The organism is Georgenia halophila, from assembly GCF_039541595.1.
Genome location: NZ_BAABGN010000001.1, coordinates 284,219 through 341,343, shown reverse-complemented (window position 1 = coordinate 341,343; position 57,125 = coordinate 284,219). Strand labels below are relative to the sequence as shown.

At 70.9% G+C, this 57,125-nt stretch carries 50 protein-coding genes (2 of these 50 running past the window's edge); 8 read left to right on the top strand and 42 right to left on the bottom strand.

The window, feature by feature from the left end:
* Together ABD907_RS01530 and ABD907_RS01525 are read right to left on the bottom strand one after the other, a co-directional pair.
* Window positions 1-522: the beginning of a DUF7927 domain-containing protein gene (locus ABD907_RS01530; RefSeq protein WP_345214728.1), read on the bottom strand. Its footprint begins 2,370 nt before the window's first position; the window shows 522 of its 2,892 coding nt (coding positions 1-522); its start codon is at window positions 520-522; the stop codon falls past the left edge of the window.
* A 302-nt stretch (window positions 523-824) separates the two neighbouring features.
* Window positions 825-2,156 (bottom strand): MFS transporter, encoded by a 1,332-nt coding sequence (locus ABD907_RS01525; RefSeq protein ID WP_345214727.1) that lies wholly within the window; start codon window positions 2,154-2,156, stop codon window positions 825-827.
* Window positions 2,157-2,226: 70 nt separating this feature from the next.
* On the opposite strand from ABD907_RS01525, the gene ABD907_RS01520 reads away from it, so the two are divergent.
* Window positions 2,227-3,411 (top strand): MalY/PatB family protein, encoded by a 1,185-nt coding sequence (locus tag ABD907_RS01520; RefSeq protein WP_345214726.1) that lies wholly within the window; start codon window positions 2,227-2,229, stop codon window positions 3,409-3,411.
* A gap of 108 nt (window positions 3,412-3,519) precedes the next feature.
* Here the strand turns inward: ABD907_RS01520 and ABD907_RS01515 are convergent, their stop codons facing one another.
* Both ABD907_RS01515 and ABD907_RS01510 read right to left on the bottom strand, forming a co-directional pair.
* On the bottom strand, window positions 3,520-5,691 hold the full coding sequence (locus ABD907_RS01515) for a YhgE/Pip family protein (protein WP_345214725.1): 2,172 nt from the start codon (window positions 5,689-5,691) through the stop codon (window positions 3,520-3,522).
* Complete coding sequence (locus ABD907_RS01510) at window positions 5,688-8,444, bottom strand: MMPL family transporter (RefSeq protein ID WP_345214724.1); 2,757 nt, start codon at window positions 8,442-8,444, stop codon at window positions 5,688-5,690. The genes ABD907_RS01515 and ABD907_RS01510 overlap by 4 nt, the downstream gene beginning before the upstream one ends.
* A gap of 118 nt (window positions 8,445-8,562) precedes the next feature.
* Between ABD907_RS01510 and ABD907_RS01505 the strand changes: the two genes are divergently transcribed.
* Window positions 8,563-9,243 carry a TetR/AcrR family transcriptional regulator gene (locus ABD907_RS01505; protein ID WP_345214723.1) on the top strand — a complete coding sequence of 227 codons (681 nt, stop codon included), beginning with the start codon at window positions 8,563-8,565 and terminating at the stop codon, window positions 9,241-9,243.
* On the opposite strand, the gene ABD907_RS01500 is transcribed toward ABD907_RS01505, so the two are convergent.
* The 3 genes from ABD907_RS01500 to ABD907_RS01490 form a co-directional block, all read right to left on the bottom strand.
* Complete coding sequence (locus tag ABD907_RS01500; protein ID WP_345214722.1) at window positions 9,230-10,603, bottom strand: S8 family peptidase; 1,374 nt, start codon at window positions 10,601-10,603, stop codon at window positions 9,230-9,232. The genes ABD907_RS01505 and ABD907_RS01500 overlap by 14 nt on opposite strands.
* A gap of 77 nt (window positions 10,604-10,680) precedes the next feature.
* Window positions 10,681-13,176, bottom strand: coding sequence for a glycoside hydrolase family 2 protein (locus ABD907_RS01495; protein ID WP_345214721.1), 2,496 nt, complete (start codon window positions 13,174-13,176; stop codon window positions 10,681-10,683).
* Between the two features lie 184 nt (window positions 13,177-13,360).
* Window positions 13,361-14,350: a DUF5937 family protein gene (locus ABD907_RS01490; protein WP_345214720.1), complete on the bottom strand. Its 990-nt coding sequence runs from the start codon at window positions 14,348-14,350 to the stop codon at window positions 13,361-13,363.
* A gap of 117 nt (window positions 14,351-14,467) precedes the next feature.
* On the opposite strand from ABD907_RS01490, the gene ABD907_RS01485 reads away from it, so the two are divergent.
* Window positions 14,468-15,007: a dihydrofolate reductase family protein gene (locus ABD907_RS01485; RefSeq protein WP_345214719.1), complete on the top strand. Its 540-nt coding sequence runs from the start codon at window positions 14,468-14,470 to the stop codon at window positions 15,005-15,007.
* 72 nt (window positions 15,008-15,079) lie between these two features.
* Here ABD907_RS01485 and ABD907_RS01480 read toward each other — a convergent pair whose 3' ends face one another.
* From ABD907_RS01480 to ABD907_RS01445, 8 genes are all read right to left on the bottom strand, one after another.
* The gene (locus ABD907_RS01480) at window positions 15,080-15,562 is read right to left on the bottom strand and encodes an aconitase X swivel domain-containing protein (RefSeq protein ID WP_345214718.1); all 483 of its coding nucleotides are present in this window, start codon (window positions 15,560-15,562) and stop codon (window positions 15,080-15,082) included.
* Window positions 15,559-16,824, bottom strand: a complete 1,266-nt coding sequence (locus ABD907_RS01475; protein ID WP_345214717.1) for an aconitase X — start codon at window positions 16,822-16,824, stop codon at window positions 15,559-15,561. Before ABD907_RS01475 ends, ABD907_RS01480 begins: the two co-directional genes overlap by 4 nt.
* Window positions 16,825-16,879: 55 nt before the next feature.
* Window positions 16,880-18,280, bottom strand: coding sequence for an FAD-dependent oxidoreductase (locus ABD907_RS01470; RefSeq protein ID WP_345214716.1), 1,401 nt, complete (start codon window positions 18,278-18,280; stop codon window positions 16,880-16,882).
* Window positions 18,277-19,971 (bottom strand): dihydroxy-acid dehydratase domain-containing protein, encoded by a 1,695-nt coding sequence (locus tag ABD907_RS01465; protein WP_345214715.1) that lies wholly within the window; start codon window positions 19,969-19,971, stop codon window positions 18,277-18,279. The genes ABD907_RS01470 and ABD907_RS01465 overlap by 4 nt, the downstream gene beginning before the upstream one ends.
* A gap of 76 nt (window positions 19,972-20,047) precedes the next feature.
* The gene (locus ABD907_RS01460; RefSeq protein WP_345214714.1) at window positions 20,048-20,818 is read right to left on the bottom strand and encodes an IclR family transcriptional regulator; all 771 of its coding nucleotides are present in this window, start codon (window positions 20,816-20,818) and stop codon (window positions 20,048-20,050) included.
* Between the two features lie 163 nt (window positions 20,819-20,981).
* A complete protein-coding gene (locus tag ABD907_RS01455) occupies window positions 20,982-21,914 on the bottom strand; it encodes a carbohydrate ABC transporter permease (protein ID WP_345214713.1) in 933 nt (310 codons plus the stop codon).
* The gene (locus ABD907_RS01450; protein ID WP_345214712.1) at window positions 21,911-22,846 is read right to left on the bottom strand and encodes a carbohydrate ABC transporter permease; all 936 of its coding nucleotides are present in this window, start codon (window positions 22,844-22,846) and stop codon (window positions 21,911-21,913) included. The genes ABD907_RS01455 and ABD907_RS01450 overlap by 4 nt, the downstream gene beginning before the upstream one ends.
* A gap of 4 nt (window positions 22,847-22,850) precedes the next feature.
* Window positions 22,851-24,191, bottom strand: a complete 1,341-nt coding sequence (locus ABD907_RS01445; protein ID WP_345214711.1) for an ABC transporter substrate-binding protein — start codon at window positions 24,189-24,191, stop codon at window positions 22,851-22,853.
* Window positions 24,192-24,319: 128 nt separating this feature from the next.
* On the opposite strand from ABD907_RS01445, the gene ABD907_RS01440 reads away from it, so the two are divergent.
* Entirely contained in the window at window positions 24,320-25,306 is a 987-nt protein-coding gene (locus tag ABD907_RS01440; protein WP_345214710.1) for an acetylxylan esterase, read from the top strand.
* Window positions 25,307-25,362: 56 nt separating this feature from the next.
* Here ABD907_RS01440 and ABD907_RS01435 read toward each other — a convergent pair whose 3' ends face one another.
* The 22 genes from ABD907_RS01435 to mftC form a co-directional block, all read right to left on the bottom strand.
* On the bottom strand, window positions 25,363-26,577 hold the full coding sequence (locus ABD907_RS01435; protein WP_345214709.1) for an ROK family transcriptional regulator: 1,215 nt from the start codon (window positions 26,575-26,577) through the stop codon (window positions 25,363-25,365).
* 175 nt (window positions 26,578-26,752) lie between these two features.
* Entirely contained in the window at window positions 26,753-28,405 is a 1,653-nt protein-coding gene (locus tag ABD907_RS01430; RefSeq protein WP_345214708.1) for a thiamine pyrophosphate-binding protein, read from the bottom strand.
* 75 nt (window positions 28,406-28,480) lie between these two features.
* Window positions 28,481-29,659: an acyl-CoA dehydrogenase family protein gene (locus ABD907_RS01425; RefSeq protein ID WP_345214707.1), complete on the bottom strand. Its 1,179-nt coding sequence runs from the start codon at window positions 29,657-29,659 to the stop codon at window positions 28,481-28,483.
* Window positions 29,656-31,305 (bottom strand): AMP-binding protein, encoded by a 1,650-nt coding sequence (locus ABD907_RS01420; RefSeq protein WP_345214706.1) that lies wholly within the window; start codon window positions 31,303-31,305, stop codon window positions 29,656-29,658. The genes ABD907_RS01425 and ABD907_RS01420 overlap by 4 nt, the downstream gene beginning before the upstream one ends.
* Window positions 31,302-32,243 carry an SDR family NAD(P)-dependent oxidoreductase gene (locus tag ABD907_RS01415; protein ID WP_345214705.1) on the bottom strand — a complete coding sequence of 314 codons (942 nt, stop codon included), beginning with the start codon at window positions 32,241-32,243 and terminating at the stop codon, window positions 31,302-31,304. The genes ABD907_RS01420 and ABD907_RS01415 overlap by 4 nt, the downstream gene beginning before the upstream one ends.
* Window positions 32,240-32,704, bottom strand: a complete 465-nt coding sequence (locus ABD907_RS01410; RefSeq protein ID WP_345214704.1) for a MaoC family dehydratase — start codon at window positions 32,702-32,704, stop codon at window positions 32,240-32,242. Before ABD907_RS01410 ends, ABD907_RS01415 begins: the two co-directional genes overlap by 4 nt.
* A gap of 43 nt (window positions 32,705-32,747) precedes the next feature.
* Window positions 32,748-33,542 (bottom strand): ABC transporter permease, encoded by a 795-nt coding sequence (locus tag ABD907_RS01405; RefSeq protein ID WP_345214703.1) that lies wholly within the window; start codon window positions 33,540-33,542, stop codon window positions 32,748-32,750.
* 1 nt (window position 33,543) lies between these two features.
* Window positions 33,544-34,383, bottom strand: coding sequence for an ABC transporter ATP-binding protein (locus ABD907_RS01400; RefSeq protein WP_345214702.1), 840 nt, complete (start codon window positions 34,381-34,383; stop codon window positions 33,544-33,546).
* Between the two features lie 76 nt (window positions 34,384-34,459).
* Entirely contained in the window at window positions 34,460-35,527 is a 1,068-nt protein-coding gene (locus ABD907_RS01395; RefSeq protein ID WP_345214701.1) for an ABC transporter substrate-binding protein, read from the bottom strand.
* 355 nt (window positions 35,528-35,882) lie between these two features.
* Window positions 35,883-36,137 (bottom strand): hypothetical protein, encoded by a 255-nt coding sequence (locus ABD907_RS01390; RefSeq protein ID WP_345214700.1) that lies wholly within the window; start codon window positions 36,135-36,137, stop codon window positions 35,883-35,885.
* A complete protein-coding gene (locus ABD907_RS01385; protein WP_345214699.1) occupies window positions 36,137-37,267 on the bottom strand; it encodes a hypothetical protein in 1,131 nt (376 codons plus the stop codon). The genes ABD907_RS01390 and ABD907_RS01385 overlap by 1 nt, the downstream gene beginning before the upstream one ends.
* A 1-nt stretch (window position 37,268) precedes the next feature.
* Window positions 37,269-37,808 carry a UGSC family (seleno)protein gene (locus ABD907_RS01380; RefSeq protein WP_345214698.1) on the bottom strand — a complete coding sequence of 180 codons (540 nt, stop codon included), beginning with the start codon at window positions 37,806-37,808 and terminating at the stop codon, window positions 37,269-37,271.
* 341 nt (window positions 37,809-38,149) lie between these two features.
* Entirely contained in the window at window positions 38,150-39,769 is a 1,620-nt protein-coding gene (locus ABD907_RS01375; RefSeq protein WP_345214697.1) for an ABC transporter substrate-binding protein, read from the bottom strand.
* 68 nt (window positions 39,770-39,837) lie between these two features.
* Window positions 39,838-40,758 (bottom strand): ABC transporter ATP-binding protein, encoded by a 921-nt coding sequence (locus ABD907_RS01370; protein WP_345214696.1) that lies wholly within the window; start codon window positions 40,756-40,758, stop codon window positions 39,838-39,840.
* Entirely contained in the window at window positions 40,748-41,677 is a 930-nt protein-coding gene (locus tag ABD907_RS01365) for an ABC transporter ATP-binding protein (protein ID WP_345214695.1), read from the bottom strand. The genes ABD907_RS01370 and ABD907_RS01365 overlap by 11 nt, the downstream gene beginning before the upstream one ends.
* A complete protein-coding gene (locus ABD907_RS01360) occupies window positions 41,674-42,585 on the bottom strand; it encodes an ABC transporter permease (protein ID WP_345214694.1) in 912 nt (303 codons plus the stop codon). Before ABD907_RS01360 ends, ABD907_RS01365 begins: the two co-directional genes overlap by 4 nt.
* Entirely contained in the window at window positions 42,582-43,529 is a 948-nt protein-coding gene (locus tag ABD907_RS01355) for an ABC transporter permease (RefSeq protein ID WP_345214693.1), read from the bottom strand. The genes ABD907_RS01360 and ABD907_RS01355 overlap by 4 nt, the downstream gene beginning before the upstream one ends.
* 401 nt (window positions 43,530-43,930) lie before the next feature.
* Complete coding sequence (locus tag ABD907_RS01350) at window positions 43,931-44,767, bottom strand: IclR family transcriptional regulator (RefSeq protein ID WP_345214692.1); 837 nt, start codon at window positions 44,765-44,767, stop codon at window positions 43,931-43,933.
* Between the two features lie 157 nt (window positions 44,768-44,924).
* Window positions 44,925-46,547: a mycofactocin biosynthesis glycosyltransferase MftF gene (gene mftF / locus ABD907_RS01345; protein WP_345214691.1), complete on the bottom strand. Its 1,623-nt coding sequence runs from the start codon at window positions 46,545-46,547 to the stop codon at window positions 44,925-44,927.
* Complete coding sequence (mftE, locus tag ABD907_RS01340) at window positions 46,544-47,356, bottom strand: mycofactocin biosynthesis peptidyl-dipeptidase MftE (RefSeq protein WP_345214690.1); 813 nt, start codon at window positions 47,354-47,356, stop codon at window positions 46,544-46,546. Before mftE ends, mftF begins: the two co-directional genes overlap by 4 nt.
* An 11-nt stretch (window positions 47,357-47,367) precedes the next feature.
* Window positions 47,368-48,657, bottom strand: a complete 1,290-nt coding sequence (gene mftD, locus ABD907_RS01335; protein WP_345214689.1) for a pre-mycofactocin synthase MftD — start codon at window positions 48,655-48,657, stop codon at window positions 47,368-47,370.
* Between the two features lie 3 nt (window positions 48,658-48,660).
* Window positions 48,661-49,974, bottom strand: a complete 1,314-nt coding sequence (gene mftC, locus ABD907_RS01330) for a mycofactocin radical SAM maturase (protein WP_486334038.1) — start codon at window positions 49,972-49,974, stop codon at window positions 48,661-48,663.
* A gap of 211 nt (window positions 49,975-50,185) precedes the next feature.
* Here mftC and ABD907_RS01325 point away from each other — a divergent pair, with 211 nt between their 5' ends.
* On the top strand, window positions 50,186-51,109 hold the full coding sequence (locus ABD907_RS01325) for an SDR family NAD(P)-dependent oxidoreductase (RefSeq protein WP_345214687.1): 924 nt from the start codon (window positions 50,186-50,188) through the stop codon (window positions 51,107-51,109).
* A 303-nt stretch (window positions 51,110-51,412) separates the two neighbouring features.
* Here ABD907_RS01325 and ABD907_RS01320 read toward each other — a convergent pair whose 3' ends face one another.
* The 4 genes from ABD907_RS01320 to mftR form a co-directional block, all read right to left on the bottom strand.
* Window positions 51,413-51,634 carry a hypothetical protein gene (locus tag ABD907_RS01320; RefSeq protein ID WP_345214686.1) on the bottom strand — a complete coding sequence of 74 codons (222 nt, stop codon included), beginning with the start codon at window positions 51,632-51,634 and terminating at the stop codon, window positions 51,413-51,415.
* 53 nt (window positions 51,635-51,687) lie between these two features.
* Window positions 51,688-52,113, bottom strand: coding sequence for a class I SAM-dependent methyltransferase (locus ABD907_RS01315; RefSeq protein WP_345214758.1), 426 nt, complete (start codon window positions 52,111-52,113; stop codon window positions 51,688-51,690).
* A 372-nt stretch (window positions 52,114-52,485) separates the two neighbouring features.
* Window positions 52,486-54,135, bottom strand: a complete 1,650-nt coding sequence (locus ABD907_RS01310) for a GMC family oxidoreductase N-terminal domain-containing protein (protein WP_345214685.1) — start codon at window positions 54,133-54,135, stop codon at window positions 52,486-52,488.
* Window positions 54,135-54,749, bottom strand: a complete 615-nt coding sequence (gene mftR, locus ABD907_RS01305; RefSeq protein WP_486334031.1) for a mycofactocin system transcriptional regulator — start codon at window positions 54,747-54,749, stop codon at window positions 54,135-54,137. The genes ABD907_RS01310 and mftR overlap by 1 nt, the downstream gene beginning before the upstream one ends.
* Before the next feature lie 103 nt (window positions 54,750-54,852).
* Here mftR and mftA point away from each other — a divergent pair, with 103 nt between their 5' ends.
* From mftA to ABD907_RS01290, 3 genes are all read left to right on the top strand, one after another.
* On the top strand, window positions 54,853-55,011 hold the full coding sequence (gene mftA / locus ABD907_RS01300) for a mycofactocin precursor MftA (RefSeq protein WP_345214683.1): 159 nt from the start codon (window positions 54,853-54,855) through the stop codon (window positions 55,009-55,011).
* Window positions 55,012-55,018: 7 nt separating this feature from the next.
* Complete coding sequence (mftB, locus tag ABD907_RS01295) at window positions 55,019-55,306, top strand: mycofactocin biosynthesis chaperone MftB (RefSeq protein WP_345214682.1); 288 nt, start codon at window positions 55,019-55,021, stop codon at window positions 55,304-55,306.
* Window positions 55,307-55,429: 123 nt separating this feature from the next.
* A complete protein-coding gene (locus tag ABD907_RS01290; RefSeq protein WP_345214681.1) occupies window positions 55,430-55,846 on the top strand; it encodes a hypothetical protein in 417 nt (138 codons plus the stop codon).
* Between the two features lie 201 nt (window positions 55,847-56,047).
* On the opposite strand, the gene ABD907_RS01285 is transcribed toward ABD907_RS01290, so the two are convergent.
* Window positions 56,048-57,125: the 3' portion of an ABC transporter ATP-binding protein gene (locus ABD907_RS01285; protein ID WP_345214680.1), read on the bottom strand. 44 nt of this gene lie beyond the right edge of the window; 1,078 of the gene's 1,122 nt are visible here — the last part of the coding sequence; its start codon lies beyond the right edge, outside the window — the gene reads right to left on this strand; its stop codon occupies window positions 56,048-56,050.

The following is a 57,125-nucleotide window of genomic DNA, read 5'->3' as shown; positions in this document are numbered from 1 at the left end:
TCCGGTCGTCGGGTCCAACCGCGTCACGGTCGCGTCGGCGGTGCCGGCTGTGGTGCCGACCGACCAGAAGTACCCCTCGAGGTAGGTCATGTCGGGTGACGCGGTCGGCTGTGTGATCTCGATGGTGTTCGGGTCCGACGTCTCGTCGCTCACGTCGATCGAGGTGAGCCGGTAGGCATCGCCGCCCGGTGCAGTCCCGGCGACGGTGTAGTAAAGGCCGTCAGCGCCGAACGCACCGATGACGGAGGGCGGCACCGCCCACTCCGTCGTCTGGACGTCGCCGTCCTGGCCGACGCGGATGACCTCGCCGCCGGAGACGGCGTAGATGTAGTTGTCGGCGGGGTTGTAGGCGATGGCGTTGTAAGTGATGTCCGCGACGGGACCCTCGTTCTGGAAGGTGATGTTGCCGTCTTCACCCTGGACGGCGATCTTCAGCTGCGTGGGGGTGTCCTGCGCGACGAAGACCCGTGCCTCGGTGGGGTCGAACGGGTCGCCGGGCGCGGCGGCAGCGGGCGCGGCCACCGTGGCGGCGATCCCGGCCGAAAGCAGTCCCGATACCAGCGACAAAGACGCCGCCGCAGCGATGCGGCGACGAATCGCCTGCCCGGCACCAGCCGGCCGAATCGTTCCAGATTCCCGACGTGACATCATTCCCCATTCATCGCGCTTCGTCGTGCGATCCCCCCCCAGTCAGGGCAACGCCAGCGAATCGTGTCGTAGAACCAGGGCATCCGTCAACAATGTGCCCGGACGAAAGGTTCTCCTGCGCGGTGACTCCGCCGGGTGCTGAGTACAGGTCTCGCTGCCCTCGAGGACACCGGGTTTCAGCGGATCGGGGCCTGCATGCCGTCACGGACGTGCACCGGCAGGCGTGCGGTGACGAGCGCGGCGACCACGACCGCCAGCACCACCGCCCCGGCGACGTTGACCCCCTCGAACCCGCCGAAGGCGAGGATCGGCCCGGCCAGCGCCGCCGCGCCCGCGCCCGCGTAGTTCATGGTGGCGTCGGACGCGCCCTGCAGCGAGACCCGCATGTCCACCTCGGGCACCCGCGCGATCATCGTCGAGCCGGATATCGTCACGGCCGACCAGCCGAGGCCGAGGAGGAACAGCGCGACGGCGGTCATCGCCGTCCCGTCGACGCCGGCCGCGACGAAACCCGTGATGACGGCGAGCGCCTGGATCCCCGCGCCGGTCCATGCCGTCGCCACGGGTCCGATGCGGTCGGTGAGCCAGCCGAACACCGGGCTGAACGCGAACATGCCGAGGGTGTGGATCGAGATCACGAGGCCGACGAGCTGGATCGTCATGCCGTTGTGCTGCATGTGCACCGGGGTCATCACCATCACCATGACCATCACGGCATGGCCCCCGGCCACCACGACGACACCGGTGCGCGCGGACGGCTCCCGGGCCGCCCACCGCAGGGCGGTGACGGCACGGATCGGCCTGGTCGGGGCACCGGTCGTGACCGGCCGGTGGTTCGGGTACAGCAGCAGGACGGCGAGGCCGGCCAGCACGAATGCGCCAAGGGAGAACAGGTACGGCCCGGCGAGGCCGGGGATGTCGAGCGACAGACCGAGATTCTGCCCCGCGTCGCTCAGGTTGGGGCCGACGACGGTTCCGACCGTCGTCGCCCACACCACGATCGACATGACGCGGGCGCGCCGCCCGGCGGGCACGCCGTCGGTGGCGGCGTACCGGGACTGCAGGTTCGTCGCCTGGGCGACGCCGAAGAGCAGGAGGCCGGCAAGGAGCAGCACCAGGTTGTCGATGACGGCCGCGCCGACGATGACGGCGGCACCGGTGATCGCCAGGGCGTACCCGACCGTGAGCGACCAGCGCCGCCCGCGGCGTGCGGCCAGCCGCGCGAGCGGGATGGCGGCGAACGCCGCACCGAGCACGCTGCTGGCCTGGCCCAGGCCGGCCAGCGCGGTGCCGCCGACCTGCGCGACGAGCAGGGCTCCCACTACCGCCGAGGAGGCGACGCCCACGCCGCCGAGAAGGTTCGACGTCACGAGGGCGCCGACGGGCCGGCGGGGCACGGGAGCGTCGTCGGGCAGGTCTGCGGCGGGAGGCATGCCGGCGGTCACCGACGCGCTGCCGGGGTTGACGGCAGGTTCAGGAAGACCACCGTCCGCGGTGTCACGGGCCATGGGACCATCATCCGCCATCCGAACCACGGGCAACATGACATTTCGGGACGCGACGGGGAAGGATGTCGGCGTGACCGACACCCCCACCGCACAGATCTCCGCTCAGCTCGACTCGGTGACCGTCGATGCCCTTCGCGAGGTCGGTGGCGTCAAGTGGTCCACCTTCCCGGAGTCCATCGGAGCGTTCATCGCGGAGATGGACTACGGGACCGCACCGGCCGTCTCCCGAGCGCTGCACGACGCCGTCGACCGCGGGCTGCTCGGCTACCTGCCCAAGGCCGTCGGCGAGCGGATGTCCGCGGCGTGCGCTGGCTGGCAGCGGACCAGGTACGGGTGGGATGTCCCCGCGGAGCGCGTGCGCCCGCTGCCGGACGTGCTCGCCGGAGCGGCGGCGGCGATCGAGCACTTCTCCACCCCGGGCTCTCCGATCATCCTCCCGACCCCGGCGTACATGCCGTTCCTGACGCTCCCGAAGATCCTGGGGCGGGAGATCATCGAGGTGCCCATGGCGGTCGAGGACGGACGCTACGTCTACGACCTCGACGCCCTCGACCGTGCCTTCGGCGCCGGTGGGAACTTGCTGGTCCTGTGCAACCCGCACAACCCGATCGGCCGGGTGCTGGAGCGCGACGAGATGCTGGCTGTCGCGGAGGTCGTCGAGAGGCACGGCGGCCGGGTCTTCTCCGACGAGATCCACTCGCCGCTCGTCTTCCCCGAGCACCAGCACCTGCCCTACGCCTCGATCTCCGAGGAGACCGCCCGCCACACGGTGACCTCCACCTCGGCGTCGAAGGCGTGGAACCTGCCCGGCATGAAGTGCGCGCAGCTGATCCTGTCCAACGACGCGGACGCGGAGGTCTGGTCCAGCGTGGGCCCGACCGCCGAGCACGGCGCGGCGACGCTCGGCGTGGTCGCGAACACGGCCGCCTACACCTCCGGCGGGCAGTGGCTCGACGACGTGATCGGCTACCTCGACGGCAACCGCCGCCTGCTCGGTGAGCTGCTCGCCGACCGGATCCCCGAGATCGGCTACACCGCGCCCGAGGGGACGTACCTGACGTTGCTGGACTGCCGCGCGCTCGACCTCGGCGACCATCCCGCGCAGTTCTTCCTGCGGGAGGCGAAGGTCGCGATGACCGACGGCGCGCTGTGCGGGGAGGCCGCACGCGGCATGGCCCGGTTCAACATGGCCATGCCCCGGCCCGTCCTCGAGGAGGCTGTCGACCAGATGGCCGAGGCGCTCGGTCGGCGTTGACAGCAGGCCAAAATGTGCTGAACTTGCGGCCGCGAACGACAGAAAGAGCACATTTCTCGAACCGGGACCGGGGTTCGGTGACTCCCCGGCCCGGCGAGGCTCGTCGCGTCAGGCGGCGAGGAGCTGCTTGACGCGCACGGTCCGCCGCCGGGAGACCGCGAAGGTGGTGATGGCCAGCCCGCCCAGCGCCCAGAGCACCACCGCGACCAGGGCGCCGCCGAGGCCGCCCACGCCCGGGAAGGCCACGGCCGCGAGCGCGTCCACGGCGGGACCGACCGGCAGCACGTCGCGCGCGGCCATGAGGCCCGGCGGCGTCGTCGAGACCACTCCCGTCGCCAGCACGAGGATCGCGACGAGGATGCTCAGCCCGCTGCCCGCATGACCGAGCAGTCCCACGAGCGCCTGGTTCACCGCGACGAACGCCATCGAGATCACGGCACCGAGGAGCGCCAGGCCGACCCAGCCGGAAGGGCTCAGCCCCTGCACGCCGGCGAGCACCAGACCCGCGGCGGCGCCGGTGACGGCACCGATGGCACCGGGGACGGCGAAGGCGGACAGTGCCAGTCGCAGCGTGCCGCGGGTGGAGCCGAGCGCCCCTGAGGGCGTCGCCGGGAACACCACGAAGATGACCAGGGCACCGAGCCAGAGGGCGAGGACGGCGAACAGCGGCCCGGAGGCCCCGCTGGTGATGCCGTTCCCACCGGGTTCGGCCACCGGTTCCGACGCGACCGAGGCCAGGTTGGTCCGCTCGGCCTCGTCGTAGCTGGGAATGTTCTCGACCGCCTGGTCGAGCCCGTCGGCCAGCTCCCCGCTGCCGGCGGCGAGCTGCCCGACGCCGGACGCCAGGCCCTCCGTGCCGGTCGCCAGCTCCTCGGTCCCGGTGGCGAGCTGCTCGGCGCCCGTCTGCAGCTCTCCGACGCCGGAGGCGAGACCATGCGCACCCTCGGCGAGGCCGCTCGCGCCGGAGGCGAGCTCGTCGCTCCCGGAGGCCAGCTGCGCGGCGCCCCCGGAGAGCTCGTCGAGCCCGGTGGCCAGCTCGTCGGCGCCGCCGGCGAGCTTCTGCGCGCCCGTGGCGGCTTCGTCGACGCCGCCGGCAAGCCGGTCAGCGCCCTCGGCCAAACCGGACACCGCCGTCTGCAGCTCGCTCATCGGATCGGCTGATCCGCCCTGGCCACCCTGCTGGGCCTGTTCGAGAAGGGGAGCCAACGTGGCGACGTCGTCACACGACAACGGACCGTCAGTGCCGTCTGAGCATGCCTGCGCCGACTGCTGCACGTACGGCGCCAAGATCCGAAGGACCTGGCCGTAGTCGTCGGTGACCTGACCCAGCCCGTCGGAGGCGCCGGCCACCTCTGTGTTCAGCTGCTCCAGCCCGTTGGCAAGCTGGGACGCCCCACCGGAGAGCCCGCCCAATCCGTTCGCCAGACCTTCTGCTCCGGTAGCCAGCTCCCGAGCACCCGCTGCGCTGGCACCGACACCGTCGGCCACCCGGGTCGCCCCGCCGGACAGCTGGTCCGCCCCGCCCGCGAGGTCGTCAGCGCCGGACGCCAGCTCGTCGGCGCCAGCACCGAGCTCGCCGAGGCCCGACGCCAGACCGTCCGCGCCCTCGGCCAGCTCGTCCACGCCGTCGGCCAGCTGCTCGGCGCCGGACGCCGCTTGCCCGGCACCGGTGGCCAGCTCGGAGGCACCGCCGGCCGCCTCACCGAGCTGCTCGTCCAACGTGGTGAACCCGACGAGCAGGTTCTCGATGTAGGTCTCGGTCAGCATCCCGGACAGCACGTCGGTGGCCGTGCCGGCCACGACCTGCGCGAGCGCGTCGTCGAGGATCCGCCCGCCCTCCGGGGTGGCGACGTCGATGGTCGCCTGATGCGCCTCGCCGGCCTGTCCGCTGTAGGAGGTGGCGGCCGCGGAGAAGTTCCCGGGGATGGTCACCACCGCGGCGTACGTGCCGTCCTCGAGGCCGGCCGCCGCCTGGTCCGCGTCGGTGATCTCCCAGGTGTAGTTCGTGTCGACGGGAGCGTCGTCGCCCGAGCCGGCTGCCGAGGCGCCACCACTGACGAGTCCGGAGGCCAGCTGGCGGCCGAGCGGAACGGCCTGACCCTCGACCTCCACCGGCTTGTCCCTGTTGACGATGGCGGCCCGCACCGTGTCGAGGCGCTCCTGCGGCTGCCACAGAGCCGCGAGCAGCAGACCCAGGACGGCGAGCGGCAGCAGCGTGAGCGCGACGACGGTGCCGGGGCCGGGACGCCGTCGGTTCGTGCTGGCGGAACTCATGGTCATGCCCGGGCCTCCTGGGTGACGTGCGGCAGCTGGTCGGTGGCGGCGCCCTCGCGCCCGACGTCGAGGTCGAGGACTGGAGCGTCCGGGAGGAGCTCGCGCGGCGGGCCGCCCGCCGCACCGACCACGACGGCGATGCCCTCGGCGCGGGCGCGCCCGAGGGCCTCGGCGACCTCGCCGCGGACGGCGGGCTCGACCTCGGCCCGGTCGACGACGAGCAACCGCGGCCGGCCGGCCCGCGCCGCGTCGATGGCGGCGACGGGCTCGGTGGTGGCGTAGACGAAGGCGACCCGTCGGCGCACGGCACCGGCCCGCTGGGGCAGGACCAGGCCGGCGACCTTGACCGCACCGGCGTCGGGGCTCAGGCGGCCGGAGACGGTCAGCAGGAAGGCGCTGACCGAACTCGCGGAGTCCGCTCGGACGAGGAGCGCTCCGCCGTCACGGAGGCGGACGCCGACGGGGCCGACGAGGGTGGTGCCGTCGGGGCCGCGGACCTCGAGCCCGTGCGCGACCAGGGCGTCGTGGGCGTCGGGCTCGGGCCAGCTCTCGAGCGCGACCTGGCGGGCCAGGCCCTCTCCTTCGACGTCGAAGGACGGCAGCGCGCGGTCGAGCCAGCGCGGCATCCACCAGGCCTTGTCGCCGAGGAGGGCGAGCACCGCGGGGACGAGCACCATGCGTACGACGAACGCGTCGACGGTGACGCCGACCGCGAGGCCGAGCGCGATGGGTTTGAGGTTCATGTCGCCCTCGGGCACGAAGAACACGAACACCGAGAACATGATGACCGCGGCCGCCGTGACGACCTTCGCGGATCCCTGGAAGCCGGCGCTGATGGCGCTGCGCGCGTCGCGGCCGTGGACGTACTCCTCCCGGATCCGAGAGACGAGGAAGACCTCGTAGTCCATCGCGAGGCCGAACAGGATGCCCATGACGACGATCGGCATGAAGCTGATGACGGGCCCGGTACGGGTGAGGTTGAGGGCTTCGGCGAAGACGCCGTCGTGGAAGACGAGGGCCACGACGCCGAAGGCGGCACCGACGGAGAAGAAGTAGCCGACGGTGGCCTTGATCGGCACGGCGATCGACCGGAACACCATGGTGAGCAGCACGAACGACAGGCCGACGACGACGAGCGCGAAGGGCAGGAGCGCCGCGCCGAGCTTCGCCGAGACGTCGATGCCGACGGCGGTGAAGCCGGTGACGGCGATGTCGACGCCGTACTCCTCGCTGATCTGCGGTCGCAGGTCGCGGATGTCGTGCACGAGCTGCTCGGTGGCCTCGGAGTCCGGCGCGCCGGTGGGAACGACCTGGACGATGCCGGTGTCGGCGCTCGGGTTGGGCGTGGCGAGCGGGACGTCCGCGACGCCCGGGAGGGTGCGGATCTCGTCGGCGATGTTCTCCATCAGGGCGACCGGGTCGTTGGACGTGACGATCGGGGCGGTGACGATGAGCGGGCCGTTGAAGCCTTCGCCGAAGTGGTCGGCGACGAGGTCGTAGGTGATCCGGGCCTCGTGGTCCTCCTCGAGCGCGCCGGCGTCGGGCAGGGCGAGGCGCAGGTTCATGGCCGGCAGGCTCAGCGCGGCGACGGCCACCACGACAAGCGCGATCGTCACCGCCGGGAAGCGGGTGACGGCGCGCACCCAGGCGCCGAAGAACCGGCTGTGGTGCTCCTCGCCGGCGCTCGTGGGGTTGGCACGCTCGCGTGCCGCCCGGCGTGCCGCCCGGCGCGAGGGCCCGGGCCGCAGCCGCTCCCCCGCCATGCCGAGGGTGGCCGGGATGAGCGTGATGGAGACGAGGACGGCGATCCCCACGCCGACGGCCGCGGCGACGCCCATGGTGGTCAGGAACGGGATGCCCGCGACGCCGAGCCCGAGCAGGGCGATCATGACCGTCAGGCCGGCAAAGATGACGGCGGAGCCCGCGGTCGCCACGGCGCGGGCGACGGACTCCTCGACCGCCAGGCCCCCGCGTAGCTGGTCTCGGTGGCGCGAGACGATGAACAGCGCGTAGTCGATGCCGACGGCCAGGCCCAGCATGACGGCGAGCATCGGCGTCGTGGAGTTCACCGGGCCGAGAGCCGTGGCGGCGAAGATGAGGCAGACGGAGATGCCGACGCCGAGGAGGGCGTTGAGCAGCGGCAGTCCGGCGGCCACGAAGGAGCCGAGGGTGGCCATCAGGACGATGAGCGCCACGACCACGCCGACCGCCTCGATGGCCCCCATCTCAGGGAGCTCGGTGCTGAAGAGCTGACCGCCGAGGGCCGACTGTCCGCCGTCGGGAAGCGCGGCCGCGAGCGTTTCCTCGACGTCCGAGAGCTCCTCGCGCGTGGTCTCGGTGATGTCCGCCAGCTCGCCGTCGAGCTGGATCGTCAGCAGCGCGGCCCGCTCGTCGCCGCTGACGGAGGCAGGCATCTGGTCGTCGTACGGGGAGGCGACGGCGGTGACCTGGTCGAGGCCGGCGATCTCCTCGACGGCGTCCTCGAGCGGCCCGCGGACCGCGGCGTCGTCGATCGTGCCGCCCTCGGGGGCCACCACGACGAGCTGGGCCGATGCCCCGCTGACCTCCGGGAACGTCCCCGACAGGCGGTCCATAGCCTCCTGGGACTCGGTGCCCGGGATGCTGATCTCGTCGTCGAGGCCGTTGCCGACCGTGGCCGCGAGTGCACCGACGAGACCGAGGACGAGGATCCAGGCGACGACGACGAGCCGGCGGGCACGCACCGCCCAGCGGCCGAGCGAGTACAGGGCTGAGGACACGGGGACTCCTGGACGGCCAGAGTGGGAGCAGGCATCCGGATACAGGTCTGTATCCGATACACGAACGTATCCGATACAGTGGTGCATCGCCAACCCGTTCTCGTGGGAGCATCAGCACATGTCGACCGACATCGACCACGACGACGTGGAGGCCTCGGCGGAGACCCCGATCTCCGCCCGCCGCGAGCGCACGCGCGAACGGCTGCTGGACGCCGCGCTCGACGTCTTCTCGCGCCAGGGCCTGCAGGCCTCCTCGATCGAGGCCGTCTGCGAGGCGGCGGGGTTCACGCGCGGGGCGTTCTACTCGAACTTCGACAGCAAGGAAGAACTCTTCCTCGCGCTCACCGAGCGAGACGTGCGCACCCGCCTGGCGACCCTGGAAGCGGCGGTCGCGGACCTCGGTGACGATGCCGTCCAGGGCGACGCCGTCAGCCCGGACGCGATCGGGTCCGTCGTGGCCGCGGTCATGCCGGACACCGGAGACCAGCGGCGCTGGCACCTCCTGAGCGTGGAGTTCGAGCTGCTGGCGCTACGAGAGGAGGACGTCGCCGTCCGCTTCGTCGCGCAGCAGCAGCGGTTCAACGAGGAGCTCGCGGTCGTGCTGCGGCGCGTGCTGGCCGGACTCGGGCTGCGCTTCGTGGTGCCCGAGCGCGAGGCGATCGAGCTCGTCACCTGCACCTACGAGGCGACGTCGCGGCGCGCCTTCCTCACCCACCAGGACGACGACTCCGCGGCGAAGAACATCCAGCACAGCGCGATGCTCAACCTGCTGGTGGGGCTGCTGGTCAGCGAGAGCTGACGGCCTCGATCGCCGCCGGCACGTCCATCAGGCCGGAGCCGCTGGCGTTCGCGCCCCAGCTGATGGTCGTCGGCCCGACGGTCGGGTCGACGAGCTCACGGCTACCGGCACCGAGCGGCAGCGCCGTCGCCTCCAGCGCGGCCTCCGCCTCCGCCTGGGTGAGGTCCGGGTCGGCCTGCAGCATGAGCGAGACCGCACCGGCCACGTGCGGCGAGGCCATCGAGGTGCCGGAGAGGTAGTAGTAGCTCAGCTTGGAGTTGGTCTGGTACGGCCCGACGACCCAGCTGCCCGGTGCCGCGACGTCGAGGTCCTGACCGGCCAGCTCACGTGAGGAGAACTCTGCGATGTAGGTGTCCTCCGCGGTCGTCGGGTCGGCGACGTCACCGGTGTTCCACCAGGTCCCGGACGTCCACTGGCCGGTCCAGCCGGAGGCCGCCACCGAGATGACCTCGGGGTAGGCGCCCGGGTAGCCCATGCCCGCCTCACCGCTGTTGCCGGCCGAGGAGACGATGAGGACGTCGTTCGCCACGGCCCGCTCGACCGCGGCCTGCGTCAGCGCGTCCGGCTCCGGCCCGCCGAGCGACATGTTGATGACCACCGGGGAGTCACCGAGGGCTCCGGAGACCTTGAGGTCGGTGACGTAGTCGATGCCGGCCGCGACGACGGAGGACCAGCCCGAGCCGTTCTGGTTGAGGACCTTGACCGGGATGACCGTGGCCTCCGGCGCGACACCGGCGACGGCGGTCCCGCCCTGGTTGTAGCCCAGGATCGTGCTGGTCACGTGCGTGCCGTGGCCGTTCTGGTCGACGGTCCACTTGTTGGGCTGGGTCGAGACGTGGCCGCGCTCGCCGCCACCGCCGCCGAAGGAGATGCCGAACTCGTCGGCGATGTGCGCGGTGCCGAAGTAGTGCGGCCAGCTCGAGTGCAGCCCGGTGTCGAGCACGGCGACGTACACGCCCTCGCCGGTCTCCGCCACCTCGCGCGGATCGCCGTCCTCACCCTGGTCGTAGACGTTCGCCTGGTCGGTGTTCCAGGTGGCGATCCCGTCCGTGGTGTCGGTGAACGGGCTGGTGACGACCGGCTTGCCGATGAGCTCGACGTCGGCGTTGGCGGCCTCGACGTAGGGCAGGGCGCGCACGTCGTCGAGGTCGGACTCACGCACCCGCATCGTGAGCGCGTCCATCTCGGGATAGGTCTCGTTGATCCGGCCGAGGCTCGACAGCTCGGCCTCGACCTCGGCGCTGAGGTCGGAGCTGAGGACGACGTTGACACCGATCTGCTTCCCGCCCGCCTGGGCGGTCGGGACGACGGCGAGGGTCAGGGCGGCCGCTCCGGCCAGCCCGGTGAGTGCACGACGCATACAGGTCTCCTTCCCGGGTCGGGCAACCCGGGTCGGGCCCCCCTGGTCGGACTCTAGTGGCCGCGACGTGCGCTGCGTCACAGTTTCGAAGGGTGTCCCACTGCCGCGTGCAGCGCGTTGGAGCTGCGCAGCACGGGTGCCCCCGTCAGGTCTCCCGGATCCGGCGCAGCCGCGGTCGCGACGTGGACGGTGACGGACTCGCCGGCGAGCAGCGGGTCCAGGGCCCGGTCGGTGACCGCGTCCGGGGCGAGCCGGTCGGCCAGGACGGTGACATCGAGGGCGAGCGAGGTCGCGGTGATCGTCACGTCGTACCCGCCCGACGCCGGAGCCGCCGTCGCGGTGACCGCGTCCGGGTCCAGGGCCAGGTCCTTGTTCTCGGCGTACAGGTGCACGGTGCGCACATCACCCAAGGCGGCGACGAGCACCTCCCGGGCCGGGTCGCCGGCGGTGGCCAGGTCGGCGGGCACGTCCACGAGCTCGACCGACCGAGGCCCTGCCTCCGCCGTGACGTCGGACGAGGCCGGCACGGCCCCGTCGAGGGTGTGCCGGGACAGGGAGAGCACCCCGCTCCAGGGCTGGTCGGTGTCGTTGACGACGGCGACCACCAGACGTCCGTCGCGCGGCTGGACGGTCAGGATGCGGGGGGCGTAGGCGGCGCGCATGGCGTACCAGAGCGGCTTGGGCCGCTCGTCGCCGTCGACCGCGGCCCAAGAGGTCACCGGCCAGCAGTCGTTGATCTGCCACACGATGGCTCCGGCCGTGCGCGGCCAGTGCGAGCGGTAGTGCTCCAGCGCGAACCTCACCGCGTGGGCCTGGTTGAGCTGGGTCGCCCAGTGCCAGTCGGTGAAGTCCTCGGGGACGGGCAGGTGCGGGGCGAGGCCGCGGTCGAGCTTGCCGTTGCCGTCCGGGGCCTTCTGGTGCAGCAGGAACGCCGACGACTCCTTGTGCAGGTCGTCCGGATCGAGCGCCCGGGTGAGCGTCGCCCAGGTCGGTGGCCCCTGGAACCCGAACTCGGAGACGAACCGGGGCGCCTCGTCGCGATAGTGGGAGTAGTCGACCTGGTTCCAGACCTGCCACTCGTGCTTGAGCCCGTGGTCGGGGTCGTTCGGGTGCTTCCCCCACGGCGCGAAGCCCGGGGACGTGGGGCTGCCCTCGACGTACGCGCGGGTCGGGTCCAGCTCGGCGAGGACCTGCGGGAACAGCTCGTGGTAGTAGCCGTAACCCCAGGTCGCGCCGTCGAGCTCGGGCTGCCAGCCCCAGTCCATGAAACCCCAGAGGTTCTCGTTGCCGCCGTTCCAGATGGCGAGCGACGGGTGGGACATGAGCCGCACGACGTTGTCGCGCGCCTCGGCCTCGAGCTCGCTCCAGATGGGCTCGTCCTCGGCGTAGGCGGCGCAGGCCAGCAGGAAGTCCTGCCACACCAGGACGCCGCGCGCGTCGCAGGCGTCGTAGAACGCGTCGTCCTCGTAGACGCCGCCGCCCCAGATGCGCAGCAGGTTCATGTTCGCGGCGATCGCCTGGTCCACGCGGCGTGCGTACCGATCCGGGGTGACGCGGGTGAGGAAGTGGTCGTCGGGGATCCAGTTGGCGCCCTTGGCGAAGATCGGAGTGCCGTTGATCTCGATGGTGAAGGAGGTCCCGATCTCGTCGGGGTCGGTGCGCACGACGACGTTGCGGAACCCGATCTTGCGGCTCCAGTCGTCGAGGGCCTGCTCGCCGTCGACGAGCGTGACGGCGAGGTCGTAGCGCGGCTGGGCGCCGTAGCCGTGCGGCCACCACAGCTCGGCGTCGGGCACGTCCAGGACGAGGGCGGCACGCCCGTCCCGGACGGCGACCTCGCCGTCCGCAGCCCGAGTGGCGCCGTCGGGGGCCGTGAGCGCGGCGCGCACGCGCACGGCCGACGACGGCGCGCCGGCAGCAGTCTCGACGTCGACCAGGACCTCCGCCCGGCCGGTGCCGTCGGGGCCGACGGTGACCAGCGGCCGCACCTCGCTCAGGCGGGCGGTCTGCCACCGTTCGAGGCGCACCGGCCGCCAGATCCCTGCGGTCTGCAGGTCCGGACCCCAGTCCCAGCCGAAGCTGCAGGCCATCTTGCGGATGGCGTTGAACGGGTGCGGGTACGAGTGCGGGCGCGGCCCGACCTCGGCCGCGACCTCCTCGGCGCGCGCCAGGGCGGAGTGCAGGTGGACCGTGAGGCTGTTCTCCGCCGCGAGGAGCGCGGTGACGTCGAACCGGTACCGCCGATGCATGTTCTCCGTGCGGCCGAGCTCGGTGCCGTTGAGCATGATTGTGGCGACGGTGTCGAGCCCGTCGAACGCCAGGTCGACCCGCTCCCCCGCGGCGGCGGGCTCGGCCGTGAAGGTCGTCTCGTAGACCCAGTCGGCACGGTGCGCCCACGCCAGCGCCGTCTCGTTCTCACCGAGGTACGGATCCGGGATCAGGCCGGCCTCGAGCAGGTCGGTGTGGGCCGACCCGGGCACCGTCGCGGGGACGACGACTCCGTCGATCTCGCCGGGCACCTCGCCCCCGGCATGGCGCAGGGTCCAACCCTCGTGCAGCGTGGTCGTCTCCATGGAGGCGCTTTCCTCTCGGTGTCATCGAACCGATCGGTCCGCGAGCCGGCGACGAGCCGGGGCAGGACCGCCCCGGCCCAGCGGGTCGATTCCGGATACGGGAGTCACTCAACCCGGCTTTCGGTGCGCCGGTCAAAGAGACGGCCCAGGGGCGCAGCAAGCCCGACACCGGTTCGTCACCGGCCTATCCGGTCACCAGCGAATCGCCGAGCCTGGTCCGGGAGTAGAGGACCGTCTTCCCGTCACGCCGGGAGAAGACGATGCCGGCTTCCTGAAGTGATTTGAGATGGGCGCTGACGGTCGGTGCGCTCCGGGCGAGCTGTGCGGCCAGCTGAGTCGTCGACATGGGCAGATCGAGCTGAGCCAGGATCGTGGCTCGACTGCGCCCGAGCACGTCGACCAGCGGCGAGACGCGGGTGCGGGGGTCGGATTCCCACAGGCGACCGACCCCGCGCGGTGCGTACGTCACGGCCGGCTGCGGGTCGGCGGTGCGCACGATGACGTCGGGCCAGGCGAACACGCACGGGATCAGCAGCAGCCCACGGTGTCGCAGCTCGGCGTGCCCGTCGTAGTACTTGACGACCTTGAGGGTGTCGCCGTCGAACGTGAGGGAGGGGTGCAGCGTCGCGAACAGCTGCTGCACGCCCCCGGAGGCGAGCTGATCCATCCGGTACCCGAGGTCGTCCTGCAGCAGCGCCTCGATCCGCCCCCAGAACGGACGGATAGCCACGTTCCAGTAGCGGTCGAGCTCGGCCACGATCCGCGTGACCGCTTCCTCCGGCGACCGGATCAGCTCCCGCAGAATCTGGACTCGGCGTTCGCGACCTTCTCCCCGTTGAGCGACGGGATGCTCCGCAAGATGGGACAGCTCGTCGGCGACGAGCTGCGGGTCGGTGGCCGACACCTGCGAGGCGCCGTCGTCGAACGTGGGACTCCTGTCCCCGAGCGTGGGATGAAGGAAGTCGGGGATGTAGCCGGCAGGCCGCACCAACGTGCCCAACAGCTCCATGTCGATGCCCTCCAGGTGCGGACCGACCCGCCGCACCCACGCGGCGTGCAGGCCGGCAGTCGGGCTCGTGGCGAGCGTGCGAAGACTCGTCACGGTTTCCCACACCGGTGAGAACGCGAAGCGAATCCGGCCGAGATCCTCGGCGCTGAAGTGCAGGTGGATCATCCCAAGAAGATTAGGCCCAGCTCGAATCGTTGTTGGTCTGCGGGACCGGCTGTGACGCTCTCACCTCGACCAAGAGCGGCCCGTACGCCGCAGACGGCTCTGTGAAAGGAGATACACATGAGGAAGATCGTTGCCTGGCTGTTTGTCTCGCTCGACGGCGTGGTCGAGGCGCCCGAGCAATGGGTGCTGTTCAACGACGAGATGGGCAAGATCGTCGATGAGCAGACCGCTCGGGCGGACACCCTGCTCCTCGGCCGGCGTACCTACGAGGTCTTCGCCGGCTCCTGGCCCGAACGAGATTCCACCGACGACCCGAACGCCGCGTGGATGAACGGCACGCGCAAGCTTGTCGCCTCCACGAGCCTCGATCGCGTGGACTGGCAGAACTCGGAGCTCCTCACCGGCGACGTCGCCGAGACGCTCGCCGAGATCAAGCAGGAGCCGGGCAAGGACATCCTCGTCAACGGGAGTGCGACGCTGGTGCGCTCTCTCATGAAGGCCGGCGTGCTCGACGAGCTCGGGCTGTTCATCCACCCGCTGGTCCTCGGTTCCGGTGCGCGGCTCTTCGAACCGAGCGGTGAGCGGATCTCGTCTCGGCTGCTGGAGTCACGGACTCTCGACACCGGAGTGCTCTACTCGCGATACCAGCCGGCCTGACCGCCACAGTGGCTGTGCGCACCCGACGTGGGTGCCAGCTCGACGGTGGGGGTGTGCCCAAGGAACACGCCCCTACCGCCGTCCACCGGCCGGCGTGGTGCCTCCGCCACCGTCCTGGTGATAGGTCACCCGGACCTCGCCCCGCTCGATCGCGACCTCACGCACGGGCAGCCGTCCGGTCTCGCCGACGAATGCGTCGAGATCCGTGACCTGCACGGCGGGGATCTCGAGGACCACCAGCCCGACGGCGAGCTTGGAGTTCACGGCCCGGGTCACGATGGCGAGCGGTGCGGTGCCGATAACCCTGGCCAGGTGGAACTGCCCGGACCACCCGGAGGAGCCCTTGGCACCGGGGATGACGAGGACGCGACCGGCGAAGGACTCGCCGCGCTGCGGGTGGGTGGTCTCGGTGATCGTGCCCGTCTTCGGGTCGATGCCGCCCCAGCCGGAGATGGGCGCCGTGCACACGAGCGCCGGGCCTCGGACCTCCCCCGGCACGAGGGTCTTCGCCGTCAGCACCTTCTCCGGCAGCCGCTGTTCGACGACGTCGCTCACGACGGCAGCCTCCCGTCGACCGCGGCCGCCACGCACTGCGCCGTCGTGGCGAAGGCGCCCTCGACGCCCATGATCGCGGGCAGGTAGTGGACCTGCTTGGCGGAGTCGGTGGCGAACCGGCGCGTGCCCTTGGGGAGGAACTGGCCGATGGCGGGGCAGGTGTCGGAGAGCACCCGCGCGCCGGAGCGTTCGATGGTCGCCAGCAACCCTTCCTGCCGGGCCCGCTCGCGCAGCGCGCTCGGGGTGAAGACCCACAGCGCGACGTCGGGGCTCAACCGCCGGCCGTCGACCATCGCGGCGACCTGCTGGAGCTGCTCGTAGCTGGCGTGCGGGCAGCCGATCATGACGAAGTCGACGTCGTCACCGGTGCGGGTGACGTTCAGCCGCTCGACGGTCTGCCGCAGCTCGTCGGGTCCGAACGTCACCTCGGCCGCACCGTCGACGAGCACCTGCTCGACCGACGCGCACTCGGGCGTCACCCCCGGGATGTGGAAGAGCTCGGTGTCTCCCGAGCTGGCGGCGGCGGCGCCGAGCTGCTTGAGCTGGACGAGGTCAGGGACCGTGTCGATGCCGTCCAGGACCGGCACGGCGTCGTCCTCCACCGCGGCGCCCAGCCAGTAGCCGAGGACGTTCCAGGCGAAGGTGTCGGACATCGGCGTCCGCACACGCACCCGCACGTCGGCACGGCGGTTGACGTCCAGGTGGAGCCCGGCGTTCGGGGTCAACCCGGTGAGCATCGACGCCGCGGCGGACTCACGGCCCTCGGTGTTGGTCCGGGCACCGATCACGGAGTTGATGAAGACGACCGCCGAGGACTCCATCCAGGCGCAGTGGTCGCCGAGCGTCGGCAGGAAGCCCACCTGGTACGGCGTGCAGGTGTTGAGCAGGCTCACGCCCAGCCCCTCGAGGTACGCCTGGCTCGCCTCCACCCGGTCGACAGCGGCACGCGGCATGTCCTGGACCTCCGGGGTCTCGCGGTCCATCGGGCCGATGAGCTGGCAGGAGTGCACCCGGGTGCCCGGGCTCTCGAGCGGCGCGTCGGTGTTCAGCGAGAACCGGTTGAACAGGGCGCGCGGGTCGTCGGTGCCGAGCGGCACGGCGTGGCGGGGGCCGTAGATGTTGGCGCCGGCCGCGCTCGCCACCTCGACGAGGCCCTCCGCGTCCATGATCTCCCCGTACCGGACCAGGATGCGCATCGCGGCCGCGACGGCTTCACCCTGCTCGCCGTCGGCCATCGCCTGCTGCTCGGCCGTCAAGAACATGTGTCACCGCCTCCGTCCCCGCGCGGCCCGCAGCAGGGGCGCCGCCGCGCCACGGCTACCGGACCCCGACCGGCTGCTGGCTGGCGGCGGTGCCGAGGTAGGCGCCATCTCTCGCGAGGCGCTGCTGCAGCGCCGAGACGTCGACCGCACCGACCGGAACCCGCGCCGAGAGCGCGAGGTCGGCGGCCGTGCCGGCGGCCTGGCCCATCGCGAAGCAGGGGCCCGTCACGCGGGCGGAGGACTGCCCGCCCTGCGTCATCGAGGCGCACCGGCCCACCACGTACAGGTTGTCCACGCCCTGCGGGACGATCATCCGGAACGGGAGCTGGTTGAAGCCGCGCGACTCGACGGGCGGGAAGCGGAACTCGACGGTGCCGGCGACGTGCGCCTCCACCGGCCACCCGTTGACACCCACCGTGTCGGAGAAGTCGGCGCAGCCGAGGATGTCCTCCTCCGTGACCTGGTAGGAGCCGACGATGCGCCGGGTCTCCCGGATGCCGACCTGCGGGGCGATGTCGACGATGTAGGCGTCCTCGAACCCGGGGGTGACGGTCTTGATGAAGTCGAAGGTCTCCCGCACCTGGCGCCGGCCCTGGATCTCGCCGTGGGTGAGCTGGCCGACGTCGGTGCCGTCCACGGGCGAGCCGTCGTCGTTGCTGAGCTGGGTGAGGTTGGAGCGCCACTCGAGCGGGTTGCGCTGGGGCCGCACGATGGGCTTCTTGCGGGGGAAGCCGTGGGTGCCGGCCTCCTCGGCCTCTTCCATGAGGCGAGCGACGGTCTTCCAGGCCTCGCCCGCCCGGACGGGGTCGACGCCGTTGATGCGGAACATCAACGACGGGTAGAGGAGCTGCTCCGAGACCTCGAACGGCGCACCGGACCAGGCGGCGAGATCGCCGTCGCCCGAGCCGTCGATGAAGACCTGCCCGCGGATCGCCCCGCGGCCGGACTTGGACTCGACGATCACGGCGTCGATCTCGTTGCCGGACGCCGTGCCGGGTGCCGCCCCCGGGCCGGTGGCGCCGTCACGCAGCGACACCCCGACGGCCGCGGCGTGGAACAGGAGCTCGCCGCCGCCGGAGAGCACGAGGTCGTCGGCGACGATCTTGTAGGCGGAGATGTCGTAGGCCTGCGCCATGATGCGGTCGTACACCGACAGGTGAGGGACGCTCAGACCGTCGAGGACGTCCAGCCGGTCGAGCAGCTCGTCGGTGAACCCGCGGATGACACGGCGGTCCTCGCCGTGGACCCGGGCGTGCAGGCCGCAGAAGGTCGCGAGACCGCCCATCGTGCCGGCACCGCCGAGGAAGCCGTACCGCTCGACCAGCAGCGTCGACCGGCCGGCGCGGGACGCAGCCGTCGCCGCCATGAGCCCGGCGGGGCCCCCACCGACGACCACCACCTCGTACTCACCGATCACGGGGACGTCGCGCGCCGGCTCGTGGATGTATCCGCTCATCGAGCTCCTCCCGAGGTCACGTCGGCACGGGGCCGCAGGATGGCGCCGCAGGCCAGGGGCTGGACCGTCGCGCGGTACTGATCGAGATAACCCGGGGTCTCGTCCTCCTCCGGGGGCGTGTAGGGCGGGCGGGCGGCCAGCTCGTCGGGGTCGACGAGCAGGTCGATCCGGCCCTCCTGGAGATCGATCTCGATGAGGTCGCCGTCCTCGACCAGCCCGAGGGCTCCCCCACCGGCAGCTTCCGGCGAGACCTCGCCGACGCCGATGCCGTGGTTGACCAGACCGCTCATCTGGCCGTCGGTGACGACGGCGACCTCGGACGCGAGGCCGCGACCGTCGAGCGCGAAGATGAACGCCGAGATCATCCCCATGGCGGGGCCGCCGACGACGCCGATGCCACGGATGATGGCGACGTCGCCCGCCTGGATCTTGTTCTCGACCACCGCGGCGACCCCCTCCTCGCGAGAGTGGAAGACCTTGGCCGGGCCACGGAACCGGTGCGGTCCGGGATCGGGGATGGGTCGTTTGACGACGGCGCCCGTCTCGGCGAGCGAGCCGCGCAGCACCACGATCGACGGGTCGGTCGAGAAGGGATGGTCGAGATCCCGGATGACCGCACCGTCGCCGGGTCGTGCGGCGGCGGTGTTCTCCGCCAGGGTGCGTCCGTCCACGGTGCGCTGGGCGCCGTCGAGCAGCGGGAGGAGCTCGCGCAGGATGGTGGCGGCGCCGCCGGCGTCCTCGAGGTCCTCGATGAGGTCGGCGCCGTTGGGGCGGATCGAGCAGAGCGTCGGGGTCTCGCGGCCGAGCACCCGGTAGGCCTCCCACACGTCGACGTCCACGCCGGACTCGGCGGCGACGGCCTGCAGGTGCTTGACCGTGTTGATGGAGCCACCGACGGCGAGCATCGTGCGTACGGCGTTGGTGACCGAGCCGGCGGTGATGATGTCCCGCGGGCGGACGTCGCGCTCGACCAGGTCGGCGAGGGCACGCGCGCTGCGGCGGACGCTGTCCCACATGCGTTCGCTGAGGGCGCGGACGGGAGCCGAGCCGGTGACCGCCATGCCGAGCGCCTCGGCGGCCATGTGCATCGAGTTCGCCGTGGCCAGGCCGGAGCAGACGCCGGGGCTGCGGATGGCGCCGTCGGCGAGGGCGTTCAGGGACTCGTCCACCTCCCCGGTCATCGCCTGCTGGGCGGCCTTGAGGAAGATCTCCTCGACGTCGGCCTCACCACCCTCGGCGAGCCCGCTGCGCTGGTAGCCGCAGGGCACGATCACGGTGGGCACGTTCAGCCGGCCGGCGGCCATGAGGTGCGCGGGCGTGGTCTTGTCGCACGAGCTGAGGCAGATCATCGCGTCGAGCTGCGCGCCCTCGACCATGGCCTCGACGTCGTTGGTGATCAGGTCCCGCGCCGAGAGGATGTACCGGCCGCCGCGGCCGGCGTTGGTGATGAAGTCCGACGGCGCCGTGGTCCGGATCTCGAAGGGCAGCATCCCGAGCCCGCGCAGCTCCTCCTTGAGCACGCCGACGACGTCGTCCAGGTGGGCGAAGCACGCCGCCAGGTCGTTCGACGTGTTGACGATCGCCACCTTGGGGCGCTGCATGTCCGCCGGGTCGATCCCGAGCGAGACCCATTGCGCCCGTCGGGTGATGGCGTGCGCGCTGTGCGCCGGAAAGTTGCTGCGTAGCTCCATGCGTTCCTCCTTGATCGCACGTGGACATTCCCACCCACGAGGAGGGCGGACAAGGGGTGTTTCCGGGCAGCGGTAGTCACCCCATGCCCTGCTCCCACGCCGTGCGCTGCACCGCGCGTGCGGTGCTTCGGATCAGATGGCCGTAGGGAGGCGTGGCCGTTCCCTGCGGAACCACCAGAGAGATCGCGCCCATGGGGAGGCCGACCCGGTCGAGCACCGGTGCACCGATCGCGATCTTCGGCGCCGTCTTCCGCTGGCTCACGGCGAAGCCGGTCGCCCGGGTCTGGGCCAGCTCTCGCCGGATGGTCTCCGGAGCGTCGGCGCTGCGGTCCCCCTCGAGCGCGGCGAGATACCGCTCCTGGAAGTTGGGGTCGCTGAACGCCAGCATGGCCATGCCCACCGCGACGACGTGCATCGGTTCCCGCTGACCGATGTAGGGGCGTTCGGGCCCGCTCCCGCGAGGGCGGAGGCTCTCGACGATGGTGATCTGGTCGTCCTCGGGGATGCCGAGGTGGACCGGGAGACCGGTGGTGGCGTAGAGGTCCTGCATGAACGGCAGCGCCACCCGCTGGATGCCGTAGGACTTGGGCGTCAGCAGCCCGAACTTCCACACGTCGACACCGATGCACAGCAGGTCGTCCTCGTCGCGCTCGAGCATCCCCAGCTCGAGCATCTCCGTCACCATGCGGTGCGTCGTCGACAACGGAAGCCCCGCACGCCGGCTCAGCTCGGACAGGCTGAGCTGCGTGTGCTCGTAGCTGAAGGACGACAGCAACCGGTGGACCCGCTCCAGCGAGGACCGCCGCGGGCGCGGCCGGTCCGCGGTGCTGCTCTGTGCCTCAACCACTGTGTGCCTCACCCAAGACGAAGCCCCTTTGCCGCGCGTGGTACGTCCTGCGATGTTCCCACTCTCGCGGTCGCCGGAGCGGCCAGCCTTCCACCTAATGGAAGGCCGGCCCCGACGTCAGGTTACGTCTGCGGTACGGCGTCGGTGCGGCCTCGGTGCGGCGTCACCCGCGGATGCCGCCGGCCGTCAGCCCCGAGCGCCAGAAGCGCTGCAGTGACAGGAAGACGGCGGCGATCGGCACGACGGAGACGAGCGCACCGACGATGGTCAGCGTCTGCAGACCGGGGATGGTGACCGCCATCTGGTTCCACCCGGTCAGCCCGACGGTGAGCGGCATGAGCTCCTGGTCGGTCAGGACGAGCAGCGGCAGTAGGTAGTTGTTCCAGCTGGCGAGGAACGCGAACAGCAGCACCGTCACGAGGCCGTTGCTCAGCAGGCGCAGACCGAACGCGAAGAAGATCCGGAACTCGTTCGCGCCGTCCAGGCGGGCGGCCTCGACGAGCTCGGTCGGCACGGAGCCCTGCGCGTAGATCCAGCACAGCAGCACGCCGAACGGATAGGCCAGCGCGGGCAGCAGCAGCCCCCAGTAGGTGTTGTCGAGCCCCAGGTTCACCAGCAGCACGTACGTCGGCTGCGCGATCACCGTGCCCGGGATGAGCATGGACCCGAGCACGATCGCGATGACGGCGCTGCGGCCACGGAACCGATAGACGGCGATGGCGTAGCCCGTCACGGCGCACAGGAACGTGGTCAGGGCGGAACCGATCACCGAGTAGATGACCGAGTTCAGCGCCCAGCGCCAGAAGATCCCGCCGTCGTAGGACGACAGCGCGGCGAGGTTGTCGAAGAGCTGGAAGCCCGCGAGCTGGAAACCGGGCGTCGAGAAGAGGTCGCTCGCCGACTTGGTGGCGGCGATCAGCAGCCACAGGACCGGGGCGAGGAAGTAGACGGTCGCGACGAGCACGGCCACGGTGGCGGCGATCGTCCAGCCCCTGCTCCCCCGCTCGCCGACCGGGACGCGGGGCCTCCTGCGCAGTGGTGCCGCCGGCCCGGCGGTGCGGGCGGTGGGCGACTTCGGCGGTGCGGGCGCGGTCACGCGACCTCCTTCCGCGGGTTGCTGTTCGTGACCCGCACCAGGATGAGCGAGACGACGAGCGTGACGACGCCGAGGACGACGGCCATGGCGGAACCCAGGTGGGTGTCGCTACCGAGGGTCGACGCGGCGTAGATCGCCATGTTCGGCGTGTAGTCGCTGGAGACGTTGGACGTGATGGTCTGCAACACCTGGGGCTCGTTGAACAGCTGCAGCGTGCCGATGATCGTCGCCAGCGTCGTGAGCAGCACGGCGGGCGCGATCATCGGGAGCTTGACGCTCAGCGCCAGGCGCAGCTCGCCGGCCCCGTCGAGCCGGGCGGCCTCGTACGTGTCGCGCGGAAGGGCCTGCAGCGCCGCGTACAGGATGATCATGTTGATACCGACGTTCGACCAGATGCTGATGTTGGCGATCGACCAGAGGACGGAACCCGGCGCCAGGAAGTCGGGGTCGATCCCGATGCTGCTCAGCGCCTGCACCACGGGGCTCACCGACGGCTGGTAGAGGAAGCCCCACAGCAGCGCCGCGATGACTCCCGGCACGGCGTACGGCAGGAAGACGACCAGCTGGAAGAAGCGCTTCAGGCGCAGGATCGCCGAGTCGAACAGCAGCGCGAAGGCGGCGGCGATCAGGATCATGACCGGCACCTGCACGACGCCGTAGAGCAGCACCCGCCCGAAGCTCGCGACGAAGTCCGCGTCCCGGAAGCTGCGCAGGTAGTTCTCGATACCGACGAACACCGTCTCGGAGCCTCCGAACCCCAGACCCGAGGACTGCTGGGAGTAGAGGCTGTTCACGACCGCGACGACGATCGGCGCCACGAGGAACATCGCGAACACGACGAGGAACGGCGCGATGAAGACGTAGGGCACCCACCACGGCCCGGCGCCGGCGAAGCGACGCCGGGCGGTGGTGGAGCTGGATGTGGCGGTCACGGGTCTACTCGCGGACGGTCAGGCCGCTGGCCTCGAGGTCCTCGACGACGGCGTCCTGCGCGTTGTGCAGGGCCTCCTCGAAGGTCTGCTTGCCGGCGACGACGGTCGCGAACTCGTCCGTCAGCGCGGTGGTCGCCGTGCCGAAGTTCGGTCCCTCCGTCCACGTGTCGGGCGTGTTCTCGGCGGCGGCGGCGAAGACCTCGTTGATGGCCTGACCGCCGTAGAACTCGTTCTCCTGCAGGAGCGCGGGCGACTCCAGGCCGCTGTGCGTCGACAGGAAGAGGCCGCCCTCGGTGATCAGCGCCTCCTGCGTCTCCTCGGAGCCGTTGAGCCAGCTGATGAACTCGGCAGCGGCCTCGGGATTCTCGGCGCCCCTCAGCACCACGTTGGCCGCCCCGCCGGAGTCGCCCTGCGCGTCGGAACCCGGCTCGGTCGGCATCGGGGCGACGCGCCACTTGCCCGCCTGGTCGGCGGCGTTCTCCGCGAGCTGGCTGGGGAACCACGCCGCGTAGCTGATCGTCGCGATCGCGCCGTTGTTGACCTTCGCCCAATACTCGGGCGTCCACATCAGCTCGGTCGTGACGAGGTCCTCGTCGAGCAGCGTCTGCCAGCGCTCGGCGATCTCGAGGCTCTCGGGTCCGTCGATGCCGACGGTCCACGCGTCGCCGTCGATGCCGTACCAGCTGCCACCGGACTGGGAGACCTCCTGGACCCACTGGCCGAACTCGCTCGAGGCGATGTTGGCGATGTGGAGGTCCGGGTCCGCGGCCTTGAGAGCGCGGGCCGCCTCGAGGTACTCGTCCCAGGTGGTGGGCACGGCGACGCCGTGCTCCTCGAAGATGTCCTTGCGGTACATCATCCCGGACGGGCCGATGCCCTGCGGGATGCCGTAGACGCGGCCGTCGAAGGAGACGGACGCCCACGACGCCGAGGTGTACTTGTCCTCTTCGTCGGCGACGTAGTCGGTGATGTCCTGGACGCGCTCCTCGATGACGTAGTTCGGCAGGTCGTGCGTGCTCAGCTGGACGATGTCCGGTCCGGACCCGGCGTCCACGGCGGCCTCGACCTTCTGGCCGTCGTCGCCCGTCATGCGGTGGAAGGACACCTGGATGTTCGGGTTGTCCTCGTTCCAGGTGGCAACGAGGTCCTCGAGGCCGGGAACCCAGCCCCAGAAGTCGAGCTCGACGGGTTCATCGCCGCCGGCGTCGCCGCCCGCGCCACCACCGTCTGCGCTGTCGTTGCCGCCGGAGGCGCAGGCACCGAGGGCGCTCGCCGCCAGGGCTCCGCCGACGAGGAGCGCGGTGGCACGACGCCGTGCAGCACCGTGCAGCTTCTTCACTGCCATGTCATGTCCTTTCGGGACGTGTCTTCTGGCCGACGGAGGCTCGGCCACGCGATACTTTGTATCTGTCTGCAACAAAAAGTCAACCTCTCGCCGGTGCCACCGGCGGCACGCCACCGTGAGGAGAAGCGATGCCACTGACCGACCTGCCGCTCGAGGAGCTGCGCGAGTTTCGCCCCCCGATCACCGAGCCGGATGACTTCGACGCCTTCTGGCGGGCGACGCTGGCCGAGGCACGCGCGGCCGGCGGAGGTCGCGCCGAGCTCAGCCGGGTCGACGGGCCCATCAACCGGCTCGTCGTCGAGGACCTCACCTTCCCCGGCTTCGGGGGCGATCCGGTCAAGGGCTGGGTCGTGCGCCCCGAGAGCGACGCACCGCTGCCCACGGTGATCGAGCTCGTCGGCTACAACGGCGGGCGCGGACTGCCGGCCGAGCGCCTGCACTGGGCCGCCAGCGGCTACGTCCACGTCGTCATGGACACCCGCGGGCAGGGCAGCGGCTGGGGCAACGGCGGCGACACCGCCGACCCGCACGGCAGCGGACCCGCCGTGCCCGGGTTCATGACGCGGGGCATCGAGCGGCCCGAGGACTACTACTACCGCCGGGTCTACACCGACGCCGTGCGCCTGCTCGACGCAGTCGCCGAGATGCCGTTCGTCGACCGCGACCGCATCGCGCTCACCGGCGCGAGCCAGGGCGGCGGCATCGCGCTGGCGACGGCGGGCCTCGTGGGCGAACGCGTGCGCGCCGTCATGCCCGACGTGCCGTTCCTGTGCCACTTCCAGCGGTCGGTGCTACTGACGCCGGACCAGCCGTTCATGGAGATCACCCGCTACCTCGCCGTGCACCGCGGCAGCGAGGAGGACGTGTTCCGCACGCTGTCGTACTTCGACGGCGCGGCCTTCGCCACGCGAGCAGCCGCCCCGGCGTTCTTCTCCGTCGCGCTCATGGACGGCATCGTGCTGCCCTCGTCGGTCTTCGCGGCGTTCAACCGCTACGCCTCCCCGGACCGCGAGATCGCCGTGTACACGTTCAACGGCCACGAGGGCGGGCAGCTGCACCACTGGCAGCGGCAGGCCGCGTGGCTCGGCGCGCGCCTCCTTCCCGGCAACGGCTGAGCCGTCCGTCGCCCGCGGCGCGTGGGTCGCGGCGCGGGTCGCAGCGCGCGGCCGGGTCAGATGAGGTTGCGGATCGCGGTGATGGCGGCGCCCCAGGCGTAGTCGGTGAAGTGGAAGGTGCGCAGCTGGACCGCCGGCGCCTCGGAGACGGGATCGAGGCGGGCGGCGAGCGCGGTGGTCATCTCGTCGCTGGCGTACTCGGCGATCGCGAGACCCTCGCCCGTGACGATGACCCGTTCGGGGTCGACGATGTTGACGAGCACGGCGATGACCGCGCCGAGTGCCGTGCCGGCCTGCCGGAAGGCAGCGTCCGCCCGCTCGTCTCCCCCGCGGGCCGCCGCGAGCGACTCCCAGAAGCCCGCTCCGCCGGTGTTGCGCAGGATCGCCGGGATGGTGACGTAGGCCGACGCGCATCCGACGTGGCCCATGTCGCAGCGGGGGCCCTCACTCGTGACGGGCAGGTGGCCGACCTTGGCGGGATGGCCGTGCGCGCCCTTGACGAGCTCGCCGTCGACGACGATGCCGCATCCGATGCCGGCACCGAGGCCGATCACGGCGAGCGACGAGGCACCGACACCGGCCCCGAACCAGTGGTGCGCCGTCGTCAGCGCCTGCACGTCGTTGCTGACGGCGACGGGCAGCCCGGTCGCCCGCGCCAGCAGCGTCTCCAGCGGCACCTCGTCCCACCCGAGGAAGGCCGAGCCGACGACGACGGCGTGGCGGTCCTCGAACCGCACGTCTCCCGCGAGGCACACACCGACCGCGGCGACCCGGGAGAACTGTTCGCGGAGCCGATCGACGACCTGCTCGATGAGGGTGACCACGTCGCCGACGACCTTCGTCACGAGCGGCTGCCCCTCGGAGTGCAGGACATTCGCGCCGAGGTCGACGACCGCGGCGTACAGCGAGTCGCCCGTGAGCTTGAAGCCGATGAAGCGCGCGGCCTCGGGCACGATCTCGATCATCTCGGAGGGGCGGCCACGGCCCTCCAGCGGCGGCGCGCCGGCCTCCCGCACGAGACCCGCGTCGACGAGCCTCCTCGTGACCCTGCTGAGGCTGGCGCGCGACAGGCCCGAGCGGCGGGCGAGCTCGGCGCGCGACCGGTTGCCGTGCACCAGCACGTCGAGCAGGGTCGTGCGCTGCGCCTCGGGAAGGGCCGGCCAGGCCCAGCGCTGCGCCCGCACGCCCATATCGTCCGTCACCGCCTCGTCCGCCAGCGCCGGCGTGCGGGGCTGGGCCTCGGCCGGTTCGAGCGACGTGCCCGACGACATGCGCTCTCCGATCGTTCCTGGACTCGTGCTGCCCGATGCTGGCCTCTGATTATGTAGCACGACGAGAACAAATACGTGCACCGGATGGTCGGTGCCCGCACCGGGTGGTCGGTGCCTGCACCGGATGGTCGGTGCCTGCACCAGGTGGTCGGGCGGCGCTCGGTGAGACGTTCGGCTAGTGCTTGCCGTGGTGACGCGCCATCATCCACGACGGGAACCTCGCGATCTTGGCGTCGATGACGAGGGGGCGGTCGCGCGGGCCGTCGAGCCAGGATCGCGCGGCGTCGAGGTCCTCGATCTCGCGCACGGTGATCGCCTCGCACCCGTAGCCGCGAGCGATGGCCGCGAGGTCGGTGTCGGGAAAGCGGACGGTGCCGAGCTTGTCGGTCTGGTGCTGGAAGAGGTTGACCTCGGCGCCGTAGGCGTCGTCGTTGAAGACGATGACGACCATGCCCAGGGCCAGTCGCACGGCCGTGTCGAGCTCGACCAGGGTCATCAGGAACGCGCCGTCGCCGGTGCCGACGATCGGCATCCGTTCCGGCTGGGCGACGCCGGCGCCGATCGCGGACGCCAGGCCCAGGCCGATCGACTGGAAGGACAGCGGGATGCAGTAGCCGCGCTGGTCCGGCACCCGCAGGTGCGCGCCGGCGTAGCAGTTGACGTTGCCCCCGTCGGTCACCACGACGCGCTCCATCGGCAGCATCGTGTCGACGGCGTTGACGAGCTCCTGGGGATCGACCAGCCCCGGTTCGGCCCGGGAAGTGAACGGCTGGTCCTTCCAGTAGCGCGCCGCCTGGACCCGCTCGTGGGTCTCCGGGGTGCGGTAGCCGACCCGTGCGGGACCGCGCTCGGCGATCGCGTCGGCGGCGGCCGCGGCGACGACGGCGGCATCACCCAGGATCCCGACATCCACCGGGCGGTGGAACCCGATGGCGGTCGCCCGGTCGTCGACCTGGATCACCGTCTTGTCCCGCATCAGACTGCCTTCACGGGTGGTCCACTTGTTCAGCCCGGCCCCGAAGGCGACCAGGACGTCCGCGCCCGCGATGAGCTCGGCCGCGCCCTCGGTCGCGAAGCCGCCCATGATGTCCAGCGCCCACTCGTCACCCACGAACAGCCCGCGGCCCGCGGCTGACGTGACCAGCAGCGCGCCCGAGGCCTCGGCGAGGCGCCGCAGCTCAGCCGCCGCGCCCCAGGCGCCGCGGCCGCCGACGATGACCGGACGCTCGGCGGTGCCGAGCAGCTCCACCAGCTTCTCCAGCGACTCCGGCGACGGGCCCGGACGCAGTCGGACCGGCATCGGCGGGATGCCGGCCTCGTCGAAGTCGACGTGCTCGTCCTGAATGTCCACCGGCATCGACAGCACCACGGTCGCCCGGTCCAGGGCCGCGGTGTGCACGGCGTGCGCAGCATCCTGCACGGCGGAGGCGGCCGATCGGATCCGCGCCGGCCTCGCTCCGACGGCGGCGACGGCGGCATCCTGGTCGATGTAGAAGTTGTCCGTGACGTTCCCCGCGACGGTGTCGCCGGTCAGGACCAGCACCGGAGTGTGGCACTTCGCGGCCTCGGCGATACCCGTCAGCGCGTTCGTGAGCCCGCACCCCTGATGCAGGCTGATGATCGAGACCTCACCGGTCGCCCTGCTGTAGGCGTCGGCCATGCAGGCCGCGCCCATCTCGTGCCGGGCCGCCGTGAACGGCACCTCGGCCTCGATCAACGCGTTCGTGACCTGGAAGTTGCCGCTCCCCACGACGCCGAAGATGTGCGACGCACCCAGCGCGGCGACCGTCCGGCCGACAGCCTCGGCGACCGTGATCTGTTCACTCACTTGCCTGTTCCTCACTCTGCTGGCCATGTGACCGTAGCCACCGTATTGCGCGGCCGACGGACGGCCGGGGCGCACTCAGCGGGTGAACGCGCTGAGCCCGGTCACGGCGCGTCCGACGACGAGGCTGTTGATCTCTCGCGTTCCTTCGAACGTGTAGACCGCTTCGGCGTCGGCGAAGTACCGCGCCACGTCACATCCGACGCGGATGCCCTCCCCGCCACAGATCTCCCGCGCCAGCGCGACCGTCTCCCGGAGTCGGTCGCTCACCCACGCCTTCGTCAGCGCCGAGTGCTCGTCGTCACCCTCTCCCCTGCTGCGCAGCTCGGTGAGCCGGCTCGCCATCGCCAGCGACGCCGTCGCGTTGCCGAGCATCCGGGCGAGCTTCTCCTGGACGAGCTGATAGCTCGCGATCGGGCGGCCGAACTGGTGCCGAGCGCGGGCGTAGCGAAGGGCTGTCTCGTAGGCACCGGCCTGCATGCCGGCCGCGTTCCAGGCGACGACGGGCCGCAGGCTGGCGAGGATGCCGGCGATGTCGGCGAAGGAGTCGATGCCCTGGAGTCGCTGCGACTCCTCGACCGCCACGTCCGTCAGCCGGATGTCGGCGTTGCGGACCATCCGCAGACTGAGCTTGCCGCCGATGTCGTCGAGCGACACGCCGGGCGCCTCGCGCGGCACCAGGAAGGCCTTCGCCGCGCCGTCGGCCGTGTCCTTCGCGACGACCACGATCACGTCGGAGACCGCCGCGTTGCCGATCCAACGCTTGTGCCCGGCGATCCGCCACGTGTCGCCGCTGCGCGTGGCGCTGGTCTCGAGGCCGCCGGCGACGTCCGAGCCGTGGTCCGGTTCGGTCAGCGCGAAGCAGCCGGTCAGCTCGAAGGAGACGATGAGCGGGTCGAGGCGGGCGTGCTGCTCCGTGGAGCCGCCCTCGCGCACCACCGTGCGGAACATACCCACCTGGCCGCCGTAGAGGGTGGCGACGGACAGGTCGCACCGCGCCATCATGAAGTGGCGGAAGCCCACGTAGTGCGGGCTGAGCGTCCCGTCGGGCCGGAGCAGGCCGGGGTCGTCCTCCAGCCGCAGGCGGGCGAGCTCGCCGCGCAGGTGCACCGGGCACTCGGCGCGTTCCCACCAGTCGGAAAGGTGGGGCCGCACGCGCTCGTCGAGCAGGGCGTCGAGCCTCTCCAGCTTCGCGCGCTCGGCGTCGCTCAGCTCGGCGGCGAAGCCGAACAGGTCGGTGGCGGCGAACCCGGTCATCGGTGCGCCTGCCGGGTCTCGAGGAGCTCGGCCGCCGCCTCCTGCTTGAGGCTGGCCAGGTCGACCTTGCCGTGCGCGCTGCGCCGCAGCGAGTCCCGCACCAGGACGTGGCGGGGCTTCTTGTAGCCGGCGAGGCGCCGGCCGAGGTGGTCGGCGAGGTCGTCCAGACCGATGGACGCGCCGACCGCGGAGACGACGACGGCGGTGACGGCCTCGCCGAACCGGGGGTCCGGGCTGCCGAACACCACGGCGTCGGCGACGTACGGGTGGTCCAGCAGGGCCTGCTCGACCTCGGCCGGGTAGACCTTCTCCCCGCCGGTGTTCACGACGGCGCTGCCACGGCCGAGGAGCTCGATGTGGCCGTCGTCGTCGAGGACGCGGACCCAGTCACCTGGCACGACGTAGCGCCGTCCGCCGATCACGGGAAAGGCCGCGCGGGTCTTCGCCTCGTCCCGGAGGTAGCCCTTCGGGAGCGCGCCGCGGAAGGCGAGGCGCCCCAGCGCGCCGACGCGGTGCTGCACCTCGGCATCGTCGTCGTCGAGAACCGCGGCGTCGGCCATGAGCCGCAGCCCGGCCGGCACGTCGTCGACGCCGTGGGAGACGGCGGTGGCGAACGGCCCGCCCTCGGTGGCCGCCAGCAGGTCGACGATGCTCAGCTCGGCGAGCGCGTGCAGGCGGCGCTTCGTCTCGTCGCTGAGCCGCATCCCGGAGCTGAGCACGGACCGCACCTGCCCGAGCCCGGCCGGTGCCTGCTCGGCGACCGTCAGGAGCGGGAGCGCGACGGCGTCCCCGGCCAGGACGAGGCGCGTGGCTCCTTCGTCGTGGATCTGCCGCAGCGCCTCCTCGGCATCGAGGTGCGGCGTGGCGTGCACGATGACGGTGCCGCCGAGGACGAGCGTGTTGAGCGAGGTGAACAGCGCGGTGCCGTGCATGAAGGGCGCCAGCGGCAACGTCGCCACGCGAGGCGTGCCGTCGGCGGCGATCGCGACGGCCTCCTCCACCGTCTCCGGAACCTCGAGCCCGGCAAGGGTGTAGATCGAGAAGAGCTTGCCCTCCAGCAGGTGGTCGGCGTCCCAGACGACTGCTCTCGGTCGACCGGTGGTCCCGCCCGTGTAGAGGCGCAGCTCGCCACCCGGCGGCGGCGTGGCCGGCAGCTCCCCCGGCTCGGCGACGACGTCGCGGTAGGCGACGGCCGCGGCGGCTTCGCCGTCCGGGGGATTCGTGCCGGCCGGGGGCTCCGTGCCGTCGTCGTCGAGCTGCAGCCGGGCCGGCGGCCGGTCGAGCGCGGAGGCCGCCTCTGCCGCGACGGATCCGAGGGACGCCGGGTGGACGAGCACCCGCGCCGCGGAGTCGCGCAGCAGGTCACGCAGCTCGGTGGCCCGGTATCGGAAGTTGATCGGCACCGGTGCCACACCGGTCGCCAGGCACGCGTGCAGGACGACCAGGAACTCCGGCCGGTTGTAGCAGTAGAGGGCGACCGAGTCTCCCGGACGGACACCGCACTGCTGGAGGTACCGGGCGACGGCGCCGGCCTCCTCGGCGAGCCGGCGGTAGGTCAGCCGCCGGTCGCGGCTGACGATCGCCGGTCGGTCCGGCGAAGCCTCCGCGATGCCCTGGAGCACGTCCGAGTACCGGCCGAGCCTCATCCAGCAGTGTCCTTGCGCGGCGGTCCGGACGGCTGGGCGTGCTCGCCGAGAGCTCCGCGCCAGGCTTCGTCGATCCTGTCGGCCGACCAGCCGCCGTCGTGGTCGACGCTCTCCAGCACCTGCGGATGGGCGTACAGCGTGAGGCGGTCACCACCGATGCCGATCGCCTGGCCGGTGACGTCGGCGGAGCGCTCGGACGCAAGCCACACGATCAGCGGCGCGACGTCCTCGGGCGTGCCGAGGGCGCTGTCCTTGCGGTACTCCGGCGGGATCGGCCGCCCGGCGAGATAGTCCTCGTAGACCTGAGCGTACGCCGGGATGGTCGCCGTCATCGGCGACAGCGCCGTCGGCACGACGACGTTCGCGGTGATGCTGAATCGTGCGAGCTCGAGCGACCACGTCCGCGTCATCGCGACCAGACCCGCCTTGACCGCCGAGTAGTTCGTCTGCCCGAAGCTGCCGAACTGGCCCGCCGGGGAGCCGATGACGATGATGCGGCCGCCCTCTCCCTGCTCTCGCATGGCGACGGCGGCGGCGCGGCCGCAGGTGAAGGTGCCTCGGAGGTGAGTGTCGACCACCGCGTCGAAGTCCTCGTCGGACATCTTCCACAGCACCCGGTCACGCAGGACCCCGGCGTTCGAGACAAGGACGTCGAGGCGACCGAAGGTCGACCGCGCGGCGTCCACCAGGGCGTCCGCCGTCGTCGCGGAGCCGACGGGGGCGACGACCGCCGTCGCCCGGCCACCGGCCGAGGTGATCTCCGCGACCACCTCCTGCGCGGCGTCGCCGTCGATGTCGTTGACGACGACGGCGGCCCCGGCGTCGGCGAGCGCCTTCGCGTACGCCTTTCCGAGGCTCCGGCCCGCGCCGGTGACGACGGCCACGCGGCCCGCCAGGTCGGTGTCGTCGTCGGCGCTGTTGCTGCTGCTGCCGCTCATGAGTAATACCTCAGGACGAACTCGGCCACGCAGGCCGGCTTCTCGTTGCCCTCGACCTCGTAGGTCAGCGAGAGCACGGCCTGCCAGCCACCGGAGACCTCGGTCACCTCGGCGACCTGGCCGCGGATGCGGACCCGGGCGCCGGCCGGAACGGCAGCCGGGAAGCGCACCCGGTTCAGGCCGTAGACGATGCCGGTCGACGCGCCGGTCACCGAGAACACCTCGCGCAGCATCGGCACGACAAAGCTGAGGGTCAGCAGGCCGTGGGCGATGCGCGTGCCGTACGGAGATCTCGCGGCGGCGTCGGCATCGACATGGATCGGGTTGTCGTCGCCGGTCAGGCGGGCGAAGACGTCGACGTCGTCCTGGCCGATCTCCCGCCAGGAGGACGGTCCGAACGCCGCTCCCTCCAGGGTGCCGACCTGGCTCACCGGCGCGGTCAGGACCGCGGAATCAGTCATGTGTGCTCCTCGCGCAGCGTCCTCATCAGGCGTCACGGTTTGGTCAGACGTCACGGTTCTGCAGCCCGTAGACCGACTCGTGCCACGGGATGAAGAAGCGCTTCAGCTCGTTGACGACGAGGAAGAGCACCAGCCCCATGACCGAGAGCAGCAGGATGAGCGCGAAGGTCCGCGCGGCGTCGAGGGAGTTCATCGCTGAGACCACCTCGTTGCCGAGACCGTCGTTGCCGCCGAGATACTCGCCGACGATCGCGCCGATGGTGGCCAGGACGATCCCGACCTCCATCCCGGCGAAGAGGTAGGGCAGCAGGCTGCGCAGCTCGAGCTGCGAGAACATCTGCTTGCGGGACGCGTTCAGGCTCCGCATCACCTCGCGCTGCCCCTGCTCGACCGAGCGGACCCCGAGCAGCACGTTGAGCATCACGGGGAAGAACGCCAGGATCGTCGCCAGCACGATCTTCGACGTGAACCCGAAGCCGAACCAGATCACGAAGAGCGGGACGAAGGCCACCTTCGGCGAGACCTGGGAGATCACGATCAGCGGCCGGACGCTGACCTCGAGCCACGGGAGCTTGCCCAGCACGACGCCCACCACCAGCCCGGAGAAGACCGCCAGGAGGAAGCCGACGACCACCTCGGTGACGGTCACCCGAGCCGCGGTCCACGTGGCCGGGTCACGGACCAGCTCGACCAGCGCCTCACCGACGGCCAGCGGGGGCGGGAAGATCAACGGGTTCACGTCCCGCGTGGTCACGACGACCTGCCAGATGATGATGATGCCCACGACGAGCAACGGGGTGACGATCCACGGCAGGATCCTCAGGTGGTTCTTGAACACGTCACTCCTCCTCGTCCAGCTCGTGCCGGAGCGCTCGCACGATCTCGTTGAACTCCGGGGTGGTCTGCAGCTCGACGTCGCGCGGCTTGGGAAAGTCGACCGGGAGGATCTTGTTGATCCGGCCCGGCCGCGGCGTCATCTGGACCACCCGGTCGGCCAGGAACACCGCCTCCTGGATGTCGTGGGTCACGAACACCACGGTCGAGGACGTGTCGAGCACGATGCGCTGCAGCTCGAGGTTCATCCGTTCGCGGGTCAGCGCGTCCAGCGCACCGAAGGGCTCGTCCATGAGCAGCAGCTCGGGCTCGGTGCTCAGCGCGCGGGCGATGGCCGCACGCTGGCGCATGCCGCCGGAGAGCTCACGCGGGTAGGACTGCTCGAAACCCGTCAGACCGACGAGCTCGGCGAGCTCTCCGGCACGAGCCCGGCGTTCCTTCTTCCCGACGCCGCGGAGCTTCAGCGGCAGCGCGATGTTGTCGAGAACCGAGAACCAGGGGAACAGGTTCGCCTCCTGGAACACGACGCCGAGCTTGGTGACGGCGGAGGAGTCGACCCGCCCGTCCCGCCACAGCGACTTCCCGTCGACCTCCATCGTGCCCGCCGTCGGCTGCAGCAGGCCGCCGACCATGCGCAGCACCGTCGTCTTGCCGCAGCCCGACCGCCCGATGAGGGCGACGAACTCTCCGCGCTGGATCGACAGGTCGATGCCGGAGACCGCGTGGGTGACGCCGTTCCGGGTGTGGAAGTCGCGGCCGACTCCCGAGATGCGGAGCCGTGGGGTCTCGGCCCCGGCGCCGCTCTCTGTGACGTCCGACGTCGTGGCATCACGCATCTCGGTCATGCCCACCTCCTTCTGTCCGGGCTGTCAGCGGCCGGCTCTGCTTGTCGAACCGCCCGGTCGGACGGGCGCGTCCGACTCACGGCTCGGGCGCGTATTCGTTGGTGAACCATTGCGTCGGGTCTTCGCCGCCCTCGACGAGACCACCCTCCGTGAGGGCCTCGTACGCCTCCTGGAACCGCTCGGGATCGGTGTGCATGATCGGCGTGCCCGAGTCGTCGGTCCAGGTCTCGGTCGTGTAGACCTCGAGCGCCGCTCGTGCGGCCTCGTCGTTGTGCAGGGCCGGGAAGTCCCAGTCCCCGCTCTCGCGGAGGATCTGCAGCGTCTCGTCGAAGTTGTTCTCCCGGTCGTCGATCATGAACTGCGTGGCCTCGGTCATCGCGGCCAGGAAGGCCTCGACGGTCTCCGGATCGCTCTCGATGTTCTCGGGGGTCGCGAAGTACAGCTGGAGGTCAGGGGTGACCTCGAGCCCCGCCGGGCCGACGACGGCGTCGTCGTTCTGCGTGGCGAGGGTGATCCCCGTGTCCAGGCTGACGATGTAGCCGGCGAGCTCCCCTCGGCGGACGAGCTCGAACGTCGCCGCGGTGACCGGGACGGCCTGGCGTTCGACGGAGTCGAGCGGGATGCCCTCGGCCTGAAGCGCCAGGTCCAGCGACCTCTCGCTGGTGCCTCCGATGGAGCCCAGGCCGATGGTCTCGCCCACCAGGTCCGACATCTCCTCGACGGGATTGTCCGTGGAGGAGGCGATGCGCAGGTTCGTCTGCCGCGCTTGGGTGCCGACACCGACGATCGGCTGCCCTTCCTCCCAGGCGGGCAGGAGGTCGGTGGTGCTTGCCCTGGCGATGAAACCGGCGCCGCCGATGATCGACTGGATCGTCGCCGCGGTGCCCTGGACGGGCTCGAGGGTGACGTCGAGACCGTGGTCCTCGAAGTAGCCCCCGGAGTACGCCATCATCTCCGGGGCGAAGGTGAACGACTCGAGGGGCAGGAACGTCACCACCGTGATGGGAGTGAGCTCGCCGGAGTCGCCGCCGCCGCCCGTTCCACCTTCGCCTCCGCCGTCGCCGTCCGCGCCGGCGCCGCCGCTCGAGCAGGCGCTCAGCGCGAGCGCGCCGACCGAGAGGAAAGCTGTTGCGATCTTCGCCATGCGCCTTCTGGGACGCTTCGTCATTGCCGCGGGCATGTCATCGCACTCCTTCGTCGGATGAGGCCGTCGCATCGTTGCTGACGCGGCCACGCAGAACTCTTGCCTAGTCACACCTGGACAAACAAGGCAGGCTCCCGCTGTGCGGGAGGGGCAGAATCAACGGGATCGCCCGGTCCGCCGGTCACCGCCCCCGGTCCGCCGGTCACCGTTCACGGGCCGCCGGTCCCTCCGCCGGGCCACCGGTCCCGGCGCCGGGCCACCGGTCCGTCCGCCGGGGCACAGCGGCAGGCGGGGACGAAAGAGCTGCCGGTCGGCTCGCACAGGTGCCCGTCGAGCCTCGTCGGTGCTGAAGCTGTCAGTGCTCGGCGGGCAGCACGACGTGGTCGAGGCGGTACGGCGTCGGCTTGAGCGCCTCCGACATCATCGCCTCCATCACCGACTGCGGTACCAGGCAGTCCTCGCAGGCGTCGTCGCCGGCCTCGATCGTCACGACCACCGCGTCCTGCTCGGATGTCGACCACCTGAGCAGGTAGCCATCGTTCGCCAGCATGTCCCGGAACTTCTCCAGGGCATCGTCCACGGCGGTGGCGCCGTCGGTCGTCTCGGACATCACAGCTCTCCTATCTTGCTGAAGGACGAAGGACGCTCGCGGGGCGCCAGCCCGAAGATCTCGACGACGGCGGACACGCCGGCGTTGTCGGCTCCCGCCACGACGATCTGCACCGAGCTGGGCGCGGTCATCACCGGGACCGTGTCCGGGTCCGGTCCCTCGCTGGCGGCGTCGGGAATTGCGTCGGGGTGGTCGGCCGGGAGACGCCAGCGGCTGTGGTGGGAGACAGCGTCCTTGCCGACCGCGGCGAGCTCGGCCCGGGGACGCACGGCGTGCTCGACGACGTAGTTGCGCACGTCGTCCTTGCTCCAGCCGGCGTCGGCGAAGAGATGGGCGTGCTCGGGGACGATCACCAGGAGCGCATTGGTGTGCTCGTGGATCAGCGCGCCGGTGCGGCGGATGGTGTCCGCGAAGTCGAGCGCGAGCTGCTCCGGGAGCTGGGTGTGACGGGCCTCGATGTGCATCACCGACCGGATGACGAAGGCGGTGACCGCGTTGTCGCCGCGCTCGAGACCATACTCGGTGTGCAGGGGGGCCCAGGGGCTGGCCTCCTCGTTCTCGGCGATGCAGGCGGTGTACTTCGCGGGCGTGCCCTGCGTCGCCTGGTCCAGCTGGTGCGGATGCAGGCCGAAGACGTTGATGAGCGCGAGGCGGATCGCCCGCCCGATCGTCGCGTTGGCCCGGAACCCGGACCCGAAGATGTTGCCCTTGCTGTTGAGACCGATCTGCTCGCGGACCGGCCCGTTGACGACCGTGAAGGGCGCCGTGCCGGTGGTGCTCTGCCAGATGCCCTTGCGCGGGTGCGGTTCCTGCGCGATGGCCTCCCATGCGGCCACCACGACCGGGAAGTACTCGGGCAGGCACCCCGCCAGGCCGGCGTTGATGGCGGCGAGCCGGACGGTCAGCTCCCGGTTCAGGTGCGGGATCGCCAGGAGCACCTCATCCGGCTCACGACCGGTGCGGGCGAGGAACTCCCGTAGGTAGGACTCGGTCACCGGCATGACCGGCAGCCCGTCGGTCCACCCGCGCTCGGCGTAGTACTCCAGCACGGCGCGGACCTCGTCGTGGTCGATCGTCGGGACGCCCGACGGCGTGGTCTCGGCCGGTTGGGCGGTCGTCACATCGCTCATGTCAGGCCTCCACGCCGAGGATCCGCAGGACGTCGGGCACGGCGTCGACGGCGCGCTGGTGGATCTGCTCGGCGTCGAGGCTCGCCACCGGGTGCTTCACGGTGAGGAAGTCGAAGCCGGGGAAACCCTGGACGCCTGCCATGGCACTGCCGGACATGAGGAAGGAGTCGGAGCAGATGCTCACCGTGGGCACCCCGGCGCGCTCGAAGAGCACGCCGTCGGCCACGGTCGCGGCGCTGCACGATCCGCAGTCCCCGACGGCGGTGATGACGACGTCGCACTCCTCGGTGATCTGCTCGAGCAGCTCCTGCTTCACCGGCGTCCCGAAGTAGTCCTTGGTGTACAGGCGGGCCTCGCCCGCCCCGTGCTCGCGGCGGAGCTCCTGCGCGATGTTCTCCAGCAGGGCCGTCGCGTTGGCCTTGGTGTTGTCCAGCAGCCCGACGGTCAAACCGCGCAGGGTGCCGGGCCGCGGGGCGAGCGTGCTGTCGGTGGTCCGCTCGTCCATGCCCGTCGGATCGAGCAGCGTCTCCGGTGCTGTCATGACGCGCCTCCAGCTCGTCTCAATTCAAACCTTGGCCGTCAGCAAAGCACCACGCCTGCCGGGGGCACAGGGTGATTCCCGCCTCCCGGAAGGCGAGAATCCGCGCGGCCGGGGCGCCCGGATCGACGCGATCGCCGCCGCTTCCACTGTCCGGGAAGCTGCGGGAACGCGGGCCGGATCCCGCTGCAGCGCAAGGGCTCGGCCACGGCCCCGCACCGCTCCCGCCTCGTACGCGTTCGCACCGCCGGTCCGGGCACGCACGGTGGGCAAGTGCGCATCCGGCCCGACGGTGCGAAGGCACGCGCCGTATGGCTCGGCGGGGCGGGGTGAGGTCGGGTGCGTTACTCGACCGGCGCCACCTCGGTCCAGTCGATGCCGACCAGGTCGTCACCGGCCAGTCCTGACCACCGGGTCGTGTTGTAGACATCCTGTGGCAGGAGGAACACGATCGGCGCGGAGATCATGAGCTCGCTGGCCCGCGCCTGCATGGCCCGGAAGTGCTCGGCACGCTCCTCCTGGTCGGTGCGGTGCATGGCCGCGTCGATCGAGGCCTGCATCTCCTCGTCGCAGACGCCCGACGGGTTCTCCGCCGCGTCCTTCTCCGGGTTGCACGCCCACCAGCGGGTGAGGCCGATGCTGGGATCGCTGCCGAGGGTCGACCACACGATGGCTGTGTCGAACTCTCGGTCGGTGTAGACGTGCTCCGTGAAGACGTTCGTCTGCTCACCGACCAGCTTGAGGTTGATGCCGACCTGGGCCATCGAGGCCTTCATGACCTCCGCGGCCGCCCGGACCTCGGCCAGGGGGCTCATGAAGTGCACCCGCAGGGTGAAGCGGGTGCCGTCGTCGCCGCGCGGGTACCCGGCCTCGTCCAGGCCGGCGTTGATCGCGTCGACGTCGTACGCGAACTCCTCGCGGTAGTCGACGGCGGGGTCGGAGGCCCACGCCAGCGCCTCGGGGAAGATCGAGGTAGGCACCTCGGAGTTGTCCGGCAGCACCGTCTCGGACACCTGCTGCCGGTCGGCAGCGGCGTAGACGAGACGTCGGACCTCGGGGTCCTGCAGCTCCGGGACCTTCGTGTTCATGGTGAAGATGAACTGCTGCGGCAGGGACCCGGCGGTCGAGACCTCGAGGTCCGGGTTCTCCTGGATCTGGTCCATCATGCCCTGGCCCGCGCCGCCCATGTCGAGCTCGCCCGCGAGCAGCGCGAGCGTCGCGGCGTTGGTGTCGGTCATGATCGGGAAGACGAGCCGGTCCGGCTGGATGTCGCCGCCCCAGTAGTCGGGGTTCGCCGTCACGGTGACCTCTTCGGCCTCCCGGAAGGCCTCGAGGACGAACGGCCCGGTGCCCACCGGTTTCCTGTTCGCCGGATTCGTCAGGATGTCCGTCCCCTCGTAGATGTGCTTGGGGAGGATGTACTGGGACGTCAGCGTCTGCATGAACGGCCCGTACTGCTCCGTCAGGTGGACGACGACCGTGTGCTCGTCGGGCGTCTCGACCGAGTCGACGACCTCCACCAGTCCCGCGCCGTAGGACTGGTACTCCATGACCTCCTCGAAGTTGAACTGCACGTCCTCGGAGGTGAATGGCTCGCCGTCGTGCCACTCGACGCCCTCCTGGAGGTGGAGGGTCACCGAGAGTCCGTCCTCGCTGAACTCCCAGTCCTTGGCGAGCTTGGGCACGACCTCGTAGTTGTCCTTCATCATCACCAACGTCTCGAGCATGGTGCCCGCGACCTGGTTCACCGACGGCGAGACGACGACCTGCGGGTTCAGGTGCGGCACGGTCCCGGTCGACATGATGATGGTGCCCCCGCCGCCATCGCCGCCGCCGTCGCCGCCTCCCCCGCTGCCGTCGTCGCCGCCGGCGGCCTCCGGGTCACCCAGGGTGCAGCCGGCAACGGTGATCATGAACGCCGCGGCCGCGGCGATCCCTGCTCTGAACTTGCGTTGTCCTCGCATGTCGAACTACCTCTCTGTAGCGATGTGTCACGGGCCCTGGGGCCCGGCGTGGGGCGCAGAATCGGGGTTCAGCCGACGGATGTCTCGGTGGTCGACGCGGCCGACGCGGCCGACGCGGCCGACGTGGTGGAGGCGGCCGACGTGGTGGAGGCGCCCGAGGCGGCATCGGCCACCTTGGCGGCCGACGTGACCCTGGTGGTCTTGCCGGCCGAGGTGGTCAGCGTGGGAGCCGCGGCCAGCAGCGTCTTGGTGTAGGGGTGCTCGGGGCCGCCGAAGATCTTCTCCTTGGTGCCCTCCTCGACGATCTCACCGGCCTTCATCACGTAGACGTACTCGGCGACCTTCTTCACCACGGACAGGTCGTGGGTGATGAAGACGTAACCGATGCCGAGGCGCCGGCGCAGGTCGTCCATGAGCTGGAGCACTCCGGCCTTCACCGAGGCGTCGAGGGCGGAGACCGCCTCGTCCGCAACGATGATCCGGGGGTTCAGCACGATCGCGCGGGCGAGGAGCACGCGCTGGCGCTGACCGCCGCTGAGCTCGTGCGGGAACCGGCCGAGGAAGTCCTCGGCGGGGGTCATGCCGACCAGCTCGAGGGCCTCGACGACCTTGTCCTGGATGGCTTCCCGGCCGCGCGCCATGCGGTGCAGGATCACGACCTCACCGACGATCTTGCCGACCTTCTTGCGGGGGTTGAGGGATCCGGACGGGTCCTGCAGGACGGCCTGGACGTTCTGCCGGAAGAAGTCCCGCTGGCCCTTCTTCATCCGCGCGACCTCGATGCCGTCGAGCGTGACGCTGCCGGAGCTCACCGGGACGAGGTCGAGCAGCATCCGGGCCAGCGTGCTCTTCCCGCTGCCGCTCTCTCCGACGATCGCCACGAAATCCCCCGGCCGAGCGCGCAGGTTGGCCTCGACGACGGCGTGAACCGACTTTCCGCCGCGCCGGGAACCGAACGTCTTCGAGACGTTGGTCGCCTCAAGAAGCATGGGCCTGCTCCTCTCGTGCCCAGGACGCCCTGAGCGAGTCCGGTATGGAGTACAGCTCCATCCCCTCCTCCGTCAGGCTCCGTACGCTGCGCAGCAGCGCCTGTGTGTAGGGATGCTCCGGGTTCTCCAGCACGTCGCGGGTGGCACCGGACTCGACGACGCAGCCGTCGTACATGACGTAGATCCGGTCGGTCATCCCGGACACCACCGCGATGTCGTGCGAGATGAGGATGAGCGAGGTCCCGAGCTCGGTGACGGTCTCGTCCAGCGTCTGCAGCACCCGCTGCTGGACGGTCGCGTCCAACGCGGTGGTGGGCTCGTCCGCGACGAGCAGGTCGGGCTTCTTGGCGACCGCGATGGCGATGAGCACGCGCTGGCGCATCCCGCCGCTGAGCTCGTGCGGGAACCGCTCCGCCAGCTCGCCGACGTCTTCCAGACCGGCGAGCGAGAGGCACCGGAGGACCTCGTCCCCACGGTCGTGGCCGCGCCGGTCGGGCGAGATGGACTCCCGCACCTGCGTGCCGATCTTCATGACCGGGTTCAGGTAGGTCAGGGGGTCCTGGAAGATCATCCCGACCGTCTTGGCCCGGACTTCGTCCCATGCCTTGGGCGGGGCGCCGACCATCTCCCGCCCGGCGAACTTGATCGAGCCCTTCACCCGGACCCGCGGCGAGGTCGGCAGCAGGCCCGCCGCCGCGCGGCCCGTGACGGTCTTGCCCGAGCCGGACTCTCCCACGATGCCCACCCGCTCGCCGCGGTGGACGCTCAGGGACACGGACCTCGTCGCCTCGACCTCGCTGCGTGAGCCGGTGGGCAGGTAGACCTGCAGATTGGAGACCTGCAGGAGCGGCGTCTCCTCGCCGTTCCCTGCCGTCGGCGCCTCGCTGCGGACTTCGCCGGTGCGTGTCGTCGTACTCACTTGACCCTCCCGATCGTCGGGTTGAGCGCGTCGTTGAGGGCGTCGCCGAGCATGTTCACGGAGAGCACCACGAGGAAGATGAGAAAGCCGGGGATGAGGGCGAGCCACCACGCCTGGCTCAGGTAGGGCTGCGCCTCGTTGAGGAGGGAGCCCCAGGTCGGCTGGTTGGCGTCGCCGATGCCGAGGAACGACAGCCCGGACTCCACCAGGATCGCGACGCCGACCATCATGGTCGTCGTCACGATGACGGGCGCCATGGCGTTCGGGAGGACGTCCGACCGAAGGATCCGCACACCGGAGAAACCGGAGGCCTTGGCCGACTCGACGTAACCGAGCTGGGCGATCCTGGCCGCCTCCGCCCGCATGATCCTCGCGACTCCGGGCCACATCGTGACCGCCAGGATGGCGATGATCATCGTCACGTTCGCGCCGAGGACCGCCGCCGCGACCAGCGCGAGGACCAGGCCCGGAATGACCTGGAAGAACTCGGCGATCTTGACGAGCACCCGGTCGATGGCGCCTCCGTAGAACCCGGCGAAGCCGCCGACCACGACGGCGAGCGTCATGCACAGCGCCGCGACCGAGAACCCGACGATCAGCGACGTCCGGCCGCCGTGGAGCACCCGGGCCAGGAAGTCACGGCCCAGATGGTCGGTGCCGAAGGGATACTCGGCGCTCGGCGGATGCATGATCGGGTTGCCGGTGGCGACGGGGTCCCCGGCGAAGACCGGCCCGAGGAAGGCCACGAGGATCATCGCCAGCAGCACGGCGAGGAAGAACACCGCGGCCGGCTTGCGGAAGAAGATGCCGGCGGCGGACTCCCGCGGTGGTGCCGCACCCGGCGTACCGGGGGTGCGCCGCGCACCCGTGGTCGTCTCGACGGTCTCGCTGTTCTGGACGGCGCTCATGCCGAACTCCTCACTGGCCGGCTGAAGCGCGCCCGGAGCCTCGGGTCGACGAGCCCGTAGGTGATGTCGGTCAGGATGTTGGCGATCAGGATCGTGACCGTCATGACGATGGCGACGCCGAGGACGACCATGTTGTCCTTGTTGTTGATCGCGTCCACCATCAGCAGGCCCATTCCCGGCCAGCCGAAGACCCGCTCGATGAGCACCGACCCGGCGAGCAGCGTGCCGACGCCCAGGCCGATCATCGTGACCATGGGCAGCATCGCGTTCGGGAGACCGTGTCGCCACAGCACCTGGTCGCTGCTCAGGCCCTTCGAGCGGGCGGTGTCGATGTAGTCCTGCGACAGCGCCTCGATCGTCGACGAGCGCATGACGCGGGTCCGGAACGCGAAGTCGTTCGCGATCATGCACAGGACGGGAAGGATCATGTACTCGAGGGCGATTCCCGGCTCGCCGTAGGCGTTGCTGCCGGTCGCCGGGAGCCAGCCGAGGTTGACGGCGAAGAACGTGATGAGCATGAGCCCGAGCCAGAAGTTCGGGATGGAGAAGAGGGCGACCGAGCCGCCGGAGATGAAGCCGTCGAGCCACCGCCGACGGGTGCGCGCGGCGATCGCGCCGAACAGGAAGCACAGCGGCGTGGAGATCGCCATCGTGGTCACGGCGAGGATCAGCGTGTTCGCCAGCCTGCTGAGGATGAGGTCGGTCACCGGCATGCGGTTGACGATCGATTCACCGAGGTTGCCGGTCAGGACGTTGCCGACGTACGTGAGGTAGCGCTGCCAGATCGGGTCGTTGAGCCCGAACTCGGCGCTCATCCGGGCGCGGAACGCTTCCGAGGCGGGGGCGTCACCGAGCAGCGCACGCAGCGGGTCACCCGGGGCGAGCTCGAGCAGCAGGAACAGGATCGTGATGACCACGAGCAGCAGCAGGAGCGATGAACCCACCAGTCTGCCGTAATGGATCAGCACCGATTTCATCCGATCCCCCTTTCTAGGACTGAGATCTCTCCGTCGAAAATCCCTGCGCGTACCGCGTCGGTGCGCAGCCGCCAGGCGGGCCCGTGGGGAGGTGAGCCTGCGATCGACCACAACCCTGTGGGTGACGTCCTGGTGTTCCGGCTTTCGGGCAATGGTTGCCACGTCCTAAAGCCGCAACAACGCCGTTTCCGTGTCACGGAAAATGGCGCCCGACGGCGATGGTGACCCGGCGGACGCGCCCTCCAGGCGGGCGCGCGGCGGTGCGCCAGGCCGGCACAGGGCGCCGCGCTGGCCGGCTCGGGACAGGCCGACTCGGGACAGGCGGGCTCAGGATGAGGAGGGCCTGGACCCGGACCGCTCCGGTCTGCTCAGGCCAGCCCCGCGTGGCGACGGTTGAACTTGACGGTCCGTGGGTCCGGTGGGGCCTTCTTCTGCCGCAACGCCTGCGAGACCCGGTTCGCGGTCACCCGCGCCTGGTCGGCTAGCCGGCACGGGTCGCAGCGGTCGGCCTTGTAGGTCAGCCCGACGGCGGTCTCCACCGTGCCGCCAGGACCCATCACCGGCGCCGCCACCGAGCCGGCGCCCTCGCCCAGGAACTTCGACGCGATCGAGTAACCGTTCTTCCTGATCTCCCGCAGCGTGCGCAACAAGGTGGGCGCGTCGGTGATCGTGTACTCCGTGTAGCCCTTCAGCGGCTCGCTGAGATACTCGTCCAGGACCGACTGGTCGCTGAAAGCGAGCAGCACCAGACCGGTCGCGGTCGCGTGCAGCGGCAGGCGGCCCCCGATCCTGTTCTGGCCGGTGTAGTTCTCGTGCCTGCGCAACGACTCCAGGTACATGACGTTTCTGCCGTCACGCACGGACAGGTGGACGGTCAGCCCCGTCCGCTGGTGGAGCTCGACCAGGTGCGGCACCGCCGTCTCACGCAAGCGCAGGGCCTGCGTCGAGGAGGAGACGAGGTCGAGCATCTTCTGACTGAGCCGGTAGTGCCCGGTGTCGTCGAGCTCGAGCCCGCCCCACTCGAGCACCTCCTTGGCGAGCCGGTGCGTCGTCGTCATGGTCAGGCCGGCGTGGCGGCTGATCTCCGAGAGTGTCAGCGAGCCGCCGCCACTGGCGAAGGCGCCGAACAGTGCGAGAACACGCGCCGCGGCGGTGCGCTTGCCGGTCTGGTCCAACGATGCGGTATCCATCGGTTCAGTCGTCATCCGATCGGTCACCCTCGAGCGATTCGTCTGGGGGAGACGCCGACCCACGTCGGCATCACCAGCGGCGGGTTCGTGCAGCCGCCGTCTCAACATCGTGCCTTGCTGTGCGCCCGAAACTGTTCTGCTTTCACCACACGGAAGGGCTGTTGCGGAACCTTCACCATCGGTCCGGGGCCGCACCATGGACGTTCCCGGGTCGCCGCCATGACCTGCGGCTGCGCGGCCTCTGCCCAGTGAGCGCCGGCTGGAGCGCCGCGCCAGACCTCGCGCGCCAGGCGCCCCACCACACGCCCGCACCGTAGGCGAGGTCGTCGAGCCGCCGGGCCAGCGCGAACCGCACCGGATCGAGCCCGGGACGCAACCGGACGTACTCCCAGGTGGCGTCCGCCAGCGCCGCCACCACGACGATCCGCCGCGCCCGCGGCGAGAAGACGGCAACGACGGCAACACCCGGCCACCAGTGACGCACGGCCAGCGCGCACGCCTGCGCGACGGCGGAGGTCAGTCCGTACGCCGTCAGCCGTGCCGCGAGCACCGTCGGCTTGTCGACGGACCCGAGCCGCCTGGCGTTGCGCATGGTGGCGACGACCGCGATCGCGCCGGCGACGGGCAGCGACCACGCCCGCTGCGCGGCCAGCGCCGCGAGCGCCGCCGCCGTCCAGGGTGCCAGCACCGCGGGTGCCACGAGACCGTCGTGCCGCCGGGCGAGCGACGCGGCGCCCGTGCCGTAGGTGAACTTCCGCCCCAGCCAGGCGCGCACGGAGTCACGGTGCTCGTGCTGGACGACGGCGGACGGCTCGTAGCGCACCCGCCACCCCTGGCCGGTGAGCCGCCAGACGAGGTCCACGTCCTCGGCGACCCGCATGCCGTGACCGAAGCCGTCGCCGAGCGCCGAGACCCGGGCGAGCAGGCAGGTCGTGGAGACCCAGGACATCGGTGAGTGGGGGCGCACGAGGCTGCCGGACTCCCCGTGGTCGAGCGAGGACCGGGTGTTCTCGTACCGCAGGATCCAGCCGTCGTCGGGCCTTGGCATGCCCAGGACTCGCGGCGCGACGGCGGCGAGCCGGGGATCGGCGAAGTGGCGCAGCAGGAGCGCGACGCCGTGCGGGTGCAGGACGACGTCGATGTCCACGAAGAGCACGAAGGGAGTGTCGACCAGCGCGAGGCCGGCGTTGCGTGCGTCGGCGGGTCCCTGGTTCTCGGGGAGCCGGACGACGTCGGCGCCGTGCTGTCGGGCGGCGGCGACGATTGCCTCGGTGGCGTCGCCGGAGCCGTCGCGGGTCTTGTCGCCGGAGGCGTGCTCGGTGCCGGCGCCCGAGCCGTCGTCGACGACGACGATCCGGACGCGGCCGAGGCCGGCGCGGACGCTGCGGAGCAGTCGGTCCAGCTGGCGGGCGCGCCGGTAGGTCGGGATCACCACCGTGACGTCGGCAAGCTCGCGTGGCGGCAGCGACCTCGGGTCGGGATCGGCGAGGCCGGCGTCGAGGAGGTAGCTGGCGAGTCGGCGGCTCCCGGCGTCGCTGACGGTGAGCGGCCCGTCGCGCAACGCGCCGGCGGCTCCAGGCTTGAGCCGGGCGACCCGTGCGGGTGTGCCACCGATCAGTACCGTGCCGGCGTCGGCCGTGCGGGTGTGCCGATTTAGCGTCAGCCGGGCGCCGTCGGGTGGGAACCCGCTCGGGACACGGTCGAGCGTGGCCGGGGCGCCGTCGGGGACGGTCTCGTCAGCGGACGGAGTCCCGTCGGGCAGCGCGCCGGCCGGGGTTGTGACGGTCTCGCTCATGCGACCAGGCGGCCGGACGCCGTCGGTGTCCAGGCGACGTAGTCCCGCCACGCGGCCTCGACCATCGCCGAGAGCAGGCGTTCCCCCTCCGCGGCGCTCGCACCGCGCGGGTCTCCGAGGATGCCGTTGGCGGCCACGCCCGCGACACCTCCCCGGCGCAGCTCCGGAAGGAGCGCCCGGAGCGGTTCGGTGTTGCCGGGCTCGGCGCGATCGAGGTGCACGCGCTCGGGCTGCAGGTGCAGCATCAACGACGTCTCCACCCGGCCGGCGTGCGCGTCGAGGGGCGCGCCGCCGTCGTCGCCGTCGGGAGCCTCGGGCACGCACCCCAGCCAGGCGACGTCGCGACCCTCGTGCACCAGCCGCGGCACGGCGGCCGTCAGGACGTCGACGTTGCCGCCGTGGCCGTTGACGATCACCAGCTTCTCCGCCCAGCGACAGGCCGAGCGGCCGTACTCCAGCAGCAGCACCTCGAGGGCGTCGCGCCCGATGGATACCGTGCCCGCGAAGTGCTCGTGCTCGCCGCTGGAGCCGTACGCAACCGGGGGTGCCATGACGACATCGGTTCCCGCCGCCGCCAGCCGGCCGGCCAGCCGCTGGGCGACGGCCGTGGCGACGGCCGTGTCCGTGTCCAGGGGCAGGTGCGGCCCGTGCTGCTCGATCGATCCGAAGGGCAGGCACACGACCGGGCGGCTGACCTCCGGCCACGGCCGGTCGGCCAGCTGCCGGGGACGGTGCGGCTGCCTCGAACCGGCCGACTGCCTCGGGCCGCGTTCCTCCGACGAGTTGGGCTCCCCCGAGTCGTGCGCCATGGCTCGGCCGGTCAGCCGGTCACCGGGGCGGCAGCGGCCGGCTCGGCGTCGGCCGGCTCCTCGTCCTTCTTCCCGTTGGCCTGCTTCCGGGGAGCCCGCGTGGCCGTGGGTGTCGCCGTCGTCGGCCCCAAGTCGTCGCCGAGCCGGAGGGAGAAGTCGTCGGGCACCACCAGGTCCTCGGGCGCGAGCTCGTCGACCGAGGACCTGCCCAGGCCGAGCACCGCGGAGTCCAGCCCGCTACGCAGCAGGTCGAGGACGTTCTCGACGCCGGGCTGGCCGTTGGCGGCGAGGCCCCACAGGTAGGCACGGCCGATCATCACCGCCCGGGCGCCGAGCGCGAGCGCCTTGGCGACGTCGCTGCCCCGGCGCACGCCGCCGTCGAGGAGGACCTCGACGTCATCGCCCACGGCCTCGGCGATCCCGGGCAGCACCCGGATCGTGGCCGGGGTGGTGTCGAGGTTGTTCCCGCCGTGGTTGGAGACCGAGATCGCCGTGACGCCGGCGTCGGCGGCCCGCTTGGCGTCGTCGATCCGGGTGACGCCCTTGAGCATGAAGGGCCCGTCCCACTGCGCACGGAGCCAGGCGACGTCCTCCCAGGTGGGCGGCGGCGTCGTCATCCACTCGTAGTAGGCGCCGAAGAAGGTGGGCGCCTCACCGCCGGCGGGCTGCAGGTTGGGCGCCGTCAGGTCGGGCAGGCTGCGGGTCTTGAGGTAGTCGTAGAGCCAGCCGGGGCGACGCAGGGCCTGCGGTGCGAAACGCGCCGCGACCTTCGCCGTGAGGCGTTCGGGGATCCACGGGCTGCCCCAGTCGCGTCCGTTGGAGAACGACCAGTCGAGCGTGGAGATGAGGCCCTTCGCCCCGGCCGCCTTGGCGCGTTCCATCCGCTCGAGCATCGCGTCCCGCGAGCCGGTCCAGTACATCTGGAACAACGTGTTCGGGTTCGCCGCGACGACGTCCTCGACCGGCTTCGACGCGAACGAGCTGAGCCCCATGATGGTGCCGCGGTTCGCGGTGGCACGGGCGACGGCGACCTCACCGTCGGGGTGGACGGCCTGCACGCCCGTCGGGGAGGCGAGCACCGGGAACGAGACGGGAATGCCCATGACCGTCGTCGACAGGTCACGTTCCGCATGGTGCCCGACGACGTGCGGGGCGACGCCGAGACGTGAGAAGGCGTCCTGGTTCTGCTCGATGGTGACGCCCTTCTCGCTGCCCGCGACGAGCGCCCCGTAGACGGACGGGGGCAGGCGGCGCTTCGCGCGGCGCTGCGCCTCGGCGACGGTCTCGAACCAGTCACCCATGGCTCAGCCCTCCCGTTCCGGCGTGAACCCGGCCAGCGGGCTCTCCTGGCAGGCAGACACCGGCGGGGCGGCGACGTCCTCGCGACGGCGGGACAGGGTGAGCGGCACCGGCCCCTGGCCCTGGCCCTGGCCCTGACCCTGTCCCTGTCCCTGTCCGGTGCGGGGCCGGGGCGGGGACTTGCGGTGCGAGTGGTCGCCGGAGGGCTTGGGCACCGCGCCGCCCTCGCGCTGGCGCAGCGTCTCCTCGCCGAATCCGCGGACACACTCGGGGTCGGGCCCGTCGAGCGGGAGCCCGGTGAAGAACTTCGCGGCCATGCAGCCGCCCTTGCAGCTGTCGAAGAAGTAGCACGAGGTGCAGGCGCCGCCCGACTGCGGCGAGCGGAGGCGACCGAACAGCTCGGAGTGGCGCCAAACCTGCTCGAACCCGCCGTCGTCACGGACGCTGCCTGCGAGGAACTCGTCGTGGATGGCGAACGGGCAGGCGTAGACGTCGCCGATGGGGTCGATGAGGCAGACGACGCGGCCGGCGCCGCAGAGGTTGAGGCCCGGGAGCGCCTCGCCGAACGCGGAGAGGTGGAAGAAGGAGTCTCCGGTGAGGACGTCCTCGCCGTGCGCGACGAGCCAGTCGTACAGCTCGCGCTGCTGCTCCTGCGTCGGGTGCAGCTCTTCCCAGACGTCGGCGGCGCGGCCCGAGGGGCGCAGACGGGTCAGGCGCAGCTGCGCGCCGTAGCGGTCGGCGATCTCCTTGAAGTCGTCCAGCTGGGAGATGTTCTGGCGTGTGCAGACCACCGACATCTTGAAGTTCTTCATCCCGGCGTCGGAGAGGTTCTGCATGGCCCGCAGCGCCATCTCGTAGGACCTCGGGCCGCGGATGAAGTCGTTCACCTCGGCGGTCGCACCGTCGAGGGAGATCTGGACGTCGACGTAGTCGTTGGCGGCGAGGCGGTCGGCGACCTCCGGGGTGATCTTCACACCGTTGGTCGAGAACTTCACGCCCACCTGGTGCGCCGTCGCGTAGTCGAGCAGCTCCCAGAAGTCGCTACGGACCGTGGGCTCGCCGCCGCCGATGTTGACGTAGAACACCTGCATGCGCTGGAGCTCGTCGATGATCGCCTTGCACTCGTCTGTGCCGAGCTCGCGAGGATCGCGGCGCCCGGAGGCGGAGAGGCAGTGCATGCACGAGAGGTTGCACGCGTAGGTGAGCTCCCAGGTCAGACAGATGGGGGCATCCAGCCCATGCTCGAAGTGATCGACGAGGCGTCCCGGCCCGGGCTGGGCTTCGCGCTCAGGGGCCGATACGCGTTCGGCAACCGTCATCTGTGCACTCATTGCCAGGCTCCTCCCGTGCCACCGACGTTGGTGGCTCTACTCTCGCGACCGCCGTCATCGGCGGCTCGGCGTGACCGGAACCACACTAATGGCACTGAGTGCCGTATGGAAGGGCCGACGCCGGTCTGCCGCCGGTCGGGCTTCTGTCACGCGGAAGGTTCGGTGGAGGATGGCGCACGGAGGTGCTCACATCGCTGGCATGGAGAACGTCGAGGGAAAGGTCGCCGTCATCACCGGAGGCTCGAGCGGTATCGGCCGGGGAATCGCGATCGCGTTCGCCCGGGCCGGCATGCGAGTCGTCGTCACCGGACGGCGGGAGGACCATCTGAACGAGACCGTGGCGGAGCTGTCCGAGCTCGGGCTGAGCGCCGAACCGATGCGGGTCGACGTCACCGACCTGGCGGCGATGCGAGCGGCGGCCGACGACGTCGAGCGCCGGTACGGGCGGATCGACGTGCTGGTGAACAACGCCGGGATCGGGCTCACCGGACCGGTCGCGCAGGCCACGCCGAGCGACTGGGACTGGGTCATCGACGTCAACATCCGAGGCGTCGGCCACGGGATCCAGGCGTTCCTGCCCAAGATCCGTGCCCACGGCGAGGGTGGGCACATCGTGAACACGTCCTCCATGGGCGGGCTCATGCCGATCGTGGCCGGGCTCTACTCGATGACCAAGGCCGCGGTGATCGCGCTGTCCGAGGCGCTGCACATCGAGCTGCTCGACGAGCGCATCGGTGTGTCGGCGTACTGCCCCGGTCCCACGCACAGCAACATCGCCGCAGGCGTGGCGAACCGGCCGGCGAAGTACGGGGAGTCGGGCTACCGGCCGCCGGACGCGAGCTGGACGGAGTTCGCCAAGAAGCAGCCGTACATGTCGGCGGAGGAAGCCGGCGAGCGGGTGCTGGAGGGAATGCGCCGAGGCGACATGTTCATCCTGACCCACGCCGAGTTCAAGGACGGGGTGGCCGAGCGGCACGCCGCCATCGAGGCGGCGTTCGCGGACGAACCGATCGACGACGAGCGCAAGGCCGCCATCCCGTTCCTGCTGACCTCACCCGTCTACGCGGCCGAGAACCTGCCGCCCTCCCCCACGGTGCCTGCCGTGCGGCAGGCGCGGGCGTAGCCGCGAGCCGGCAAGGGCGGCTGGCCCTGGTGTAGCGGGTTGAGATCGCCCTACTGGTGTGATGGCGCCATCGCGGCGCCGCCTGGACAGCGATGCTTATCGGCGTCCCATATGCCTCGTCGGGTGTCGCCGTCATCATGTAGGCACCACGACCGGCCGCAATGACCCGTACATTGCACAGCCCAGCAGGGATCGTGGACAAGTAGACCAGCGTGTCTATGCAATCTTCGCTGAAAGTCGACAACTGTTGTCAATTTGACAGCGAACAATTCGCAACCCGCCACCTTATGAAGCATCGAATCCTCAAGTATGACGCCCTCGGTAGCCCATGGCCATGATGTGGGGACTGTGTTCAGCCAGTTCATCGAGAGATCCGCCGCGCTTGAGCACCAGGGACTCAGCCCGTTCAGCGAGATCAATGCCCAGCTGGACGACGTGCGGATCGTCCGGGAGCAGTTCGAGTGCACCGACGTTCGGGCCCTCGAGGCCGCGCAGATTGACGTCGATGAAGCCCGTAGATTCCACCTCGGAGCGGAGCTCGGAGGCCGTGTGGAAGTGGCCCCCCGGAAAGCCTCCACCTACGTTCGCCCACTCGCCGGTTCGCAGGATGTGGGGTCATCTGCGCCGAGGTTCTCGAACCGTCCACGGATCGCAGCATCCGTGAACGCCGTCAGACGACCAATGCCCTGGGCGAACAGAACCCCGCCTGGCTTCAGGACCCGATGCGCTTCACGGAGAGCCGCCATCCTCTCCTCCGGGTCGATTAGGTGGTAAAGCGGACCAAGCAGCAGGACGACGTCTATGCATGCGTCCTTGGCGGGCAGGTCGCGAGCGTCCCCGACGACTGCCGAAAAGCCTCCGACCGCGTTTGCGCGCTCGACCTGGGCCAGGACCGGATCAATCAGGGTCACATCATGCCCCTCCGCGGCGAGCCAGCGACTGTGTACCCCAGTTGCTCCGCCCACATCAAAGACCCGCGAGCTAGGCTCAATGACAGCGCCTATCAGTCGCCGGGTGCGCTCAAACTCGATCCGCCTCCAGCTGACCTCGACTGGATCCGAGCGTCCTCATCGAACTCGTCGGTGTAGTACGTCAGCAGAGCCTGATCCAGCTCCTGCTGCGTTGGTTTCATGCACTCAAGTCTATCCAGAGCTCGACAGTTGCGATCGGGCCGAAATCCGAGCGCACCAGGACTCCTCAGTGGTCGGGTTCTTTCTCTCGAATGCCCTTCTTCCCCTCTGGGGGCTGGAACAGCCGCGGTGACGGGCTGCGGGTCGAGCGGTACCTTGCACAATTACCCTCCAGCCCGAGATCGTGCAAACTAGCCGGCGTGTTTGTGCAGTCTGCGGTGCATCGACAGCACGGCTCGCTACGCGTCAGACGCCTCGGCGCATGAACCCCGCCACCAGCTCACCGATCAGCACCGCCGTCGCGGCAGGCCCGCGGCTCGGCGCGACGGGCAGGATCGAGGTGTCGGCCACGCGCAGGCCGGTCACGCCGCGAACCCGCCCGTACTGGTCGACCACCGCTGCGTCGTCGTCATCCGGACCCATGCGGGCGCTGCCGCACAGGTGGATCGCCGTGCCGAGGTGGGCGAGCATCCACGTGTCCAGCGCCGCGTCGTCGTCCAGCGTCGCGTCGTCGAGCTCCGTGAGCCCGTCGAACAGGCCGGCGAACGCTCGCGAGCGCAGCAGCGACACGGCGGTGCGCACCCCGTGGCGCATCCGTTCGCGATCGGTCGGATCGGAGAGGTAGCGGTAGTCGATCCGCGGGTACTCGTGCGGGTCGGCCGAGTGCAGCGAGATGGTGCCGCGAGACTCCTCGACCTGGAGCGCGACGAGCAGCATGAGGTCGCGCGCGTGCGCCGCCTGCCGCGCCAGACGCCGCAGCGACACCCCGTGCAGCGCCCGCAGCACGCCGACGGGATGCCGCAGGCCCGCCCGCAGCCCACCGCTGGTCATGCTCCTCGAGCCGGTGAGCAGCATCGACAGCGGCCGAACCGACAGCAGGATCTCGAGGTCACCGCGGGCAGGCCCCCCGGGAGAGGCGTAGTTCAGCGCGGTCACGAACGACTCCGGCCGCCGGCCGACGATGTTCCTGCGGCTGCGCCACCCGACCGCGACGTCGGGATGGTCCGTGAAGCCGCGCCCGACCCCGGGCAGATCGGCGACGACGGGAACTCCGTGCTCCGCCAGCTCGTCCGCCGGACCGATCCCGGACAGCAGTAGGAGGTGCGGGCTGGCGACCGCCCCGGCCGCGAGCACGACCTCTCCGGCCTCCACGATCTCCGTCTCCCCCGCCGTCTCGACCTCGACGCCGGTGGCCCGCACGCCGGTGGCCTGGTCGCCGTCGAACAGCACGCGGAGCACGTGCGTCTCCCCGCGCACCTCCAGGTTCTCGCGGTGCCGCACCGGGTTGACGTACTGCATACCCGTGTTCCGCCGGATGCCGGCCACCACGTTGAGGGGCACCGGCCCGACCCCCGGAGGCCCCGGCGCGTTCTTGTCCGCCTCCTCGGGGAACCCGAGCTCGAGCGCGGCCCGGTGGAACGCGCGTGCGGCACGGTTGCGTTGCGCCGCGCGAGCCACCGGCATCGGACCCGCGCCGCCGTGGATGTCCGTGTCGCCGTAGTCGAGGTCGCGCTCGAGGGTCCGCAGCGACGGGAGCACCCGCTCGTACGACCACTCGGGGCCGACGCGGGCCGCCCAGTCGTCGAAGTCCTCCGGCCGTGCCCGCACGAAGTAGCCACCGTTGATGGCGCTCGAGCCGCCCAGCACCCGGCCCCGCGCGATCGTGTACGGCAGCTCGGGAGTGAGATTGCCCTGGAAGGACCAGTTCAGCGGGTGCCCGGGCACCGACGCGCGCACCGTCGCCCCGTCACGCACCTCCGCGGTGAACGCGGCGTCCGTAGCGGGCACCGGGCCGGCCTCGAGAAGCAGCACGCTGCGTTCCGGGTCCTCGCTCAGCCGCGCGGCGAGCGGCGCGCCGGCCGAGCCGCCACCGACGACGACGACGTCGTACCGCATCAGTGAGCGTTCGCCGGCGAGAACACCGCTCGGATGTCGGTGAATCCCTGGTCGATGAGGACGGTCAGCACGTGATCCTCGTGCGCGAGCCACTCGTCGTAGGCGGCGAGGCTGATGCCCAGGCACGCCCAGCCGATCGTCTGCGGCTGGAGCGCGGTCGGCGGCACGCCGAGCCGCCGGCCGACGAACTCGGCGATGACCTGACGCCAGGCCTGGTAGCGCAGCGCGGAGTGGGCGACCAGCGTCGGCGTCCTGAGCAGGACCTCCATGCGGCGGCGGTGGGACTCCCGCTCCTCGTCCGGGAACCTGTTGAACTCGATGACGGCATCGTGGAGGGCGTCGAAGAGCGGGATCTCCGGAGGCACAGCGGCCAGGTACTCGCGCATCATCGCCAGCAGCGCGTCGAAGTCTCCCCACGGCAGATCGTTCTTCGACGGGAAGTAGCGGAAGAACGTGCGGCGCCCGATGCCGGCGGCGGCCGCGATGTCGTCGACGGTCACCTCGTCGAAGCCGCGCTCGATGAACAGCTGGAGACCGATGCTGCCGAGCGTGGCGGCGTCGGTCGAGCGAGCACGGCCGAGGCGATGACCCTCGCTCCCTGACACGATCGCCATATCCTTCCCATCGGCACTGAGTGCCACTAGCATGGCAGCAGACCGCAAGGTCGACGCTCGAAACGCCACCAATGCCGATGGTTTACGACAGGAGAAGCATCCTATGAGCGCAGGCACGCAGGCCACCGAGCCGCTGCAGGACACCCGTTCGCACGACGGCGACCCCTCCCCCGTCGCCCCCTCGCCGGCCGACCAGTCACCGGTCGAGTCGGACGAGCTGATCGAGGAAGTCTCGATCGACGGCATGTGCGGCGTGTACTGACTCGCTGATGCCTGATTTCGACCCCGACCGCGCCTGGAACATCCACCCGCAGGTCGCCGTGCGACCCGAGCCGTTCGGCGCCCTCCTCTACCACTTCGGTACGCGCAAGCTGTCCTTCCTCAAGGACCGCACGCTCGTGGACATCGTCCGGTCCCTCGAGGACCAGCCGAGCGCCCGCACCGCGGTCGAGGCGGCCGGAGTGGCGCCGGAAGCCGTCGACAAGTACGTCGGCGCCGTGGGTACGCTCGCGGCGTCGCAGATGGTTGTCGAGCGCGAGTCCGCGCCCGCTTCCTGACCGCACCGGGCGCGACCGGCGAGGTCACCCGCGCTGCTCACTGACGCACGGCAAGACATCCGTCCGGCGCTCGGGCGTGCCCCAATAGACTCGTCAAACATTCCGACGTGAGGGGCCCAGCACATGAAGGCTGTCAAGGAGCGCACCGCGACGTTCGCCGACGCGCCCGAGACCGTTCACAACGCCCTGCTCGGCGTCATCCAGAACGGCAAGTACGAGCTGGTCGGCGTGCAGAACGAGCAGCACCGCTTTCTGTTCAGCGCCGGGATGTCGGCGTTGTCATGGGGGACGACGTTCCTCGCGGAGGTCACGAGCACCGGCCCCGAGTCTCAGCTGAGCGTCACCTGCGGCGGGCGCGACGAGGCGCCCTCCGCACTGCTCGACGGATGGAAGCACGGCAAGGCCGCCGACAAGGTCGTCGGTGAGGTGCGAGCCACGCTCGAGGTGGGCGCGGCACCGGCGGCGCCCGTGGAGTCGTTCGTGTCGCTGCCCGACGGCTCCACGCAGCCGTGGACGACCGGGGAATGGCCGTTCGAGTAGCCACGTCGAGCGGCACCGGTTCGCACCCGACGCGCGGCAGCGCCAGACTCCCCTACAACCGCGAGGGCTACTCCAAGCACCCGCGGGCTACAGGCAGAACAGTGGCCTTCGCCGCCAGGAGTAGCCCTCGCTCGTTGTAGGTGGCCCGCCGCCGATCGCCCCGCGGCCATGGAACGCACGACGGCGGACCCGCCCGCCGCTTCAGTCCGCCGGTGCTGCCGCGCTGTCCGTGGCCGCCGCGCCCTGCTTGCCCGCCTTGCCGTTGACGCTGGGCCTGTCGACCGCCGCGGGACGGTCCGGGTCGTCGAGCGGGAAGTGGCAGGACACCCGGTACCCGGGCGCGACCTCCTCGAGCGGAGGCTTGACCTCGGCGCACACCGCCTGCGCGCGCGGGCACCGGGTGTGGAAGCGGCAGGCCGTGGGCGGGTCGAGGGGCGAGGGCGGCTCTCCCTGCAGGGGTACCGGGCGGCGGGCGACGCCGGTGTTGGCGTCGAGCAGCGGGACCGAGTCCAGCAGCGCACGCGTGTACGGGTGCCGCGGCGCCCGGTAGATCTCCTCCGCCGGCCCGGTCTCGGCCAGCTGGCCGAGGTGCATCACGGCCACCCGGTCGCTGATCTGCTTGACCGTCGCCAGGTCGTGCGCGATGAACACGTACGACAGCCCGAGCTCGACCCGCAGCTTCTCGAAGAGGTTGAGCACCTGCGCCTGGATCAGCACGTCGAGCGAGGAGACCGCCTCGTCGCAGATGATCAGCGCGGGGTTCAGCGCGATCGCGCGGGCGATCGCCACGCGCTGCGCCTGCCCGCCCGAGAGCTCCAGCGGCCGCCGCTGCCGGTACGCCCTGGGGTCGAGGCCGACGACGTCGAGCAGCTCGTCGATGCGGGTGCTGCGCTCCTCGCGGCCCATGCTGGTGTGGCCGCGCATCGGCTCCTCGACCACGTCCTCGATGCGCCACCGCGGGTTCAATGAGCCGAACGGGTCCTGGTAGACCATCTGCATGTGCGCGCGGGTCTTCTTCAGCTCGCGCTTCTTCAGCTGGACCAGGTCCTGGCCCTGGAAGTGCACCTCGCCCGACTTGGGGCGCTCGACCTGGATGATGGCGCGGGCCAGCGTGGACTTCCCGGAGCCGGTCTCGCCCACGATGCCGAGCGTCTCACCGGGCATGAGATCGAAGGACACGTCGCTCACGGCGTGCACGACGCCGGCCTTGACGCCGCCTGGGCCACGCACCTCGTACTCCTGCACGAGGTTGCGCACCGACAGCAGCGGGGCGCTCTCG

Excerpts from the sequence above, each read along its gene's own strand:
- ABD907_RS01525 (WP_345214727.1), bottom strand. The coding sequence starts at position 2,156 with ATGGCCCGTGACACCGCGGACGGTGGTCTTCCTGAACCTGCCGTCAAC.
- ABD907_RS01515 (WP_345214725.1), bottom strand. The coding sequence starts at position 5,691 with ATGACCATGAGTTCCGCCAGCACGAACCGACGGCGTCCCGGCCCCGGC.
- ABD907_RS01505 (WP_345214723.1), top strand. The coding sequence starts at position 8,563 with ATGTCGACCGACATCGACCACGACGACGTGGAGGCCTCGGCGGAGACC.
- ABD907_RS01500 (WP_345214722.1), bottom strand. The coding sequence starts at position 10,603 with ATGCGTCGTGCACTCACCGGGCTGGCCGGAGCGGCCGCCCTGACCCTC.
- ABD907_RS01495 (WP_345214721.1), bottom strand. The coding sequence starts at position 13,176 with ATGGAGACGACCACGCTGCACGAGGGTTGGACCCTGCGCCATGCCGGG.
- ABD907_RS01490 (WP_345214720.1), bottom strand. The coding sequence starts at position 14,350 with ATGATCCACCTGCACTTCAGCGCCGAGGATCTCGGCCGGATTCGCTTC.
- ABD907_RS01485 (WP_345214719.1), top strand. The coding sequence starts at position 14,468 with ATGAGGAAGATCGTTGCCTGGCTGTTTGTCTCGCTCGACGGCGTGGTC.
- ABD907_RS01475 (WP_345214717.1), bottom strand. The coding sequence starts at position 16,824 with ATGTTCTTGACGGCCGAGCAGCAGGCGATGGCCGACGGCGAGCAGGGT.
- ABD907_RS01470 (WP_345214716.1), bottom strand. The coding sequence starts at position 18,280 with ATGAGCGGATACATCCACGAGCCGGCGCGCGACGTCCCCGTGATCGGT.
- ABD907_RS01465 (WP_345214715.1), bottom strand. The coding sequence starts at position 19,971 with ATGGAGCTACGCAGCAACTTTCCGGCGCACAGCGCGCACGCCATCACC.
- ABD907_RS01445 (WP_345214711.1), bottom strand. The coding sequence starts at position 24,191 with ATGGCAGTGAAGAAGCTGCACGGTGCTGCACGGCGTCGTGCCACCGCG.
- ABD907_RS01440 (WP_345214710.1), top strand. The coding sequence starts at position 24,320 with ATGCCACTGACCGACCTGCCGCTCGAGGAGCTGCGCGAGTTTCGCCCC.
- ABD907_RS01435 (WP_345214709.1), bottom strand. The coding sequence starts at position 26,577 with ATGTCGTCGGGCACGTCGCTCGAACCGGCCGAGGCCCAGCCCCGCACG.
- ABD907_RS01425 (WP_345214707.1), bottom strand. The coding sequence starts at position 29,659 with ATGACCGGGTTCGCCGCCACCGACCTGTTCGGCTTCGCCGCCGAGCTG.
- ABD907_RS01420 (WP_345214706.1), bottom strand. The coding sequence starts at position 31,305 with ATGAGGCTCGGCCGGTACTCGGACGTGCTCCAGGGCATCGCGGAGGCT.
- ABD907_RS01415 (WP_345214705.1), bottom strand. The coding sequence starts at position 32,243 with ATGAGCGGCAGCAGCAGCAACAGCGCCGACGACGACACCGACCTGGCG.
- ABD907_RS01410 (WP_345214704.1), bottom strand. The coding sequence starts at position 32,704 with ATGACTGATTCCGCGGTCCTGACCGCGCCGGTGAGCCAGGTCGGCACC.
- ABD907_RS01400 (WP_345214702.1), bottom strand. The coding sequence starts at position 34,383 with ATGACCGAGATGCGTGATGCCACGACGTCGGACGTCACAGAGAGCGGC.
- ABD907_RS01395 (WP_345214701.1), bottom strand. The coding sequence starts at position 35,527 with ATGGCGAAGATCGCAACAGCTTTCCTCTCGGTCGGCGCGCTCGCGCTG.
- ABD907_RS01390 (WP_345214700.1), bottom strand. The coding sequence starts at position 36,137 with ATGTCCGAGACGACCGACGGCGCCACCGCCGTGGACGATGCCCTGGAG.
- ABD907_RS01385 (WP_345214699.1), bottom strand. The coding sequence starts at position 37,267 with ATGAGCGATGTGACGACCGCCCAACCGGCCGAGACCACGCCGTCGGGC.
- ABD907_RS01380 (WP_345214698.1), bottom strand. The coding sequence starts at position 37,808 with ATGACAGCACCGGAGACGCTGCTCGATCCGACGGGCATGGACGAGCGG.
- ABD907_RS01375 (WP_345214697.1), bottom strand. The coding sequence starts at position 39,769 with ATGCGAGGACAACGCAAGTTCAGAGCAGGGATCGCCGCGGCCGCGGCG.
- ABD907_RS01370 (WP_345214696.1), bottom strand. The coding sequence starts at position 40,758 with ATGCTTCTTGAGGCGACCAACGTCTCGAAGACGTTCGGTTCCCGGCGC.
- ABD907_RS01360 (WP_345214694.1), bottom strand. The coding sequence starts at position 42,585 with ATGAGCGCCGTCCAGAACAGCGAGACCGTCGAGACGACCACGGGTGCG.
- ABD907_RS01350 (WP_345214692.1), bottom strand. The coding sequence starts at position 44,767 with ATGACGACTGAACCGATGGATACCGCATCGTTGGACCAGACCGGCAAG.
- mftF (WP_345214691.1), bottom strand. The coding sequence starts at position 46,547 with ATGAGCGAGACCGTCACAACCCCGGCCGGCGCGCTGCCCGACGGGACT.
- mftE (WP_345214690.1), bottom strand. The coding sequence starts at position 47,356 with ATGGCGCACGACTCGGGGGAGCCCAACTCGTCGGAGGAACGCGGCCCG.
- mftD (WP_345214689.1), bottom strand. The coding sequence starts at position 48,657 with ATGGGTGACTGGTTCGAGACCGTCGCCGAGGCGCAGCGCCGCGCGAAG.
- mftC (WP_486334038.1), bottom strand. The coding sequence starts at position 49,974 with ATGACGGTTGCCGAACGCGTATCGGCCCCTGAGCGCGAAGCCCAGCCC.
- ABD907_RS01325 (WP_345214687.1), top strand. The coding sequence starts at position 50,186 with ATGGAGAACGTCGAGGGAAAGGTCGCCGTCATCACCGGAGGCTCGAGC.
- ABD907_RS01310 (WP_345214685.1), bottom strand. The coding sequence starts at position 54,135 with ATGCGGTACGACGTCGTCGTCGTCGGTGGCGGCTCGGCCGGCGCGCCG.
- mftR (WP_486334031.1), bottom strand. The coding sequence starts at position 54,749 with ATGGCGATCGTGTCAGGGAGCGAGGGTCATCGCCTCGGCCGTGCTCGC.
- mftA (WP_345214683.1), top strand. The coding sequence starts at position 54,853 with ATGAGCGCAGGCACGCAGGCCACCGAGCCGCTGCAGGACACCCGTTCG.
- mftB (WP_345214682.1), top strand. The coding sequence starts at position 55,019 with ATGCCTGATTTCGACCCCGACCGCGCCTGGAACATCCACCCGCAGGTC.
- ABD907_RS01290 (WP_345214681.1), top strand. The coding sequence starts at position 55,430 with ATGAAGGCTGTCAAGGAGCGCACCGCGACGTTCGCCGACGCGCCCGAG.